General features: G+C 63.3%; 55 protein-coding genes, 3 tRNA genes and 3 rRNA genes. 41 read left to right on the top strand and 20 right to left on the bottom strand.

Annotation, left to right across the window (positions count from 1 at the left end; all coding sequences use genetic code 11):
- The first annotated feature begins 59 nt into the window (after window positions 1-59).
- The 23 genes from secG (at window position 60) to WS54_RS24710 (ending at window position 20,649) form a co-directional block, all read left to right on the top strand.
- Window positions 60-437: a preprotein translocase subunit SecG gene (gene secG, locus WS54_RS24820; protein WP_034207967.1), complete on the top strand. Its 378-nt coding sequence runs from the start codon at window positions 60-62 to the stop codon at window positions 435-437.
- Window positions 438-546: 109 nt separating this feature from the next.
- A tRNA-Leu gene (locus WS54_RS24815) sits at window positions 547-631 on the top strand.
- Between the two features lie 153 nt (window positions 632-784).
- Complete coding sequence (locus WS54_RS24810) at window positions 785-1,144, top strand: NADH-quinone oxidoreductase subunit A (RefSeq protein WP_006398798.1); 360 nt, start codon at window positions 785-787, stop codon at window positions 1,142-1,144.
- Window positions 1,145-1,206: 62 nt separating this feature from the next.
- A complete protein-coding gene (locus WS54_RS24805; RefSeq protein WP_006398799.1) occupies window positions 1,207-1,686 on the top strand; it encodes a NuoB/complex I 20 kDa subunit family protein in 480 nt (159 codons plus the stop codon).
- A 21-nt stretch (window positions 1,687-1,707) separates the two neighbouring features.
- Window positions 1,708-2,310, top strand: a complete 603-nt coding sequence (locus WS54_RS24800) for an NADH-quinone oxidoreductase subunit C (RefSeq protein WP_034207966.1) — start codon at window positions 1,708-1,710, stop codon at window positions 2,308-2,310.
- Window positions 2,311-2,319: 9 nt separating this feature from the next.
- Entirely contained in the window at window positions 2,320-3,573 is a 1,254-nt protein-coding gene (locus WS54_RS24795) for an NADH-quinone oxidoreductase subunit D (RefSeq protein WP_034207965.1), read from the top strand.
- A 184-nt stretch (window positions 3,574-3,757) separates the two neighbouring features.
- Complete coding sequence (gene nuoE, locus WS54_RS24790; protein ID WP_059499244.1) at window positions 3,758-4,243, top strand: NADH-quinone oxidoreductase subunit NuoE; 486 nt, start codon at window positions 3,758-3,760, stop codon at window positions 4,241-4,243.
- A complete protein-coding gene (nuoF, locus tag WS54_RS24785; RefSeq protein WP_006478267.1) occupies window positions 4,240-5,550 on the top strand; it encodes an NADH-quinone oxidoreductase subunit NuoF in 1,311 nt (436 codons plus the stop codon). Before nuoE ends, nuoF begins: the two co-directional genes overlap by 4 nt.
- An 81-nt stretch (window positions 5,551-5,631) precedes the next feature.
- Window positions 5,632-7,962 carry an NADH-quinone oxidoreductase subunit NuoG gene (nuoG, locus tag WS54_RS24780; protein WP_059781345.1) on the top strand — a complete coding sequence of 777 codons (2,331 nt, stop codon included), beginning with the start codon at window positions 5,632-5,634 and terminating at the stop codon, window positions 7,960-7,962.
- Window positions 7,963-9,030 carry an NADH-quinone oxidoreductase subunit NuoH gene (nuoH, locus tag WS54_RS24775; protein WP_034207963.1) on the top strand — a complete coding sequence of 356 codons (1,068 nt, stop codon included), beginning with the start codon at window positions 7,963-7,965 and terminating at the stop codon, window positions 9,028-9,030.
- Between the two features lie 15 nt (window positions 9,031-9,045).
- Window positions 9,046-9,534, top strand: coding sequence for an NADH-quinone oxidoreductase subunit NuoI (gene nuoI, locus WS54_RS24770; protein WP_006478270.1), 489 nt, complete (start codon window positions 9,046-9,048; stop codon window positions 9,532-9,534).
- Between the two features lie 105 nt (window positions 9,535-9,639).
- Entirely contained in the window at window positions 9,640-10,290 is a 651-nt protein-coding gene (locus WS54_RS24765) for an NADH-quinone oxidoreductase subunit J (RefSeq protein ID WP_011545812.1), read from the top strand.
- 18 nt (window positions 10,291-10,308) lie between these two features.
- Window positions 10,309-10,614 carry an NADH-quinone oxidoreductase subunit NuoK gene (gene nuoK / locus WS54_RS24760; protein ID WP_006478272.1) on the top strand — a complete coding sequence of 102 codons (306 nt, stop codon included), beginning with the start codon at window positions 10,309-10,311 and terminating at the stop codon, window positions 10,612-10,614.
- Window positions 10,615-10,631: 17 nt separating this feature from the next.
- Window positions 10,632-12,686: an NADH-quinone oxidoreductase subunit L gene (nuoL, locus tag WS54_RS24755; protein ID WP_034207962.1), complete on the top strand. Its 2,055-nt coding sequence runs from the start codon at window positions 10,632-10,634 to the stop codon at window positions 12,684-12,686.
- An 18-nt stretch (window positions 12,687-12,704) separates the two neighbouring features.
- Entirely contained in the window at window positions 12,705-14,195 is a 1,491-nt protein-coding gene (locus WS54_RS24750; protein WP_006484881.1) for an NADH-quinone oxidoreductase subunit M, read from the top strand.
- Between the two features lie 39 nt (window positions 14,196-14,234).
- Window positions 14,235-15,689 (top strand): NADH-quinone oxidoreductase subunit NuoN, encoded by a 1,455-nt coding sequence (gene nuoN, locus WS54_RS24745; protein WP_059781347.1) that lies wholly within the window; start codon window positions 14,235-14,237, stop codon window positions 15,687-15,689.
- Window positions 15,689-15,985 (top strand): DUF2818 family protein, encoded by a 297-nt coding sequence (locus WS54_RS24740; protein ID WP_006478276.1) that lies wholly within the window; start codon window positions 15,689-15,691, stop codon window positions 15,983-15,985. The genes nuoN and WS54_RS24740 overlap by 1 nt, the downstream gene beginning before the upstream one ends.
- Before the next feature lie 39 nt (window positions 15,986-16,024).
- A complete protein-coding gene (locus WS54_RS24735; RefSeq protein ID WP_059781349.1) occupies window positions 16,025-16,615 on the top strand; it encodes an NUDIX domain-containing protein in 591 nt (196 codons plus the stop codon).
- A gap of 136 nt (window positions 16,616-16,751) precedes the next feature.
- Window positions 16,752-17,174, top strand: coding sequence for a DUF1178 family protein (locus tag WS54_RS24730; RefSeq protein WP_006750470.1), 423 nt, complete (start codon window positions 16,752-16,754; stop codon window positions 17,172-17,174).
- A 152-nt stretch (window positions 17,175-17,326) separates the two neighbouring features.
- Window positions 17,327-18,523 (top strand): acyl-CoA dehydrogenase family protein, encoded by a 1,197-nt coding sequence (locus tag WS54_RS24725; protein WP_059781350.1) that lies wholly within the window; start codon window positions 17,327-17,329, stop codon window positions 18,521-18,523.
- Between the two features lie 19 nt (window positions 18,524-18,542).
- Entirely contained in the window at window positions 18,543-19,676 is a 1,134-nt protein-coding gene (locus WS54_RS24720) for an acyl-CoA dehydrogenase family protein (protein ID WP_059781352.1), read from the top strand.
- A 38-nt stretch (window positions 19,677-19,714) separates the two neighbouring features.
- Window positions 19,715-20,176 (top strand): MaoC family dehydratase, encoded by a 462-nt coding sequence (locus WS54_RS24715; RefSeq protein ID WP_059499254.1) that lies wholly within the window; start codon window positions 19,715-19,717, stop codon window positions 20,174-20,176.
- Entirely contained in the window at window positions 20,173-20,649 is a 477-nt protein-coding gene (locus WS54_RS24710; protein WP_034207956.1) for a MaoC family dehydratase, read from the top strand. The genes WS54_RS24715 and WS54_RS24710 overlap by 4 nt, the downstream gene beginning before the upstream one ends.
- A gap of 47 nt (window positions 20,650-20,696) precedes the next feature.
- Here the strand turns inward: WS54_RS24710 and WS54_RS24705 are convergent, their stop codons facing one another.
- On the bottom strand, window positions 20,697-21,389 hold the full coding sequence (locus WS54_RS24705; protein ID WP_059781374.1) for a glutathione binding-like protein: 693 nt from the start codon (window positions 21,387-21,389) through the stop codon (window positions 20,697-20,699).
- Window positions 21,390-21,588: 199 nt separating this feature from the next.
- On the bottom strand, window positions 21,589-22,380 hold the full coding sequence (locus WS54_RS24700; protein ID WP_059781354.1) for an oxepin-CoA hydrolase, alternative type: 792 nt from the start codon (window positions 22,378-22,380) through the stop codon (window positions 21,589-21,591).
- Between the two features lie 202 nt (window positions 22,381-22,582).
- On the opposite strand from WS54_RS24700, the gene WS54_RS24695 reads away from it, so the two are divergent.
- Complete coding sequence (locus tag WS54_RS24695; protein WP_059781355.1) at window positions 22,583-23,239, top strand: glutathione S-transferase family protein; 657 nt, start codon at window positions 22,583-22,585, stop codon at window positions 23,237-23,239.
- A gap of 42 nt (window positions 23,240-23,281) precedes the next feature.
- On the opposite strand, the gene WS54_RS24690 is transcribed toward WS54_RS24695, so the two are convergent.
- Together WS54_RS24690 and WS54_RS24685 are read right to left on the bottom strand one after the other, a co-directional pair.
- The gene (locus tag WS54_RS24690) at window positions 23,282-24,454 is read right to left on the bottom strand and encodes a pyridoxal phosphate-dependent aminotransferase (protein WP_034207953.1); all 1,173 of its coding nucleotides are present in this window, start codon (window positions 24,452-24,454) and stop codon (window positions 23,282-23,284) included.
- Between the two features lie 28 nt (window positions 24,455-24,482).
- On the bottom strand, window positions 24,483-24,980 hold the full coding sequence (locus tag WS54_RS24685) for a putative toxin-antitoxin system toxin component, PIN family (protein WP_059781358.1): 498 nt from the start codon (window positions 24,978-24,980) through the stop codon (window positions 24,483-24,485).
- A gap of 57 nt (window positions 24,981-25,037) precedes the next feature.
- Between WS54_RS24685 and yaaA the strand changes: the two genes are divergently transcribed.
- Entirely contained in the window at window positions 25,038-25,820 is a 783-nt protein-coding gene (yaaA, locus tag WS54_RS24680; protein WP_034207951.1) for a peroxide stress protein YaaA, read from the top strand.
- A 186-nt stretch (window positions 25,821-26,006) separates the two neighbouring features.
- A complete protein-coding gene (locus WS54_RS24675; RefSeq protein WP_034207950.1) occupies window positions 26,007-27,161 on the top strand; it encodes a M14 family metallopeptidase in 1,155 nt (384 codons plus the stop codon).
- An 80-nt stretch (window positions 27,162-27,241) separates the two neighbouring features.
- Here the strand turns inward: WS54_RS24675 and WS54_RS24670 are convergent, their stop codons facing one another.
- The 4 genes from WS54_RS24670 to WS54_RS24655 form a co-directional block, all read right to left on the bottom strand.
- Complete coding sequence (locus WS54_RS24670; RefSeq protein WP_059781360.1) at window positions 27,242-27,898, bottom strand: BspC domain-containing protein; 657 nt, start codon at window positions 27,896-27,898, stop codon at window positions 27,242-27,244.
- A 136-nt stretch (window positions 27,899-28,034) separates the two neighbouring features.
- A complete protein-coding gene (locus tag WS54_RS24665) occupies window positions 28,035-28,709 on the bottom strand; it encodes an energy-coupling factor ABC transporter permease (protein ID WP_034207948.1) in 675 nt (224 codons plus the stop codon).
- A 76-nt stretch (window positions 28,710-28,785) separates the two neighbouring features.
- Window positions 28,786-29,628: a response regulator transcription factor gene (locus tag WS54_RS24660; protein ID WP_059781362.1), complete on the bottom strand. Its 843-nt coding sequence runs from the start codon at window positions 29,626-29,628 to the stop codon at window positions 28,786-28,788.
- A 209-nt stretch (window positions 29,629-29,837) separates the two neighbouring features.
- Entirely contained in the window at window positions 29,838-31,055 is a 1,218-nt protein-coding gene (locus WS54_RS24655) for a DUF2863 family protein (RefSeq protein WP_059781363.1), read from the bottom strand.
- Between the two features lie 569 nt (window positions 31,056-31,624).
- Between WS54_RS24655 and WS54_RS24645 the strand changes: the two genes are divergently transcribed.
- From WS54_RS24645 to WS54_RS24610, 8 genes are all read left to right on the top strand, one after another.
- Window positions 31,625-33,157 (top strand): 16S ribosomal RNA (locus WS54_RS24645).
- Between the two features lie 64 nt (window positions 33,158-33,221).
- Window positions 33,222-33,298: transfer RNA gene (locus WS54_RS24640), tRNA-Ile, on the top strand.
- A 39-nt stretch (window positions 33,299-33,337) separates the two neighbouring features.
- Window positions 33,338-33,413, top strand: a tRNA-Ala gene (locus tag WS54_RS24635).
- Window positions 33,414-33,755: 342 nt separating this feature from the next.
- Window positions 33,756-36,636 (top strand): 23S ribosomal RNA (locus tag WS54_RS24630).
- A 117-nt stretch (window positions 36,637-36,753) separates the two neighbouring features.
- Window positions 36,754-36,866 (top strand): 5S ribosomal RNA (rrf, locus tag WS54_RS24625).
- The 16S, 23S and 5S rRNA genes sit together here with 2 tRNA genes alongside, the layout of an rRNA operon.
- A 269-nt stretch (window positions 36,867-37,135) precedes the next feature.
- Entirely contained in the window at window positions 37,136-37,540 is a 405-nt protein-coding gene (gene cueR / locus WS54_RS24620; RefSeq protein ID WP_034207829.1) for a Cu(I)-responsive transcriptional regulator, read from the top strand.
- A 215-nt stretch (window positions 37,541-37,755) separates the two neighbouring features.
- Window positions 37,756-37,902 carry a DUF3563 family protein gene (locus WS54_RS24615; protein ID WP_006478295.1) on the top strand — a complete coding sequence of 49 codons (147 nt, stop codon included), beginning with the start codon at window positions 37,756-37,758 and terminating at the stop codon, window positions 37,900-37,902.
- Window positions 37,903-38,016: 114 nt separating this feature from the next.
- A complete protein-coding gene (locus WS54_RS24610) occupies window positions 38,017-38,385 on the top strand; it encodes a hypothetical protein (RefSeq protein ID WP_082725104.1) in 369 nt (122 codons plus the stop codon).
- 15 nt (window positions 38,386-38,400) lie between these two features.
- Here WS54_RS24610 and WS54_RS24605 read toward each other — a convergent pair whose 3' ends face one another.
- Together WS54_RS24605 and WS54_RS24600 are read right to left on the bottom strand one after the other, a co-directional pair.
- Entirely contained in the window at window positions 38,401-39,246 is an 846-nt protein-coding gene (locus WS54_RS24605; protein WP_059782046.1) for a 23S rRNA (adenine(2030)-N(6))-methyltransferase RlmJ, read from the bottom strand.
- Window positions 39,247-39,351: 105 nt separating this feature from the next.
- Complete coding sequence (locus tag WS54_RS24600; protein WP_059782048.1) at window positions 39,352-40,323, bottom strand: potassium channel beta subunit family protein; 972 nt, start codon at window positions 40,321-40,323, stop codon at window positions 39,352-39,354.
- A gap of 165 nt (window positions 40,324-40,488) precedes the next feature.
- On the opposite strand from WS54_RS24600, the gene WS54_RS24595 reads away from it, so the two are divergent.
- On the top strand, window positions 40,489-41,277 hold the full coding sequence (locus WS54_RS24595; RefSeq protein WP_059782050.1) for a 3-hydroxybutyrate dehydrogenase: 789 nt from the start codon (window positions 40,489-40,491) through the stop codon (window positions 41,275-41,277).
- A gap of 121 nt (window positions 41,278-41,398) precedes the next feature.
- Here the strand turns inward: WS54_RS24595 and WS54_RS24590 are convergent, their stop codons facing one another.
- Window positions 41,399-42,598, bottom strand: coding sequence for an amino acid aminotransferase (locus WS54_RS24590; RefSeq protein WP_034207825.1), 1,200 nt, complete (start codon window positions 42,596-42,598; stop codon window positions 41,399-41,401).
- Between the two features lie 259 nt (window positions 42,599-42,857).
- On the opposite strand from WS54_RS24590, the gene uvrB reads away from it, so the two are divergent.
- The 5 genes from uvrB (at window position 42,858) to WS54_RS24560 (ending at window position 48,408) form a co-directional block, all read left to right on the top strand.
- Window positions 42,858-44,948 carry an excinuclease ABC subunit UvrB gene (gene uvrB / locus WS54_RS24580; protein ID WP_034207824.1) on the top strand — a complete coding sequence of 697 codons (2,091 nt, stop codon included), beginning with the start codon at window positions 42,858-42,860 and terminating at the stop codon, window positions 44,946-44,948.
- Window positions 44,949-45,174: 226 nt separating this feature from the next.
- Window positions 45,175-45,726, top strand: coding sequence for an iron transporter (locus WS54_RS24575; RefSeq protein WP_059782052.1), 552 nt, complete (start codon window positions 45,175-45,177; stop codon window positions 45,724-45,726).
- Window positions 45,727-45,781: 55 nt separating this feature from the next.
- Complete coding sequence (locus WS54_RS24570; protein WP_006478303.1) at window positions 45,782-46,114, top strand: cupredoxin domain-containing protein; 333 nt, start codon at window positions 45,782-45,784, stop codon at window positions 46,112-46,114.
- A gap of 57 nt (window positions 46,115-46,171) precedes the next feature.
- A complete protein-coding gene (locus tag WS54_RS24565) occupies window positions 46,172-47,014 on the top strand; it encodes an FTR1 family iron permease (RefSeq protein ID WP_027784952.1) in 843 nt (280 codons plus the stop codon).
- Window positions 47,011-48,408 (top strand): 4Fe-4S binding protein, encoded by a 1,398-nt coding sequence (locus tag WS54_RS24560; protein ID WP_059782054.1) that lies wholly within the window; start codon window positions 47,011-47,013, stop codon window positions 48,406-48,408. Before WS54_RS24565 ends, WS54_RS24560 begins: the two co-directional genes overlap by 4 nt.
- Window positions 48,409-48,683: 275 nt before the next feature.
- Here WS54_RS24560 and hemP read toward each other — a convergent pair whose 3' ends face one another.
- The 3 genes from hemP to WS54_RS24540 form a co-directional block, all read right to left on the bottom strand.
- The gene (gene hemP, locus WS54_RS24550; RefSeq protein ID WP_059782058.1) at window positions 48,684-48,929 is read right to left on the bottom strand and encodes a hemin uptake protein HemP; all 246 of its coding nucleotides are present in this window, start codon (window positions 48,927-48,929) and stop codon (window positions 48,684-48,686) included.
- Window positions 48,930-49,070: 141 nt separating this feature from the next.
- Window positions 49,071-49,553 (bottom strand): SRPBCC family protein, encoded by a 483-nt coding sequence (locus tag WS54_RS24545; protein ID WP_059504035.1) that lies wholly within the window; start codon window positions 49,551-49,553, stop codon window positions 49,071-49,073.
- 99 nt (window positions 49,554-49,652) lie between these two features.
- A complete protein-coding gene (locus WS54_RS24540; RefSeq protein ID WP_059782060.1) occupies window positions 49,653-50,525 on the bottom strand; it encodes a pirin family protein in 873 nt (290 codons plus the stop codon).
- Between the two features lie 121 nt (window positions 50,526-50,646).
- Here WS54_RS24540 and WS54_RS24535 point away from each other — a divergent pair, with 121 nt between their 5' ends.
- Entirely contained in the window at window positions 50,647-51,621 is a 975-nt protein-coding gene (locus WS54_RS24535; RefSeq protein ID WP_027784947.1) for a LysR substrate-binding domain-containing protein, read from the top strand.
- Between the two features lie 445 nt (window positions 51,622-52,066).
- On the opposite strand, the gene WS54_RS24530 is transcribed toward WS54_RS24535, so the two are convergent.
- The 6 genes from WS54_RS24530 to bfr form a co-directional block, all read right to left on the bottom strand.
- A complete protein-coding gene (locus WS54_RS24530) occupies window positions 52,067-52,495 on the bottom strand; it encodes an ExbD/TolR family protein (RefSeq protein WP_006478310.1) in 429 nt (142 codons plus the stop codon).
- A 13-nt stretch (window positions 52,496-52,508) separates the two neighbouring features.
- A complete protein-coding gene (locus WS54_RS24525) occupies window positions 52,509-53,243 on the bottom strand; it encodes a MotA/TolQ/ExbB proton channel family protein (RefSeq protein ID WP_027784946.1) in 735 nt (244 codons plus the stop codon).
- Between the two features lie 34 nt (window positions 53,244-53,277).
- The gene (locus WS54_RS24520; protein WP_059782061.1) at window positions 53,278-54,009 is read right to left on the bottom strand and encodes an energy transducer TonB; all 732 of its coding nucleotides are present in this window, start codon (window positions 54,007-54,009) and stop codon (window positions 53,278-53,280) included.
- Window positions 54,010-54,226: 217 nt separating this feature from the next.
- The gene (locus WS54_RS24515; protein WP_006482749.1) at window positions 54,227-54,463 is read right to left on the bottom strand and encodes a (2Fe-2S)-binding protein; all 237 of its coding nucleotides are present in this window, start codon (window positions 54,461-54,463) and stop codon (window positions 54,227-54,229) included.
- 147 nt (window positions 54,464-54,610) lie between these two features.
- Window positions 54,611-55,468 carry a glutamate racemase gene (gene murI / locus WS54_RS24510; protein WP_059782063.1) on the bottom strand — a complete coding sequence of 286 codons (858 nt, stop codon included), beginning with the start codon at window positions 55,466-55,468 and terminating at the stop codon, window positions 54,611-54,613.
- A 34-nt stretch (window positions 55,469-55,502) separates the two neighbouring features.
- Window positions 55,503-55,979, bottom strand: coding sequence for a bacterioferritin (bfr, locus tag WS54_RS24505; RefSeq protein WP_006478315.1), 477 nt, complete (start codon window positions 55,977-55,979; stop codon window positions 55,503-55,505).
- Between the last annotated feature and the right edge of the window lie 141 nt (window positions 55,980-56,120).

The raw sequence follows: 56,120 nt of genomic DNA, 5'->3' as shown, positions 1-56,120 counted from the left end.
GAATTGAACCATGACGGCGGCCGGTCGGTCCGGTCGCCCGATCCAATCGGGTGGGTGTGATGCTGTTATTCAAGACGCTGATTATTGTGGTGCAGGTGCTGTCTGCACTCGGTGTGATTGGGCTCGTGCTGCTGCAGCACGGCAAGGGTGCCGACATGGGCGCCGCATTCGGCAGCGGCGCGTCGGGCAGCCTGTTCGGTGCGACGGGCTCGGCGAACTTCCTGTCGCGCACGACGGCCATTCTCGCGGCGATTTTCTTCGTCGCGACGCTCGCGCTGACGTACCTCGGTTCGTACAAGTCGACGCCGTCGGCAGGCGTGCTCGGCGCGGCGGTGACCGCACCGGCATCGGCTCCCGCGGCATCGGCGCCGGCCGTCGCGGCGTCTGCCGCCGCCGGTTCGGCCGCAAGCGCGCCGGGCCAGGACGTCCCGAAATAAAAAGTTAATTTTTTGCGGTTGTGCGTTGAACAAATCCTGAACTCGGGTTAGAATTTAATTCTTGAAGCGATTCGCGGGAACAAGCAGCACAACCCGAGTTGCATGCAGTGCCGACGTGGTGAAATTGGTAGACACGCTATCTTGAGGGGGTAGTGGCGAAAGCTGTGCGAGTTCGAGTCTCGCCGTCGGCACCAAAGTTACTCAATGCCAGCCGCTTCTAGTGGCTGGCATTTTTCATTTGTGGGGTGTGCTTGCGGTTGTCTTGCGATCGCCTGCACTCCGAAATGATTCCTTCCGCCGGAAGTGGTATTCTCCGGACGCTCAGAACCAACCGATAGAGGATTGCCTTGAACCTCGCAGCCTATTACCCCGTCTTGTTGTTCCTCCTCGTGGGCACTGGTTTAGGTATAGCGCTGGTCAGCATCGGCAAGCTCCTTGGTCCCAACAAGCCGGACGTCGAGAAGAACGCACCGTACGAGTGCGGCTTCGAAGCCTTTGAAGACGCCCGGATGAAATTCGACGTACGGTATTACCTCGTCGCCATCCTGTTCATCATCTTCGATCTCGAAACCGCATTCCTGTTTCCGTGGGGCGTCGCGCTCCGGGACATCGGCTGGCCGGGTTTCATCGCAATGATGATTTTTCTGCTCGAATTCCTGCTGGGCTTTGCCTATATCTGGAAGAAAGGCGGCCTCGACTGGGAGTGATGGGTTAATCGCCGGTTTGCATGGGCGGCCACGCTCGGTCGCTCGTCTGGAGTGGAAAGCAAATGAGTATCGAAGGGGTCTTGAAGGAAGGGTTTGTCACCACGACGGCTGACAAGCTGATCAACTGGACGCGTACCGGCTCGCTGTGGCCGATGACGTTCGGGCTCGCGTGTTGCGCCGTCGAGATGATGCATGCGGGCGCGGCCCGTTACGATCTGGACCGGTTCGGCGTCGTGTTCCGTCCGAGTCCGCGTCAGTCGGACGTGATGATCGTCGCCGGCACGCTGTGCAACAAGATGGCGCCCGCGCTGCGCCGCGTGTACGACCAGATGGCCGAGCCGCGCTGGGTGATCTCGATGGGGTCGTGTGCGAACGGCGGTGGTTACTACCACTACTCGTACTCGGTGGTCCGCGGCTGCGACCGGATCGTGCCGGTCGACGTCTACGTGCCGGGCTGTCCGCCCACGGCCGAGGCGCTGGTCTACGGCGTGATCCAGCTTCAGGCGAAGATCCGCCGCACCAATACCATCGCCCGTCAATAAAGCCCCGAGCGTCCCCTCAATATGGCAAGCAAAATCGAGACCCTCAAGGCCAACCTCGAAGCCGCGCTCGGCGCGCGCGTGGTGAGCCTCACCGAAGCGATCGGTGAACTGACGCTCGTCGTGAAGGCGAGCGATTACCTCGAAGTCGCAAAGACGCTGCGCGACGATCCGAAGCTCCGTTTCGAGCAACTGATCGACCTCTGCGGCGTCGACTACCAGACCTTCGGCGACGGCGCCTACGACGGCCCGCGCTTCGCGGCCGTGTCGCACCTGCTGTCGGTCACGAACAACTGGCGCCTGCGCCTGCGCGTGTTCGCACCGGACGACGATCTGCCGATCGTGGCGTCGCTGGTCGACATCTGGACCTCGGCGAACTGGTACGAGCGAGAAGCGTTCGACCTGTACGGCATCGTGTTCGAAGGCCACCCCGACCTGCGCCGCATCCTCACCGACTACGGCTTCATCGGTCACCCGTTCCGCAAGGACTTCCCGGTGTCGGGCTACGTCGAAATGCGTTACGACCCGGAAGAGAAGCGGGTCGTGTACCAGCCGGTGACGATCGAGCCGCGCGAAATCACGCCGCGCGTGATCCGCGAGGATCGCTATGGCGGTCTGAAACATTAAGGGGGCGTCATGGCAGAAATCAAGAACTACACGCTCAACTTCGGCCCGCAGCACCCGGCAGCGCACGGCGTGCTGCGCCTCGTGCTCGAGCTCGACGGCGAAGTCATCCAGCGTGCCGATCCGCACATCGGCCTGCTGCACCGCGCGACGGAAAAGCTCGCGGAATCCAAGACCTTCATCCAGTCCGTGCCGTACATGGACCGTCTCGACTATGTGTCGATGATGGTCAACGAGCACGGCTACGTGCTCGCGATCGAAAAGTTGCTCGGCATCGACGTGCCGGAGCGCGCGCAGTACATCCGCGTGCTGTTCGACGAAATCACGCGCGTGCTGAACCACCTGATGTGGATCGGCGCGCACGCGCTCGACGTCGGCGCGATGGCCGTGTTCCTGTACGCGTTCCGCGAACGCGAAGACCTGATGGACGTGTACGAAGCGGTGTCCGGCGCCCGGATGCACGCGGCCTACTATCGTCCGGGCGGCGTCTATCGCGATCTGCCTGACGCAATGCCGCAATACAAGGCGTCGAAGATTCGCAACGAGAAGGCGCTCGCGAAGATGAACGAAGCGCGCAGCGGCTCGGTGCTCGATTTCATCGACGATTTCTTCACGCGCTTCCCGAAGTGCGTCGACGAATACGAAACGCTGCTGACCGACAACCGGATCTGGAAACAGCGTCTGGTCGGGATCGGCGTGGTCAGCCCCGAACGTGCGCTGCAGATGGGCCTGACGGGCCCGATGCTGCGCGGCTCGGGCATCGCGTGGGACCTGCGCAAGAAGCAGCCCTACGAAGTGTACGATCGGATAGATTTCGACGTGCCGGTCGGCGTGAACGGCGATTGCTACGACCGCTATCTGGTGCGCGTCGAAGAAATGCGCCAGTCGGTCCGCATCGCGAAACAGTGTATTGATTGGCTCCGCAAGAATCCGGGCCCGGTGATGACGGACAATCACAAGGTTGCCCCGCCGTCGCGCGTCGGCATGAAGACCAACATGGAAGACTTGATTCACCACTTCAAGCTCTTCACCGAAGGTTTCCATGTGCCGGAAGGTGAAGCGTACGCGGCGGTCGAGCATCCGAAGGGCGAGTTCGGCATCTACCTCGTGTCCGACGGCGCCAACAAGCCGTATCGCCTCAAGATTCGCGCGCCGGGTTTCGCGCACCTGGCGTCGCTCGACGAAATGGCGCGCGGTCACATGATCGCCGACGCCGTCACGATCATCGGTACGCAGGACATCGTGTTCGGCGAAATCGATCGCTAATGGTTGCGCCGCCCGCGAGCGCGGGCGGTGAGCAGTCAGTCGCACGCGAAGTCACATGCGGTATGCGCCGAACCGGCGCGGCTTCGCAAGCTGTCAACAGAGTGAGCGCCAGGTCTGCCGTCCATGCACCCCGATGTGCGGCAGGTTGTTCGTTCGGTAGGAATTGAAAGAGTCGTGTCTGAAAATGATCTCAGCTGAAGGCCTGAAGGAAATCGATCGCGCGTTGACGAAGTATCCCGCCGATCAGAAACAGTCCGCCGTGATGTCGGCGTTGGCCGTTGCTCAGGAAGAGCATGGCTGGCTGTCGCCCGAACTGATGCAGTTCGTCGCGGACTATCTCGGCATGCCGGCCGTTGCCGTGCAGGAAGTCGCGACGTTCTACACGATGTACGAGCTCAAACCGGTCGGCAAGCACAAGATCACGCTCTGCACGAACCTGCCGTGCCAGCTCGGCCCGCACGGCGGCGCGGAAGCGGCTGCCGACTACCTGAAACAGAAGCTGGGCATCGACTTCGGCGAGACCACGCCCGACGGCAAGTTCACGCTGAAGGAAGGCGAATGCATGGGCTCGTGCGGCGATGCGCCGGTGCTGCTGGTGAACAATCACAGAATGTGCAGCTTCATGAGCCGCGAGAAGATCGACCAGCTGCTTGAGGAGCTCTCGAAATGACGTCCCTCCACGACCGTCACATCAAACCGCTGATCCTCGCTGGTCTGAACGGCGAGAACTGGCATCTCGAAGACTACGTTGCGCGCGGCGGCTACAAGCAGCTGCGCCGCATTCTCGAAGAAAAGATCCCGCCCGAGCAGGTGATCGCCGACGTGAAGGCGTCGGGCCTGCGCGGCCGCGGCGGTGCGGGCTTCCCGACCGGCCTGAAGTGGAGCTTCATGCCGCGCCAGTTCCCGGGGCAGAAGTACCTCGTCTGCAACTCGGACGAAGGCGAGCCGGGCACGTTCAAGGATCGCGACATCCTGCGCTGGAACCCGCACGCGCTGATCGAAGGCATGGCCATCGGCGCGTACGCGATGGGCATCACCGTCGGCTACAACTATATCCACGGCGAAATCTTCGAAGTGTATCGACGCTTCGAAGCCGCGCTCGATGAAGCGCGCGCGGCCGGATTCCTCGGCGACAACATCATGGGCTCGGAATTCTCGTTCCAGCTGCACGCGCACCACGGTTACGGCGCGTACATCTGCGGCGAGGAGACGGCGCTGCTCGAGTCGCTCGAAGGCAAGAAGGGCCAGCCGCGCTTCAAGCCGCCGTTCCCGGCGAGCTTCGGCGTGTACGGCAAGCCCACCACGATCAACAACACCGAGACGTTCGCGGCGGTCCCGTTCCTGCTGTCCATCGGGCCGCAGAATTACCTCGAGATCGGCAAGCCGAACAACGGCGGCACGAAGATTTTCTCGGTGTCGGGCGACGTCGAGCGTCCGGGCAACTACGAAGTGCCGCTCGGCACGCCGTTCGCGACGCTGATGGAGCTCGCCGGCGGGATGCGCGGCGGCAAGAAGATCAAGGCCGTGATTCCGGGCGGGTCGTCGGCGCCGGTGATCCCGGGCGACATCATGATGCAGACGGATCTCGACTACGATTCGATCGCGAAGGCGGGCTCGATGCTCGGGTCCGGCGCGGTGATCGTGATGGACGAGACGCGCTGCATGGTGCGCTCGCTGCTGCGCCTGTCGTACTTCTACTACGAGGAATCGTGCGGCCAGTGCACGCCGTGCCGTGAAGGCACCGGCTGGCTGTATCGCGTCGTGAACCGTATCGAGCACGGCGAAGGGCGCCAGGAAGATCTGGACCTGCTGAATTCGGTGGCCGAGAACATCATGGGCCGCACGATCTGTGCGCTCGGCGATGCGGCGGCGATGCCGGTACGCGGGATGCTCAAGCACTACTGGGACGAATTCGCGTACCACGTCGAGCACAAGCACTGCATGGTCGGCGGCCACGCGCACGCGGCGGCAGCCTGAAGCGCACCGGTTGCGGAATTTGAGCGCACGGTCGGGCGAAGGCGCGAACGGGCGGAAATAGGTTAAGGACCATTCACCATCATGGTTGAACTTGAAATAGACGGCAAGAAGGTCGAGGTGCCCGAAGGCAGCATGGTGATCCAGGCTGCGCACAAGGCGGATACGTACATTCCTCACTTCTGCTATCACAAGAAACTGTCGGTCGCGGCCAACTGCCGGATGTGTCTCGTCGAAGTCGAGAAGATGCCGAAGGCCGTGCCTGCCTGCGCGACCCCCGTGTCGGCCGGCATGATCGTCCGCACGCAGTCCGACAAGGCTGTGAAGGCGCAGCAGTCGGTGATGGAATTCCTCCTCATCAATCACCCGCTCGATTGCCCGATCTGCGATCAGGGCGGCGAATGTCAGCTGCAGGATCTGGCGGTCGGCTACGGCAAGTCGTCGTCGCGCTACTCGGAAGAGAAGCGCGTGGTGTTCCACAAGAACGTGGGCCCGCTGATCTCGATGGAAGAAATGTCGCGCTGCATCCACTGCACGCGCTGCGTCCGCTTCGGCCAGGAAATCGCCGGCGTGATGGAGTTCGGCATGCTGGGCCGCGGCGAGCATTCGGAAATCACGACGTTCGTCGGCAAGACGGTCGACTCCGAAATGTCGGGCAACATGATCGATCTGTGCCCGGTCGGCGCGCTGACCAGCAAGCCGTTCCGCTACAGCGCCCGTACGTGGGAACTGTCGCGCCGCAAGTCGGTGAGCCCGCACGATTCCGTCGGCGCGAACCTCGTCGTGCAGGTGAAGAACAACCGCGTGATGCGCGTGCTGCCGTTCGAGAACGAAGCCATCAACGAATGCTGGATCTCGGACAAGGACCGCTTCTCGTATGAAGGCCTCAACAGCGAAGAGCGTCTGACGAAGCCGATGCTGAAGCAGGGCGGCCAGTGGATCGAAACCGACTGGCAGACCGCGCTCGAATACGTCGCGAAGGGCCTGAAGGGCATCGCCGCGGATCACGGCGCGAACGCGCTGGCGATGCTCGCGAGCGCGCACAGCACCGCGGAAGAGCTGTTCCTCGTGAAGCAGCTCGCCACCGAACTGAAGACGCCGAACGTCGACTTCCGTCTGCGTCAGCAGGATTTCTCGGCGCCGGTCCAGGGCGCACCGTGGCTCGGCATGCCGATCTCCGATCTGTCGAACGTGGACGCCGCGTTCGTCGTCGGTTCGTTCCTGCGCCGCGATCATCCGCTGTTCGCATCGCGCCTGCGTCAGGCCGCGAAGAACGGCGCGAAGCTGCACTTCCTGCACGCGACCGGTGACGATTCGCTGATCCCGACCGCGCAGCGCATCGTCGCCGCGCCGTCCGCATGGCTCGACGAGCTGGCCGGCATCGCCGCGGCCGTCGCGCAACTGCGCGGCGTCGCGCTGCCCGATGCGCTCGCTGGCGTCGCCGCATCGCCGGCCGCGCAAGCTGTCGCGCAGTCGCTCGCGAACGGCGAACGCCGCGCGGTGCTGCTCGGCAACGTCGCGGTCCGTCATCCGCAATTCGCGCAGCTGCACGCCGTCGCGCAGTGGATCGCCGACAACACCGGCGCCACGTTCGGCTTCCTGACGGAAGCGGCGAACACGGTCGGCGCGCACGTCGTCGGCGCACTGCCGGGCGAAGGCGGCCTGAACGCACGCGAAGCGTTCGCGCAGCCGCGCAAGGGCTACGTGCTGCTGAACGTCGAGCCGGAATTCGACACCGCCGATCCGGCACAGGCGCTGGCCGCGCTGAACCAGGCGGAGATGGTCGTCGTGATGTCGCCGTTCAAGCACGGCCTCGACTACGCCGACGTGCTGCTGCCGATCGCACCGTTCACTGAAACGGCCGGTACGTTCGTCAACGCGGAAGGCACCGTGCAGAGCTTCAACGGCGTCGTGCGTCCGCTCGGCGATACGCGCCCGGCCTGGAAGGTGCTGCGCGTGCTCGGCAGCCTGCTCGGCCTGCCGAACTTCGAATACGAGACCGCGGAAGAAGTGCGTGTCGCCGCGCTCGGCGACGCCGGCGTCGCGGGTCGCCTGTCGAACCGGACGTCGGTCGTGCCGGCTCGCGCCGCGGCGAATGCCGCGAACGGCGGTTTCGAGCGCCTGGCCGACGTGCCGATCTATCACGCCGACGCGCTCGTGCGCCGCGCAGGTGCGTTGCACCTGACGGCCGCCGCGAAGGCGGCGAATGCCGCAGCCCTGCCGGCCGCGCTGTTCGACAAGCTGGGCTTGAAGGAAGGCGACGCCGTGCGCGTGCGCCAGGGCGAGCGTGCGGTGCAGTTGCCGGCCGTGCGCGACGCGAATCTTGCGGAGACGGTCGTTCGCGTGTCGGCGGCGACGCCTGCCGGCGCAGCGCTCGGCAGCCTGTCCGGTGAACTGGTGGTGGAGAAGGCGTAAATGAGCTTGTTCGATACGATCAACGCGGGCGGGGCCGAGCTTCTCGGCTTCGCGTGGCCGACGGTGTGGGCAGTCGTGCGCATCCTCGTCGTCTCCGTCGTCATCCTGCTGTGCGTCGCGTACCTGATTCTGTGGGAGCGCAAGCTGATCGGCTGGATGCACGTGCGTCTCGGCCCGAACCGCGTCGGCCCCGGCGGCCTGCTGCAGCCGATCGCCGACGTGCTGAAGCTGCTGCTGAAGGAAGTCATTCAGCCGAGTGCCGCCAGCCGCTGGCTGTACCTGATCGCGCCGGTGATGACCGTCGTGCCGGCATTCGCCGTGTGGGCCGTGATTCCGTTCCAGGCCGAAGCCGTGCTCGCGAACGTGAACGCGGGCCTGCTGTACGCGATGGCGATCTCGTCGATCGGCGTGTACGCGGTGATTCTCGCCGGCTGGGCGTCGAACTCGAAGTACGCGTTCCTCGGCGCGATGCGCGCCGCGGCGCAGATGGTGTCGTACGAAATCTCGATGGGCTTCGCGCTGGTGCTCGTGCTGATGACCGCCGGCAGCCTGAACCTGTCGGAAATCGTCGGTTCGCAACAGCATGGCTTCTTCGCCGGCCACGGCGTGAACTTCCTGTCGTGGAACTGGCTGCCGCTCCTGCCGGCGTTCGTCGTCTACTTCATCTCGGGCATCGCCGAAACGAACCGTCACCCGTTCGACGTGGTGGAAGGGGAGTCGGAAATCGTCGCGGGTCACATGATCGATTACTCGGGCATGGCGTTCGCGCTGTTCTTCCTCGCCGAGTACATCAACATGATCGTGATCTCGGCGCTGGCGGCGACGCTGTTCCTCGGCGGCTGGGACGCGCCGTTCGAATTCCTGTCGTTCATCCCGGGCATCTTCTGGCTGGTGCTGAAGGTCTTCGCGCTGCTGTCGGTGTTCATCTGGGTGCGCGCGACGTTCCCGCGCTTCCGTTACGACCAGATCATGCGTCTGGGCTGGAAGGTGTTCCTGCCCGTCACGGTGATCTGGGTGGTCGTGGTCGGCTTCTGGATGATGTCGCCGCTGAACATCTGGGTGAAGTAAAGATCGGACGAAATCATGACGGCTATCCAACACTTCTTTAAGACTTTCTTCCTGACCGAGCTGCTGAAGGGGCTCGCGCTGACCGGTCGTTACACGTTCAAGCGCAAGTTCACCGTGCAGTTCCCGGAAGAGAAGACCCCGATTTCGCCGCGTTTTCGCGGGCTGCATGCACTGCGCCGCTACGAGAACGGCGAAGAGCGCTGCATCGCGTGCAAGCTGTGCGAGGCCGTGTGCCCCGCGCTCGCGATCACGATCGAGTCGGAAACGCGCGCGGACAACACGCGCCGCACGACGCGCTACGACATCGACCTGACGAAGTGCATCTTCTGCGGTTTCTGCGAAGAGAGCTGCCCGGTCGATTCGATCGTCGAGACGCAGATTCTCGAGTACCACGGCGAAAAGCGCGGCGACCTGTATTTCACGAAGGAAATGCTGCTCGCGGTGGGCGATCGCTACGAGAAGGACATCGCCGCGGCGAAGGCTGCCGACGCGCCGTATCGTTGATTGTGTTTGCAGTGCCGGCCCGGCATCGACGGGCCGAGCCGCCGCGACGGGTGCGGGCGTCCCGCAAGCCGCGCCTGACTATGGCCTAACGATGAACCGGTAATCATGGAATTCACGACCGTACTGTTCTACATCTTCGCGCTGCTCCTGGTGGTATCAGGGCTGAAGGTGATCACTTCGCGCAACCCGGTGGCGTCTGCGCTTTTCCTTGTGCTGGCGTTCTTCAACGCCGCCGCGATCTGGATGCTGCTGGAGGCGGAGTTCCTCGCGATCCTGCTGGTTCTGGTCTACGTGGGCGCGGTGATGGTGCTGTTCCTGTTCGTCGTGATGATGCTGGACATCAACATCGACTACCTGCGCCGCGACTTCAAGCGCTTCGTGCCGATGGCCACCGTGGTCGGCGCGATCATCGTGATCGAAACCGCGCTGATCCTGTGGCGCGGTTACGGCGACACGCACACCGTGCATGCGATGGCGACGGGCGAGATGGCCAACTGGTCGAATACGCGCCTGATCGGCAAGGTGATCTACACCGACTACATCTTCGCGTTCGAAATCGCCGGCCTCGTGCTGCTGGTCGCGATCATCGCCGCGATCGGCCTGACCGAGCGCAAGGGCAAGGACAGCAAGCGCCAGCGCGTGTCGGATCAGGTCAAGGTGCGCCGCAACGACCGCGTGCGCCTCGTGAAGATGGAAGCGGACAAGCCGCAGCCGGAAACGGCGCAAAGCGAAGCCGGTTCGGGCACCAACGGCTAAGCGGAGGAAAAGAAAACCATGCTGACCCTTGCTCACTACCTCGTGCTCGGCGCGATCCTGTTCGCGATCGCGATCGTCGGGATCTTCCTGAACCGCCGCAACGTCATCATCATCCTGATGTCGATCGAACTGATGCTGCTGGCGGTGAACACCAATTTCGTCGCGTTCTCGCATTACCTCGGCGACGTGCACGGCCAGATCTTCGTGTTCTTCGTGCTGACCGTCGCCGCAGCGGAAGCCGCGATCGGTCTCGCGATTCTGGTGACCCTGTTCCGTAAGCTCGACACGATCAATGTCGAGGATCTCGATCAGCTCAAAGGTTAATTTCAGGCAACGCTGTTATGTCAACGACACTCAATGAAAACCTGCTGCTGGCGATTCCGCTCGCTCCGCTGGCCGGCTCGCTGATTGCGGGGCTGTTCGGGAACGCAGTCGGGCGCAAGGGCGCACACCGGATCACGATCCTCGGCGTATTGATCGCGTTCCTCCTGTCGGCGAAAGTCTTCTTCGACGTGATGGGCGGCGCGAGCTTCAACGCGACCGTCTACGAATGGATGAACGTCGGCTCGCTGAAGCTCGAAGTCGGCTTCCTCGTCGATTCGCTGACCGCGATGATGATGGTCGTCGTGACCTTCGTCTCGCTGATGGTGCACGTGTACACGATCGGCTACATGGCGGAAGAAGACGGCTACCAGCGCTTCTTCTCGTACATCTCGCTGTTCACGTTCTCGATGCTGATGCTCGTGATGAGCAACAACTTCCTGCAGCTGTTCTTCGGCTGGGAAGCGGTGGGTCTGGTGTCGTACCTGCTGATCGGCTTCTACTTCACGCGTGAGAGCGCGATCTACGCGAACATGAAGGCGTTCCTCGTGAACCGCGTGGGCGACTTCGGCTTCCTGCTCGGCATCGGCCTGCTGCTCGCGTTCGCCGGCTCGATGAACTACGGCGAAGTGTTCGCGAAGCGCGCGGAACTCGCGAGCCTGCACTTCCCGGGCACCGACTGGGGCCTGCTGACCGTTGCCTGTATCTGCCTGTTCATCGGCGCGATGGGCAAGTCGGCGCAATTCCCGCTGCACGTGTGGCTGCCGGACTCGATGGAAGGCCCGACCCCGATCTCGGCGCTGATTCACGCGGCGACGATGGTGACGGCCGGCATCTTCATGGTGTCGCGCATGTCGCCGCTGTTCGAACTGTCGGACACCGCGCTGTCGTTCATCACGGTGATCGGCGCGATCACGGCGCTCTTCATGGGCTTCCTCGGCATCGTCCAGAACGACATCAAGCGCGTGGTCGCGTACTCGACGCTGTCGCAGCTCGGCTACATGACCGTCGCGCTCGGCGTGTCCGCTTACCCGGTCGCCGTGTTCCATCTGATGACGCACGCGTTCTTCAAGGCGCTGCTGTTCCTCGGCGCCGGCTCGGTCATCATGGGCATGCACCACGACCAGGACATGCGCAACATGGGCGGCCTGCGCAAGTACATGCCGATCACGTGGATCACGTCGCTCATCGGGTCGCTCGCGCTGATCGGTACGCCGTTCTTCTCGGGCTTCTACTCGAAGGACTCGATCATCGACGCGGTGAAGCTGTCGCACCTGCCGGGTTCGGGCTTCGCGTACTTCGCGGTCGTCGCGAGCGTGTTCGTCACGGCGCTGTACTCGTTCCGCATGTACTTCCTGGTGTTCCACGGCGAAGAGCGCTTCCGCAATCCGAAGCATCCGGAATCGCCGATGGGCATGGCGGCCGCGCACGGCCACGACGATCATGGTCATGGCCACGGCCATGACGACCACGCGCACGAGCCGCACGAGACCCCGTGGGTCGTGTGGGTGCCGCTGGTCCTGCTGGCGATCCCGTCGGTGATCATCGGCGCGATCGCGATCAGCCCGATGCTGTTCGGCGACTTCTTCCAGCACGGCGTCGCATTCGATAAGGTCATCTTCATCGGCGAAAACCATCCGGCGCTGGCCGAGATGGCCGAAGAGTTCCACGGCTGGGTCGGCATGGGCCTGCACTCGGTGTCGGGCCTGCCGGTGTGGCTGGCGCTCGCCGGTGTCGTCGTCGCGTGGTTCCTGTATCTGAAGCGTCCGGAGCTGCCGGCGTCGATCCGCCGTGCATTCGGTCCGATCTACACGCTGCTGGACAACAAGTACTACATGGACAAGATCAACGAAGTGGTGTTCGCCCGCGGTTCGGTGGCGATCGGCCGCGGCCTGTGGAAGGAGGGCGACGTCGTGGTGATCGACGGCCTCGTCAACGGCAGCGCCCGGTTCATCGGCTGGTTCGCCGGCGTGATCCGCTTCCTCCAATCCGGTTACATCTATCACTACGCGTTCGCCATGATCATCGGCATGCTGGGGCTCCTGACCCTGTTTGTAACGCTCGGCGGCAAATAAGGCGGGGGGACAACACTAATGCACGCTTTTCCGATTCTCAGTACCGCGATCTGGCTGCCGATCGTCTTCGGCCTCCTCGTGCTTGCGGTCGGTAACGACAAAAATCCGGGGACGGCCCGCTGGGTCGCGCTGATCGGTGCGCTGCTCGGCCTCGCGGTCACGATCCCGCTGATCACCGGCTTCGACTCGAGCACGGCTGCGCTGCAGTTCGTCGAGAAGTCGACCTGGATCGAACGCTTCGATATCGCGTATCACCTCGGCGTCGACGGCATCTCGATGTGGTTCGTCGTGCTGACCGCGCTGATCACGGTGATCGTCGTGATCGCCGCATGGGAAGTGATCACCGAGAACGTCGCGCAGTACCTCGCGGCGTTCCTGATCCTGTCCGGGATCATGATCGGCGTGTTCTCGGCGGCCGACGGCCTGCTGTTCTATGTGTTCTTCGAGGCGACCCTGATCCCGATGTACATCATCATCGGCGTGTGGGGCGGCCCGAACCGCGTGTATGCGGCGTTCAAGTTCTTCCTGTACACGCTGGCCGGTTCGCTGCTGATGCTGGTCGCGCTGATCTACCTGTACACGGAAACGCACTCGTTCGACCTCGCGACGTGGCAGAACGCGAAGATCGCGATGACGCCGCAGATCCTGCTGTTCATTGCGTTCTTCCTCGCGTTCGCGGTGAAGGTGCCGATGTGGCCGGTGCACACGTGGTTGCCGGACGCGCACGTGGAAGCGCCGACGGGCGGCTCGGTCGTGCTGGCGGCGATCATGCTGAAGCTCGGCGCATACGGTTTCCTGCGTTTCTCGCTGCCGATCACGCCTGACGCGAGCCATTTCCTGGCGCCCGTCGTGATCACGCTGTCGCTGATCGCGGTGATCTACATCGGCCTCGTCGCGATGGTGCAGGCCGACATGAAGAAGCTGGTCGCGTATTCGTCGATCGCGCACATGGGCTTCGTCACGCTGGGCTTCTTCATCTTCAACCAGCTCGGCGTCGAAGGCGCGATCATCCAGATGATCTCGCACGGCTTCGTGTCGGGCGCGATGTTCCTCTGCATCGGCGTGCTGTACGACCGCGTGCACTCGCGCCAGATCGCCGACTACGGCGGCGTCGTCAACGTGATGCCGAAGTTCGCGGCGTTCGCGATGCTGTTCTCGATGGCCAACTGCGGGCTGCCGGGTACGTCCGGTTTCGTCGGCGAATTCATGGTGATTCTCGCGGCCGTCCAGTACAACTTCTGGATCGCATTCGGCGCGGCATTCACGCTGATCCTCGGCGCGGCCTACACGCTGTGGATGTACAAGCGCGTGTATTTCGGCGCGGTGGCGAACGATCATGTTGCGAAGCTGAAGGACATCGGCCGTCGCGAATTCCTGATGCTGGCCGTGCTCGCCGCGTTCACGCTGCTGATGGGCCTGTATCCGAAGCCCTTCACCGACGTGATGCACGTTTCCGTGGAAAACCTCCTCTCCCACGTCGCGCAGTCGAAGCTGCCGCTGGCCCAGTAATCGCGAGCGGAGGAACTCAAGATCATGCAAAACGCCTCTATGAATGTCCTGTTGCCTGACGCGCTGGTGCTGGCCGCCATCGTCGTCGCATGGCTGAACGACACCTTTACCGGTGCTTCCGGCCGCCGCCTGACCTATCTGATCGCGGTCGTCTCGTCGGTCGTCGCCGGCGTGTGGTTCGCGGTCCAGGCGCTCGACCCGCAGCAGTACTACTTCTTCTCGAAGATGATCGTCGTCGACTCGTTCGCGAGCATGATGAAGGCGGTCGTGTCGCTCGGGTTCGCGGTCTCGCTCGTCTATTCGCGCAAGTACCTCGAAGACCGCGACATGTTCCGCGGCGACGTGTTCCTGCTCGCCATGTTCTCGCTGCTCGGTCAGCTGGTCATGGTGTCGGGCAACAACTTCCTGACGCTGTACCTCGGCCTCGAACTGATGTCGCTGTCGCTGTACGCGGTCATCGCGCTGCGTCGCGACGCAGCGCAGTCGAGCGAAGCCGCGATGAAGTACTACGTGCTGGGCGCGCTCGCGTCGGGCTTCGTGCTGTACGGCATCTCGATGCTCTACGGCGCGACCGGCTCGCTCGAGCTCGGCGAAGTGTACAAGGCGGTCGGCGGCAATACCGACGCGGCCGTGCTGATGTTCGGCGTGATCTTCATCGTCGCCGGTATCGCGTTCAAGCTCGGCGCCGTGCCGTTCCACATGTGGGTGCCGGACGTCTACCAGGGCGCACCGACCGCGATGACGCTGTTCGTCGGCGGCGGCCCGAAGGTTGCCGCGTTCGCGTGGGGCCTGCGCTTCCTGGTGATGGGCCTGCTGCCGCTCGCGCAGAACTGGCAGACCGCGCTCGTGATCCTCGCCGCGCTGTCGCTGATCGTCGGCAACATCACCGGTATCGTCCAGCGCAACATCAAGCGGATGCTCGCGTACTCGGCGATCTCGAACATGGGGTTCGTGCTGCTCGGCCTGCTCGCGGGCATCGTGAAGGGCGACGCGGCGGCGCCGGCGAACGCGTACAGCTCGGCGATGTTCTACGCGATCGTCTACCTGATCACGACGCTCGGCTCGTTCGGCGTGGTGATGCTGCTGGCGCGCCGCGATTTCGAAGCGGAGACGATCGACGACTTCAAGGGCCTCAACAAGCGCAGCCCGGTGTTCGCGTTCGTGATGATGGTCATGATGTTCTCGCTGGCCGGCATCCCGCCGACCGTCGGCTTCTACGCGAAGCTCGCCGTGCTCGAGGCGACCGTCAACGCGGGCCTCACGTGGCTGGCCGTGCTGGCCGTGATCACGTCGCTGTTCGGCGCGTTCTACTACCTGCGCATCGTCAAGGTGATTTACTTCGATGCTCCGCAGGATTCGACGCCGATCACGGGCGATTTCTGCAAGCGCACGATCCTCGTGCTGAACGGCGTGGCGGTCGTCGTGCTCGGCCTGATCCCGAGCCCGCTGCTGACCGCCTGCCTGCAGGCAATCCGTCACACGCTGCCGCTGTAATGTCGGCAGCCGGCTGGTTCATCGTGCTGTTGGCGCTCGTCTGCGCCAACCTGCCGTTCCTGAACCAACGCCTCTTCGCCGTCGTGCCGTTCGGCGCGACGAAGAAGAATGCGTGGGTGCGGATCGGCGAGCTGATCGTGCTGTACTTCGTCGTCGGCGCGCTCGGCTTCTGGCTCGAGTCGCGCGCCGGCAACCGCTTCGAACAGGGCTGGCAGTTTTACGCGATCACGTTCAGTCTCTTCGTCGTGTTCGCGTTTCCCGGCTTCACGTTCCAGTATCTCGTCAAACGACGCTGACGGCTTCGGCCGTCCGTCGTGCTCATTCAGGAGCCGCCGATGGCCGAACTACCCAATCACGACGCCGCACTGACCGAAACCTGCCTCGAGAGCGAGGCGATCTTCGACGGCGCGTTCCTCAAGCTCAAGCGCGACACCGTCCGTCTGCCGGACGGCAAGAAGGCCACGCGCGAATACGTGCAGCACCCGGGTGCGGTGATGGTGATCCCGCTGTTCGACGACGGCCGCGTGCTGATGGAAAGCCAGTTCCGCTATCCGATCGGCAAGGTGATGGCCGAATTCCCGGCCGGCAAGCTCGACCCGAACGAAGGCGCGCTCGCGTGCGCGGTGCGCGAGCTGCGCGAGGAAACGGGCTACACGGCGCGCGAATACGTGTTCCTGGCCCGCATTCATCCGATCATTTCCTATTCGACCGAGTTCATCGACCTGTATCTCGCGCGCGGGCTGACGGCCGGCGAACGCAAGCTCGACGACGGCGAATTCCTCGAAACCTTCACAGCGACGCCGGCCGACCTGCAGGAATGGGTGCGCACGGGCCAGATCACCGACGTGAAGACGATCATCGGCGCGATGTGGCTCGACAAGGTGCTGTCCGGCACGTGGCCGCTCGGGCCGGTCGTCGCGCCCTGAGCACGGCGTCGGCGGCGGCCGGAGCGGCGCGTTACAATTCCGTGACGCGGCGCGTTCGTGCCGCGCGATCCGGATTTAGCACGACCGTTCACAAAACCGCTTTTTGCGCTACACTCGTCACACGCCCTGATTCAGCATGAAGGTCCTCGATTTACAGTGTCCGCACGGTCATCGGTTCGAAGGCTGGTTCGCTTCCGCCGATGAATTCGAAGCGCAGTTGTCCCGCAAGCTGGTCGAATGCCCGGTGTGCGGAACGACGGAGATCAACCGGATGCCGTCGGCGCCGCGCCTGAACCTGTCGGGCGCGACGCAGGCGCAGCCGGCCGATCCGCGTGCGCTGCAGGCGCAGGTGATGCGTGCGCTGCGCGAGGTGCTGGAGAAGACCGAGAACGTGGGCGAGCGCTTCGCCGAGGAAGCGCGGCGCATCCATTACAACGAGGCGCCGGCACGCAGCATTCGCGGCGTCACGACGCCGGAGGATGCGCAGTCCTTGGTCGAAGAAGGCATCGACGTGATGCCGCTGCCGATTCCAGCCGCGCTGAAAGAACCGCTGCAATAACGTACGCAGTGTGTCCTTGCCGGGCCGGACGGTCGCGGCGAGCCTTGCATGGGATCAGAGCAAGCGCGGAAGCGCTGATGCTGATCGACCGCGAAGCATGGGACCGGAGTAAGTGCTAAAGCACTAACTCCGGTCGACAGGAGACACTGCGCATGGATCTGGACTATTCCCCCGCCGACGACGCGTTCCGCGCCGACGTCCGCGCCTGGCTCGAGGCCAACTTGCCTCACGCACTGCGCGCCAAGGTACTCGATCACAAACGACTCGACCGCGAGGACTTCGCGAGCTGGCACCGGATCCTCGGCCAGCGCGGCTGGTCCGCGCCCGCCTGGCCGGTCGAATATGGCGGCCCGGGCTGGAACGCGACGCAGCGACACATCTGGGACGAGGAGTGCGCGCGGATCGGTGCGCCGACCGTGTTGCCGTTCGGGGTGTCGATGGTCGCGCCGGTCCTGATGAAATACGGCAGCGAAGCGCAGAAGCGCCACTACCTGCCGCGTATTCTCGACGGCTCGGACTGGTGGTGCCAGGGTTATTCGGAGCCGGGTTCCGGGTCCGATCTCGCATCGCTGCGCACGCGCGCCGAGCGCCACGGCGATCACTACGTCGTCAACGGCCAGAAGACCTGGACCACGCTCGGCCAGTACGCCGACATGATGTTCTGCCTCGTGCGCACCGATCCGGCCGCGAAGAAGCAGGAGGGCATCTCGTTCCTGCTGATCGACATGAAGACGCCCGGCATCACGGTACGCCCGATCGTGATGCTCGACGAGGATCACGAGGTCAACGAGGTGTTCTTCGAGGACGTGAAGGTGCCGGTCGAGAACCTCGTCGGCGACGAGAACCGCGGCTGGACCTACGCGAAATACCTGCTCGGCCACGAGCGCACCGGCATCGCGCGCGTCGGCGCGTCGAAGCGGGAGCTCGCGTTCCTGAAGCGCGTCGCATCGAACCAGCGCAAGAACGGCAAGCCGTTGCTCGCCGATCCCGTATTCGCCGCGAAGGTCGCGGCGCTCGAAGTCGAGTTGATGGCGCTGGAAGTGACGGTGCTGCGCGTCGTCAGCCGCGAGACGAGCGGCAAGGGGCCCGGCCCCGAGGCATCGATGCTGAAGATCAAGGGCACCGAGGTGCAGCAGGCGCTCACCGAGCTGATGGTCGAAGCGATCGGCCCGCTGGCCGCCCCGTTCGACGTGCCGTTCCTCGACGGCGAGCGCGAACACAGCATCGCGGGCGACGACGATGCGGCGCCGCTCGCCGCGTACTACTTCAATTACCGGAAGACGTCGATCTACGGCGGTTCGAACGAGATCCAGAAGAACATCATCGCGCAGATGATTCTGGGGCTGTGATCAGGGAACGGAGACAACCATGGATTTCAGCTTTACCGATGAACAGCAGCAGTTCGCCGACGCGCTGCGCCGGTATCTCGGCGAGCAATACGGCTTCGAAGCGCGCCAGGCGATCGTGCGCAGCGATGCCGGTGTGTCGGATGCGCAGTGGAGCGCATTCACCGAGCTGGGATTGACCGCGTTGCCCGTGCCGGACGCACAGGGCGGCTTCGGCGGCGGCCCGGTCGACATGCTGGTCGTGATGCAGGAGCTCGGCCGCGCGCTCGTGATCGAGCCGTACTGGGCCACGGCGGTCGGCGTCGAAGCACTGCGGATCGCCGGCTCCGGCGCAGGCGCCGACGCCGCGCTGCTGGAGGCGGTCGCGCAGGGGCAAAAGCGCTTGGCGGTCGCGTTCCACGAACCGCGGGCGCGTTACGATCTGTACGAACTCGACACGCGGGCGCGCGAGCAGGGCGGCACGTACCGGCTGACCGGCACCAAGTCGGTGATTCAGCACGGCGCCCAGGCGCATGCGTGGATCGTGCCGGCGCGGGTCGACGGCGGCGGCATCGGCCTCTTCGTCGTCGAACGCGATGCGGCCAACGCGAAGGTGGTCGACTACCGGACCATCGACGGCCAGCGTGCCGCGACGATCGCGTTCGACGACACGCCTGCCCGACTGCTGACGGGCGGTGCGCGCGACGCGGCGGCACTCGAGCAGATCGCCGATTACGCGACCTTCCTGCTGTGCGCGGAAGCGGTCGGCGCGCTCGACGAGCTGAATCGCGCGACGGTCGAATACACGAAGACGCGCGAGCAGTTCGGCGTGCCGATCGCGCGTTTTCAGGCGCTGCAGCACCGGATGGTCGACATGCTGATTCATGCCGAGCAGGCGCGTTCGCTGACCTATCTCGCGGCGGTGCGCTACGCGAGCGGCGATGCCGATGCGCGGCGCAAGGCCGTGTCGGCCGCGAAGGCGCGGGTCGGCGCGGCCGCGCGCTTCGTCGGCCAGCAGGCCGTCCAGTTGCACGGCGGCATGGGCGTGACCAACGAGGTGGCCGCCGCGCACCTGTTCAAGCGGCTGTCGATCATCGAGACGACGCTTGGCGATACCGATCATCATCTCGCCCGCATCGCGGCGCTGCCCGATTTCGCGCAAACCGACGTAGCATGACGGCGACGCGCGAGCGCGCCAGACAAGGAGACTTATCCGTGGGCATCAGTTACGAAGACCTGGTGGTCGGCAGCACGACCGAAGTGGGCCGCTACACGTTCGAGCCCGACGACATCAAGACGTTCGCGAAGCGCTACGATCCGCAGCCGTTCCATGTCGACGAGGAAGCGGGGAAGGCATCGCATTTCGGCGGCCTCGTCGCGAGCGGCTGGCATACGTGCTCCGTGTTCATGAGCCTGCTGGTCCGCAAGCTCGGATCGGATTCGACCAGCATGGGCTCGCCGGGCATCGATTCGATCCGCTGGCTGAAGCCGGTTCGCGCCGGCGATACGATCACGATGTACCAGAAGGTGCACGACAAGCGCGTGTCGGAGAGCAAGCCCGATCGCGGCATCGTGTCGACCGAATGGGTCGGCGTGAACGAAGCCGGCGAGACGGTGATCACCGTGCAGACCAAAGTGATTTTCGGGCTGCGCCATCCGGGGGGCGCGAACCCATGACCGACGTGACCTTGCCGCTGATCGCATCGGCGCAGGCGTTGCGGGAGCGGGTCGGCGCGGAGCCGCTCGCGAGCGGCTGGAGCGAGATCGATCAGGCGCGCGTCGACGGTTTCGCCGACGCGACCGGCGATCATCAATGGATTCACGTCGACCCCGAGCGCGCGCGGCGCGAGTCGCCGTTCGGCGGGCCGATCGCGCACGGGTTCCTGACGCTGTCGCTGATTCCCGCGTTGATGACCGACGCAATGCGTTTCGAGCAAAAGATGGGCGTGAACTACGGGCTGAACCGCGTGCGGTTCTTGAAGCCGGTGCCGGTCGGGGCGCGCGTGCGTGCGCTGTTCGCGGTGAAGGAAACCGCCGACGCCGCGCGCGGCGGCATCCAGGTGACGTGGTCGGTATCGATGCAGGTCGAGCGCCCCGACGCGCCGCTGCCGGTATGCGCGGCGGAGTTCATCACGCTGCATTACTTCTGACACACGGAGCGGCATGCACGGATGCCGCTCCGCTCGTCATACGCTCGTCAGTGTTTCGCGTACTGCGTTGCGCCGAACAGCACTTCGCGCGCTTTGTCGTCCTGCAGCGCCTTGCGCATCGACGCGAGCACCTCGACGCCGCGCTGCACGGCCGGTCGCGCGGCGATCGCCTCGTACCAGCGCTTCACGTTCGGCAACGCGTCGAGCACGATGCCCTGGTTCTGCCACGAGCGCGTCCACGGGAACGTCGCAATGTCCGCGATCGTGTACGCGTCGCCCGCGAGGTATTCGGATTCGCCGAGGCGCTTTTCCATCACGTTGTACAGGCGCTTCGCTTCGTTCGTGTAGCGGTTGACCGCATACTCGATCTTCTCCGGCGCATACAGGCGGAAGTGGTGCGCCTGCCCGAGCATCGGGCCGACACCGCCCATCTGGAACATCAGCCACTGGAGCGTCGCATAGCGCGCGGCCGGATCGGTCGGCAGGAACTTGTCGGTCTTCTCTGCGAGGTAGATCAGGATCGCGCCCGATTCGAACAGCGAGATCGGTTGGCCGCCGGGGCCGTCCGGATCGACGATCGCGGGGATCTTGTTGTTCGGGCTGATTTTCAGGAACTCGGGCTCGAACTGGTCGCCCGCGCCGATATCGACCGGATGCGCGCGATACGCGAGGCCCGTTTCCTCGAGCATGATGTGCACCTTGTGGCCGTTCGGGGTCGCCCAGCTATAGACGTCGATCATCGTCAACTCCTGTGTGGCATGCGCGAAAACGGCGCCGGCGGCGCCGCGACAGGCGGTCATTAGAGCATGGATCGACACGGGCTGCTGGCGACGGAAACGCGCGTGCCGACGCGCATGCGCGGCCGGCCCGGAGAGCGCCGCGACGTCGCGCGCGGCGGCGACGGGCCGCATCGGATGGGCGCGGCGGCGTGGCGGCGTATCAGCGCTTGTAGCGTGGCTGGCGCTTCTCGAGAAAGGCAGTGATGCCTTCGAGGCCGTCCGCATGATGTAGCGACGCGACGAAATGATCGCGCTCGGTGCCGAGCTGCGCATCCAGCGGTTGCGCGGTCGCGTCGTCGAGCAACGACTTGATGCGCGTGAGCGCATTCGGCGAAATGGCAGCGAGCGCGTCGGCCCATGCTAGTGCGTCGCCCAGTGCCGAGCCGGGCGCGGCGAGCCGGTTGACGACGCCGAGCGCATGCAGGCGTTCGGCGGCCACCGGCTTGCCTTCGAACAGGATTTCGGCCGCGATCGCACGCGGCAGCGCGCGGGCGAGAAACCACGAGCCGCCGCCGTCGGGCGTCAGACCGACGCGCGCATACGACATCACGAATTTCGCGTCGTGTGCCGAGACGATCAGGTCGCACGCGAGCGCCAACGAGAAGCCCGCGCCGGCTGCCGCGCCTTCGACGGCTGCGATCACCGGCTTCGTCGACGCGCGGATCGCCGTGACCCATGCCGCGAGCTGGTCGATGCTGTCGGCCTGGAAGGACGGATCCTTCGAGCGATTCTCGAGCAGCCGGTTCAGGTTGCCGCCTGCGCAGAAGAAGCGATCGGCGCCCGTCAGCACGACGGCGCGAATCGCCGGATCGCGCTCGGCGGTGGCGAGCGCTTCGATGCCGGCCGCATACATGTCGGGATGCAGCGCGTTGCGCGCGCCGGGATTGGACAGCGTGAGGACGAGCGTCGATTCGCTCTCGGGCGGACGCGAGGCCAGCAGTTCAGCACTCATGCGAGCGTGTCTCCATCGGGTGGCGCGGCGGCGGCGCCGCGTGTGTCGCGCGGACGGGCGGAGCCGACGCCGCAGCGGAGGTAATGTTGTCGTGACGGACGCACGACTTGCTTTAGACTAGCACGAACGTGCTTTTCAGCGCGATGAATCCCGATGCGGCCCGCGTCGATGCGGCCGCGCTTCAGCAAGGAAGGAGATGCCAATGCTACAGCTGTGCGGTATTCCGTTGTCCAACTACTACAACAAGGTGAAGTTCGTCCTGCTCGAGCACGACATTCCGTTCGAGGAGGTGGTGTGTGGTTTGCCGATCAGCGACCCGGCCCGGCTTGCCGATTCGCCGCTCGGCAAGATTCCGTTCCTGAAGACCGAAGAGGGCGCGCTGTTCGAGTCGCAGGTGATCGTCGAATACCTGGCGGCGCGCTATCCCGAGAAAGGCATTTTCCCCGCGAGCCCGTTCGCGGCGGCGAAGGTGCGTGAACTGGTCGAGACGCTCGAGCTGTATCTCGAATGGATGGCGCGCGAGGTGTATACGGAAGCGTTTTTCGGCGGCAAGGTGAGCGACGGGATGAAGGCGCACGTCGAGAAGCGCCTGCCGCGCGCGATCGATGCATTCAGGCAGATGACGCGGTTTTCGCCGTATGTGCTCGGCGAGTCGTTCGGCCTCGCGGACATTGCCGCCTGGGTTCATCTGCCGGTCATCGGGATGGCGACGAAGGCCATATTCGACCGCGACTTCCTGCTCGAGGCAGGCATCGACTGGAAGGCGCACGCGAAGACGGTGGGTGAACGCCCGGCCGCGCAACGCGTGGCAGCCGAGCGCAAGGCGTATGTCGAAGCGGCGAACGTCGCACGTTCATAAGCGCGGTTCCCGAAGGGCGGCGCGCGGCCGCCCGTGCGGCGCTTACAGGCGAGCCAGCCGATCGAGCGCGGACGCGAGCGTGCTTTCCTGCTTTGCGAAGCAGAAGCGGACGACGCCCGATTCGTGCGGCTCGTGATAGAACGCCGACACCGGAATGGCGGCCACGCCGATCTCCGACGTGAGCCACTTCGAGAATTCCGCTTCGGGCAGGTCGCTGATCGCCGAGTAATCGACGCACTGGAAGTACGTGCCCGTGCACGGCAGCAGCTTGAAGCGCGTGCGCTCGAGGCCGGCCCGGAAGAAGTCGCGCTTCCGTTGATAGAAGCCCGCGAGCGACAGGTACGGCGCCGGGTCGCGCAGGTAGTCGGCGAGCCCGATCTGCATCGGCGTGTTCACCGTGAACACGTTGAACTGGTGGACCTTGCGGAATTCCGCGGTCAGCGCGGCTGGCGCCGCGACGTAACCGACCTTCCAGCCCGTCACGTGGTAGGTCTTGCCGAAGCTCGACACGATGAAGCTGCGCGCGGCGAGTTCCGGGTAGCGCGCGACGCTCTCGTGGCGCGCACCGTCGTAGACCATGTGTTCGTAGACCTCGTCGGACAGGATCAGCACGTTGGTGCCGCGCACGATGTCCTCGAGCTTGCGCATGTCCGCCTCGCGCCACACGGTGCCCGTCGGGTTGTGCGGCGTATTGATCAGGATCATCCGCGTTTTCGGCGTGATCGCTGCCGCGAGGCGGTCGAACGGGATCGCGTAGTCGGGCGCTTCCAGCGTGACGAACACGGGCTTGCCGCCGGCGAGCTCGATCGAAGGCAGGTAGCTGTCATAGGTCGGCTCGACGACGATCACTTCGTCGCCCGGATGCACCGCGCACAGGATCGCCGTCAGCAGCGCCTGCGTCGCGCCGGCCGTCACGGTGATTTCGGTGGCCGGATCGTAGCGCCGGCCGTACACCTGCGCGATCTTGTCGGCGATCGCGTCGCGCAGCGGCGCGACGCCGGCCATCGGCGGATACTGGTTGTGCCCGTTGCGCATCGCGGTTGCGACCGCATCGACGATGCGCGGATCGCAATCGAAATCGGGAAAACCCTGGCCGAGGTTCACCGCACCTTTTTCGGCGGCAAGCGCGCTCATGACCGTGAAGATCGTCGTGCCGACGTTCGGCAGGCGCGAGGGGAAAACGGGCGTCGTTGGCATATCTGAAGGAGCGTTCATCGATACGGTCGGATTCGGATGGATTGCGTCAGGCGGGCGTCGTCGTGGCGGGCGGCGCGGCGTCGAGCGCGCAGGCTTCCACGAACGGCGCGGGTTGCGCGATCCGGAAACCGAAGTCGCGTGCGGTGCGCTTCGCGAGCTTCAGCAGCGCGCGGTCTTTCGACACGAGCCACTCGGCCTGCGCGGCGCGGGCGAGTTCGAGAAATTTCTGATCGTCGCGGTCCTTGCACTTCGGCAGCGGCGGCGCGTCGGCGTCGACGGGCGGCGGTTCGACGAGGCTCGCGAGCCGGGCGACCGTGGCGAGCGCGTCGGCCTTGTCGATCGCCCGCGACTGGAACTGCGGATAGTCGAGCACGTATTCGAGTTCGGTCAGGCAGCGGCCGTCGATCACGGCGGCAAGCATGCCGTGCTCCAGCGCGGCACGGATCGGGCGCGTAGCGGGGTCGTCGAATACGAGGATGTCGATCCAGACGTTCGAGTCGAGCACGACGCGGTGTGCGGCATGCGGGGCGAGAGAGCGGGCCATTCGTTACAATCGGAGGTTTTCGTCTGACCGCAAGGCACGGCGTGCCAGCGAGCCTCTATGATAATCGTTCTCTCTCCCGCCAAATCCCTCGACTACGATACGCCCCCGCACGTCCAGTCTTACACGAAGCCTGCATTCGTCGACGACGCGTCGGAGCTGATCGATGGCCTGCGCAAGCTGTCGCCGCAGGACATCGCGACGCTGATGGATATCTCCGATCCTCTCGCGCGCCTGAACTTCCAGCGCTATGCCGACTGGTCGCCGACGTTCACGCCGGCCAACGCGAAGCAGGCCGTGCTGGCGTTCAATGGCGACGTCTACGAGGGTTTCGACGCGAAATCGCTGTCGTCCTCCGATCTCGACTATGCGCAGCAGCACGTGCGCGTGTTGTCGGGCCTGTACGGGCTGCTGCGTCCGCTCGATCTGCTGCAGCCGTACCGGCTCGAGATGGGCACGCGGTTCGCGAATGCGCGCGGCAAGGATCTGTATGCGTTCTGGGGCGACCGCATCACGCGGGCGCTGAACGAGCAGCTCGAGACGCGCAGCGGCGCCGCGCGCGTGTTGATCAACTGCGCGTCGACCGAATACTTCAAGTCGGTCAAGCCGAAGCTGCTGGCCGCGCCGGTCATCACGCCGGTATTCGAGGACTGGAAGGGCGGCCGCTACAAGATCATCAGCTTCCATGCGAAACGCGCGCGCGGCCTGATGGCGCGTTTTGTCGTCGAGAATCGTATCGCCGACCCGAAGGCGCTGAAGGCATTCTCGACCGAGGGCTATGCGTTCGATGCGGCCGCATCGAACGATTCGACTTACGTATATCGCCGGCGCGTCGGCGAGTGACCCTGCCGGCCGTTCGCGAGGCGGCAGGCGCATGCACGAGGCCGGCCGGGCGGTACACCGCCTGCTTCGGTCGACAGCTTTGCATGGAATCGGTCTAAGCGCTGAAGCACTAACACCGGTCGACAGCTTTGCATGGGACCGGTGTAAGCGCTGAAGCGCTAACACCGGTCGACAAAGGAGAGATAGATGGCCCTTTCGATTACCAGTAATTTCGACGCAGGCGCAATCGACGTCGTGTCGTGCGACAGCCCCGATGCAATCCGGCTGCGCGTGCGTGGCGACAATCGTTCGGAGTTCGCGCAATGGTTTTACTACCGCTTGACGGGGGCGCGCGGCGAGCGGTGCGTGATGACGTTCGAGAACGCAGCCGAATGCGCGTATCCGTCCGGCTGGCGCAACTACCAAGCGGTCGCGAGCTACGACCGGGTCGACTGGTTCCGCGTGCCGACGACGTTCGACGGCAAGACGATGACCATCGACCATACGCCGGAGTTCGACAGCATCTACTACGCGTATTTCGAACCGTACTCGGAAGAGCGTCACGCGGCGTTTCTCGGGGCGGTCCAGCAGTTGCCGCAGGCCAGCGTCGTCGAGCTTGGCCGCACGGTCGAAGGCCGTCCGATGTCGCTGTTGACGCTCGGCACGCCGGAAACCGACGGTGCGCCGAAGAAGAAGGTGTGGATCATCGCGCGCCAGCATCCGGGCGAGTCGATGGCCGAGTGGTTCGTCGAAGGCCTGGTCAAGCGGCTGGCCGGCTGGGGCGACTGGGCCGGCGACCCGGTGGCGCGCAAGCTCTACGATCGCGTGACCTTCTACATCGTCCCGAACATGAACCCGGACGGCAGCGTGCACGGTAACCTGCGCACCAATGCGGCCGGCGCGAACCTGAACCGCGAGTGGATGGCGCCCGATGCCGAGCGCAGCCCCGAGGTGCTGGCCGTGCGCGACGCGATCCATGCAATCGGCTGCGACATGTTCTTCGATATTCACGGCGACGAGGATCTGCCGTACGTGTTCGTCGCCGGCTCGGAGATGCTGCCGAGCTTTACCGAGCAGCAGGGCAAGGAGCAGGCTGCGTTCATCGACGCGTTCAAGGTCGCAAGCCCCGACTTCCAGACCGAGCATGGCTACGCGGCGAGCAAGTACAAGGAAGATGCGTTGAAGCTCGCGTCGAAGTACATTGGTCACCAGTTCGGCTGTCTGTCGCTGACGCTCGAGATGCCGTTCAAGGACAACGCGAACCTCCCCGACGAGCGCGTCGGCTGGAACGGCGAGCGCAGCGCGGCGCTCGGTGCGGCGATGCTGGCCGCGATCCTGGTGCACGTCGACACGTTCGCGTAAGCGCAGCCGTCGTCGCATGAAAAAGCCGGCGCATCGCGAGATGCGCCGGCTTTTTTGCTGCTGTTGACCCGTCCGCCGTATCAGGACTTCTTCGCAATTTTTTTCTTCACGGCTTTGTGCTGGCCGCTCGATTTCTTCGTTGCGACGGCCTTCTTGCTGCCGGTGCGGCCCGATGCCTTCGCCTTGGCTTTACCGCGGTGCGACTTGCCCTTGAACTTCTTCGTCGAAGACGACGAGCGCTCGACGCGCGGCTTCAGCGGCGGAACCGGATCGTTCCAGCTGAACGCGAGCATTTGCTGGCCGACATAGCCGCAGCGGAATTTCAGCGGCGTCGGATCGCTGCCGTCGCTGTGGATGCCGAGCCCGTCGACGGTGACGATATTGTCGACTTTCACGCGCTGTTTGCCTTGGTCGAACGAGTCATTCCACGGCGTGATCGTCGCGTTGCCGCTGTCGAATGCATTCGGCGCGAAGTCGACTCGGTCAAAGGCCGTCGAGGTGCTGGCGATGAAGCTGCCGTGCGCCGCACAATCGGCGGCGAGCGGATCGGCATGCATCTCGTTGACGAATTTGTTGATCAGTTCGGAGCGCTGGTCGAGCAGGTCGGCGAATACCGGAGCGGGAAGCGCAAGCGACAGGCCCGCGATACAGGCTGCCAGCTTGCCGAGCGCCCGGAAAATCCGGAGCGAGGCAGGTGAGCTGTCCATCTGGTTATTGGTGAGGAGCGAAGGAGACATCGGGCACGTATAGATGCCCGATGAAGAACAGGAGTTCAATCTTAGCGTAAAAAAGTTGTGCGGCAGTAGGTGACGTATTCGGCGCGCGCCGTGGAATCCGTCGGTATGCGTGTGCGCCGAGCCGATTCGGAGGAATTCAGGCCCGCGGGCCACCAAGGCGGTAGCGCCGGACGTCGAAGGTCGTGACCCACGCAGGACGATAGACGGCGATGAGTGCCGTTGCCATGCCGGTGAACCATGCTTCGCCGAGCGCAAGCAGCGCGGTGTTCAGCAGATAGCCGGCCGGAATCACGACGGGTACGCCGTCCGCGAGCGCGAGCTGGACACCGGCCGCCGCGGCGGCGACCGCGACGATCGCGATGGCCGGCGACAGGAAACCCTGTCCGGTGATGAACGACGCGAGGTTGTGCGGCAACCACGCGAGCGCGGCGCGTTGCAGCAACGCCGACACGCCGACAGGCAGCGCACCGTAGATCAGATAGGTCAGGCCGATGCCTTGCCACGGTGCGTCGAAGATGAGCGCGGCAACCGCCGTGACGGCGCCCATGGCGACCAGTGCGAGTGTCCAGTCGAACAGCGTGACGAGCAGCGTTGCGCCAAGCAGATGCATGACGATGCCATCTTCGAGCCATGCGTTCGAGGCCCACAGGACCGTGATCGCAGTGACGAGCGCAAGCCACACGTGCTGAAGCGTGGCGTCTTGCAGACGGACGAAGGGGCGATTCCAGATCGCGAGCGCGAGCAGGGCCACGGCGGCGATCCAGCCACCGATGCCAACCCAGAGCGGAAGCGGTGTGAAAAGAAAACCCATGCGTCCATATTACTCGTTGAGCATCAAAGGTGGGAGCCTGCACATGTCCGACCGTCGCAATATCGAGACTGTTGGCCTAGCGTCCGCGCCGGAACCGTGCCGGCGGCTCGGCGGCGAGCGGCAGGTCTTGCGTGCCGGCATTCGCGATGGGCAACGGGTACGGACGGTCGTGCCGTTGCGTACGCAGCGGAGCCGGGCCGTGTTCGCCGATCGCCGGCTTGCGGGCGCGGTTGCGGTTCGCCAGCAACACCTCGAGATGGGGCGACAGCCAGCCGTTGTAGATCGCGACCGCGGCGGCGCGGTTTGCGGCACCGAGCTGCTGGAAGATGCTCGCGAGGTGGATTTTCACGGTGCCTTCGCTGATGCCGAGCGTACGCGCGATCATCTTGTTCGTGCTGCCCATGTGGACGAACCGCATGATCTGCGCTTGGCGCGGTGACAGGAGGCCGCTCGGCGGGCGCCGGGGCAGCGAGCCGGCGAGCGTCTGGAAATGGGCATCGTGGCGCGCCGTCGCTGTCGCCGTGGACGGCAGGAGGCTGAGGGCGATCGGCGGAATGTAGTATCCGCCCAGCAGGACGATCTCGAGCGCGCGCACGATCAGGTGCGGCCGCGTGGAGTGCGGGATCACGCCCGCGACGCCGTAATTGAAGAAGCGCTGGATGGCGTCGGGCGAGATGTCGTCGACCAGAACGGCGACCGGTGTCGGCGAGCACGCGTTGCCGAGTGCCTGAAGCTCGCTCACCCGGCCCACGTCCAGCCAGTCGATCGCGACGAGGTCGAAACGCTGGGTGCGCAGCAGCCGGCGCGCCTGGAAGCCGTCAGGCGCATCGTTGATGCTGGCGTGCCGGTCGATCTGCCGCAACAGGGTCTTCAGTCCGTCACGCCGCTCGGCGTCTGAGTTAAGTACCAAGAACCGCATATTCAACCTCCGTGAAGTGAGTCATTGACTGCTGTCGGGTATTAGCTGGCCCCGATAATGACAAAGACCTTACACGATGTCTGCTTGGCTGAAAGGCTTAGGAAAAGTTCGAAATTTTGGACGACGGGCATCGGATAAGAAAAAAGCCGCTTCGGTGGGCACCGGAAGCGGCTTCGGGCAGGGCAGGCCATCGAGGCCTGCGGGGCGGGTCAGTGGAAGTGCGGCTGGGCGGGCGACGCGTCTTCCGGCATTTCCGCATGGACGATTTCGCCGAGCGGATCGGCGTAAAGTGGCACGCCGCAGTCGTCGCAGTATTCGGGCTCGAAGCGGCCCGCGTGCCGGCGGACGTCGGTTACGCCGCATTCTTTCAGCAGGCTCACGATTTCCTCGAGCGGCCCTTCGATCGGCGCTTCGCCTTCGAGCGTCGCGTTGTCGATCGATACGTCGCCGTTTTCACGGCCGTAGAGCGGCCACACGACGCCGTAGATCACGTCGTTGCTGGCACGCCGCGTGAAGCCGACGCGATACTCGTCGACACGACGTTCGCCGAAGCCGGCGACCACCGCGCGCAATTCCTGCGGCGCCGCACCAAGTGTGTCGAATAGATAACGAATGGCCGTTCGGACGGTGTGCGGACGCACGCGTTCGTCCGCATCGCGACAGGCCGAGTAGTACGCGTCCGGAAGCAGGCATTCGAACTCGCAGCCGGGCAACGCGATCGACAGGTTCGGGCCGCCTTGGGCCGTCCATTGTTCGAGGCACTGGCCGCGCTCGATCCGGCTGCCGTTTTCTTCTTCCTGCCAGCGGAACAGCGGCGAGCCGGCCGGCGCGGCGACGACGGCCAGCAGGAAGCGCGGATCGGCCAGGATCGGCGAGGTTTCCGGCAGGTCGCCGAAGCTCAGCTTCGGGGTGTGCTGGCCGATTGCCGCATGGGCGAGTTGCTGGGCCAGCCGATAGGTTTCCACGTGGTGCCGCGGCAACTGGTCGATGCTGTAGAGAAACGGTGCGAGCCCGACGAGGGTGCCGTTCGCGAGCACATGCGCCTGCAGGTGCGTTCGCAGCGCGTCGGCAACGTCGCCTTTGAGCGGGCCTGACGGAATCATGTAGCGCGTCCAGGCGAGAACCGGGACGGCGACCAGCAGCGCATCGTAGGGTTGGCCGTCGTGTTCGATCACCATCGACTCGCTGTGCGTCTCGGCCATGTCGGCGAGCGCGCCGTAGGCGTCGGGATGATTTTGCTGAAGATGGTCGAGCGCGGCGTCGAGCGTGGTCTGATTGCCGTTGCGGACAATCTTGGCGAGCAGCGCATCGAGCTTCGCTTCCCAGAAGCGATCCTCGATGCGGCTGCCCGACGCGAAGAGCGCAAGTGACAGACCGACCAGTTTGTCGGCATCGGGGGGGAGGCGTTTGGCGATTCGCTGGCGCATATTAAAGACGTATATAGAAAGAGGCGAAGAACCTCACATTCTAGTCCGTTCTTTGCACCATAAGCGGCATCGTGCCCGGGCACGGCCGGACGGCCGAATTGCGGCGTCTGTAAAAAAGTTGCTTCAAACCCCTTGCGCTTGCGGGGTGGGCTGCATAGAATCACGCCTCTTTCGCGCTAACGGAAACGCGGCGCGGGAGGAAGGGAAGCGGTGCTGTTGAGAGGTTCGGAAGTCACGAGCCCGACGGCGCAGGAAGATGGCCCCGCAGTCGCAACGATGTAGTGCAGAAAGTTGTTGACGAGCTGCGAAACGCGGTTCATAATCTCGTTTCTCTGCTGCTGAAAACGCAGCGCTGCCGGGAAACTTCAGGTTCCCTCGCAGAATGCTCTTTAAAAATTAACAGCCGATAAGTGTGGGCGCTTGATGGAAGCGAGCTGATCCTCGGATCAGATAGCAAAAGTATCAAGAGTCTCACACTAAAGTAAGTCAGGTTTATGAAGTGATTCATATTCCTGTCAGCTTTGAGTGAGCGACCGGTTCTTAACTGAACCGAAAACAGTAACAGGTTTGAACTGAAGAGTTTGATCCTGGCTCAGATTGAACGCTGGCGGCATGCCTTACACATGCAAGTCGAACGGCAGCACGGGTGCTTGCACCTGGTGGCGAGTGGCGAACGGGTGAGTAATACATCGGAACATGTCCTGTAGTGGGGGATAGCCCGGCGAAAGCCGGATTAATACCGCATACGATCCACGGATGAAAGCGGGGGACCTTCGGGCCTCGCGCTATAGGGTTGGCCGATGGCTGATTAGCTAGTTGGTGGGGTAAAGGCCTACCAAGGCGACGATCAGTAGCTGGTCTGAGAGGACGACCAGCCACACTGGGACTGAGACACGGCCCAGACTCCTACGGGAGGCAGCAGTGGGGAATTTTGGACAATGGGCGAAAGCCTGATCCAGCAATGCCGCGTGTGTGAAGAAGGCCTTCGGGTTGTAAAGCACTTTTGTCCGGAAAGAAATCCCTGGCTCTAATACGGTCGGGGGATGACGGTACCGGAAGAATAAGCACCGGCTAACTACGTGCCAGCAGCCGCGGTAATACGTAGGGTGCAAGCGTTAATCGGAATTACTGGGCGTAAAGCGTGCGCAGGCGGTTTGCTAAGACCGATGTGAAATCCCCGGGCTCAACCTGGGAACTGCATTGGTGACTGGCAGGCTAGAGTATGGCAGAGGGGGGTAGAATTCCACGTGTAGCAGTGAAATGCGTAGAGATGTGGAGGAATACCGATGGCGAAGGCAGCCCCCTGGGCCAATACTGACGCTCATGCACGAAAGCGTGGGGAGCAAACAGGATTAGATACCCTGGTAGTCCACGCCCTAAACGATGTCAACTAGTTGTTGGGGATTCATTTCCTTAGTAACGTAGCTAACGCGTGAAGTTGACCGCCTGGGGAGTACGGTCGCAAGATTAAAACTCAAAGGAATTGACGGGGACCCGCACAAGCGGTGGATGATGTGGATTAATTCGATGCAACGCGAAAAACCTTACCTACCCTTGACATGGTCGGAATCCTGCTGAGAGGTGGGAGTGCTCGAAAGAGAACCGGCGCACAGGTGCTGCATGGCTGTCGTCAGCTCGTGTCGTGAGATGTTGGGTTAAGTCCCGCAACGAGCGCAACCCTTGTCCTTAGTTGCTACGCAAGAGCACTCTAAGGAGACTGCCGGTGACAAACCGGAGGAAGGTGGGGATGACGTCAAGTCCTCATGGCCCTTATGGGTAGGGCTTCACACGTCATACAATGGTCGGAACAGAGGGTTGCCAACCCGCGAGGGGGAGCTAATCCCAGAAAACCGATCGTAGTCCGGATTGCACTCTGCAACTCGAGTGCATGAAGCTGGAATCGCTAGTAATCGCGGATCAGCATGCCGCGGTGAATACGTTCCCGGGTCTTGTACACACCGCCCGTCACACCATGGGAGTGGGTTTTACCAGAAGTGGCTAGTCTAACCGCAAGGAGGACGGTCACCACGGTAGGATTCATGACTGGGGTGAAGTCGTAACAAGGTAGCCGTATCGGAAGGTGCGGCTGGATCACCTCCTTTCCAGAGCTATCTCGCGAAGTTGAGCGCTCACGCTTATCGGCTGTAAATTTAAAGACAGACTCAGGGGTCTGTAGCTCAGTCGGTTAGAGCACCGTCTTGATAAGGCGGGGGTCGTTGGTTCGAATCCAACCAGACCCACCATTTGTCTGGCGGTACACACCTGAGGCATCTGTACTCATGGGGGGCATAGCTCAGCTGGGAGAGCACCTGCTTTGCAAGCAGGGGGTCGTCGGTTCGATCCCGTCTGCCTCCACCAATCTTCAATGACAAGCGTTCGACTGCGTCGAACCTTTGTCATTGGCGATTGAGCCAGTCAGAGCGGTACGTAGTAAGTATCGGCTGTCGTTCTTTAACAATCTGGAAGAAGTAAGTAATTTGGATAGCGGAAGCGTCTTTGAGATGGACGTGGAAACTATCCGGGTTGTGATTGTATCGATGTATCTCAAGATGATTCGAACTTCATGTTCGGCTCAATTTGGAATACGGCACACACGTAGTGTGGGCTCCGCGTAAGTGCTAAAGCACTAACGCTGAGCGACACGCGAGAACTCAACCTGTAGCGACTGTAGCGTCGAAAGATGAGACAGACTCGTTATAGGGTCAAGCGAACAAGTGCATGTGGTGGATGCCTTGGCGATCACAGGCGATGAAGGACGCGGTAGCCTGCGAAAAGCCCCGGGGAGCTGGCAAACAAGCTTTGATCCGGGGATATCCGAATGGGGAAACCCACTCCTTATGGAGTATCCATGGCTGAATACATAGGCCATGTGAAGCGAACGCGGTGAACTGAAACATCTAAGTAACCGCAGGAAAAGAAATCAACCGAGATTCCCAAAGTAGTGGCGAGCGAAATGGGATGAGCCTTGCACTCTTTATTTGTATTGTTAGCCGAACGCTCTGGAAAGTGCGGCCATAGCAGGTGATAGCCCTGTAGGCGAAAACAGTATGAAAGAACTAGGTGTGCGACAAGTAGGGCGGGACACGTGAAATCCTGTCTGAAGATGGGGGGACCATCCTCCAAGGCTAAATACTCGTGATCGACCGATAGTGAACCAGTACCGTGAGGGAAAGGCGAAAAGAACCCCGGGAGGGGAGTGAAATAGATCCTGAAACCGCATGCATACAAACAGTCGGAGCCTCGCAAGGGGTGACGGCGTACCTTTTGTATAATGGGTCAGCGACTTACGTTCAGTAGCAAGCTTAACCGTATAGGGCAGGCGTAGCGAAAGCGAGTCCGAATAGGGCGTTCAGTTGCTGGGCGTAGACCCGAAACCAGGTGATCTATCCATGGCCAGGATGAAGGTGCGGTAACACGTACTGGAGGTCCGAACCCACTAACGTTGAAAAGTTAGGGGATGAGCTGTGGATAGGGGTGAAAGGCTAAACAAACCTGGAAATAGCTGGTTCTCTCCGAAAACTATTTAGGTAGTGCCTCGTGTCTCACCTTCGGGGGTAGAGCACTGTCATGGTTGGGGGGTCTATTGCAGATTACCCCGCCATAGCAAACTCCGAATACCGAAGAGTGCAATCACGGGAGACAGACATCGGGTGCTAACGTCCGGTGTCAAGAGGGAAACAACCCAGACCGCCAGCTAAGGTCCCCAAATATAGCTAAGTGGGAAACGAAGTGGGAAGGCTAAAACAGTCAGGAGGTTGGCTTAGAAGCAGCCACCCTTTAAAGAAAGCGTAATAGCTCACTGATCGAGTCGTCCTGCGCGGAAGATGTAACGGGGCTAAGCTATATACCGAAGCTGCGGATGCGAGCTTGCTCGCATGGTAGGAGAGCGTTCCGTAAGCCTGCGAAGGTGCGTTGAAAAGCGTGCTGGAGGTATCGGAAGTGCGAATGCTGACATGAGTAGCGATAAAGGGGGTGAAAGGCCCCCTCGCCGTAAGCCCAAGGTTTCCTACGCAACGTTCATCGGCGTAGGGTGAGTCGGCCCCTAAGGCGAGGCAGAAATGCGTAGCTGATGGGAAGCAGGTCAATATTCCTGCACCGTCGTTAGATGCGATGGGGGGACGGATCGCGGAAGGTTGTCCGGGTGTTGGAAGTCCCGGTCGCTGCATTGGAGAAGGCGCTTAGGCAAATCCGGGCGCAGGATTCAAGGGTGTGGCGCGAGCGACTTAGGTCGCGAAGCAATTGGAAGTGGTTCCAAGAAAAGCCTCTAAGCTTCAGTCTAACGATGACCGTACCGCAAACCGACACAGGTGGGCGAGATGAGTATTCTAAGGCGCTTGAGAGAACTCGGGAGAAGGAACTCGGCAAATTGGTACCGTAACTTCGGGATAAGGTACGCCCTTGTAGCTTGACTGGCCTGCGCCAGGAGGGTGAAGGGGTTGCAATAAACTGGTGGCTGCGACTGTTTAATAAAAACACAGCACTCTGCAAACACGAAAGTGGACGTATAGGGTGTGACGCCTGCCCGGTGCCGGAAGATTAAATGATGGGGTGCAAGCTCTTGATTGAAGTCCCGGTAAACGGCGGCCGTAACTATAACGGTCCTAAGGTAGCGAAATTCCTTGTCGGGTAAGTTCCGACCTGCACGAATGGCGTAACGATGGCCACACTGTCTCCTCCCGAGACTCAGCGAAGTTGAAGTGTTTGTGATGATGCAATCTACCCGCGGCTAGACGGAAAGACCCCATGAACCTTTACTGTAGCTTTGCATTGGACTTTGAACCGATCTGTGTAGGATAGGTGGGAGGCTATGAAACCGGAACGCTAGTTTCGGTGGAGCCGTCCTTGAAATACCACCCTGGTTTGTTTGAGGTTCTAACCTTGGCCCGTGATCCGGGTCGGGGACAGTGCATGGTAGGCAGTTTGACTGGGGCGGTCTCCTCCCAAAGCGTAACGGAGGAGTACGAAGGTACGCTAGGTACGGTCGGAAATCGTGCTGATAGTGCAATGGCATAAGCGTGCTTAACTGCGAGACCGACAAGTCGAGCAGGTGCGAAAGCAGGTCATAGTGATCCGGTGGTTCTGTATGGAAGGGCCATCGCTCAACGGATAAAAGGTACTCTGGGGATAACAGGCTGATACCGCCCAAGAGTTCATATCGACGGCGGTGTTTGGCACCTCGATGTCGGCTCATCTCATCCTGGGGCTGTAGCCGGTCCCAAGGGTATGGCTGTTCGCCATTTAAAGAGGTACGTGAGCTGGGTTTAAAACGTCGTGAGACAGTTTGGTCCCTATCTGCCGTGGGCGTTGGATATTTGAAGGGGGCTGCTCCTAGTACGAGAGGACCGGAGTGGACGAACCTCTGGTGTACCGGTTGTCACGCCAGTGGCATCGCCGGGTAGCTATGTTCGGAAGAGATAACCGCTGAAAGCATCTAAGCGGGAAACTCGCCTTAAGATGAGATATCCCTGGAGGCTAGACCTCCTTGAAGGGTCGTTCGAGACCAGGACGTTGATAGGTCGGGTGTGTAAGCGCAGTAATGCGTTCAGCTAACCGATACTAATTGCCCGTAAGGCTTGATCCTATAACAAGTCTGTCTTAACAGGACTTGTTGATTCTCGTGTGCGATACACACAACTCGAAATTACTGCTTCTTCCAAGATTGGTTCTGTTGGCCACGCCAGCAGAACAACCCTCTTTGCCTGATGACCATAGCGAGTCGGTCCCACCCCTTCCCATCCCGAACAGGACCGTGAAACGACTCTACGCCGATGATAGTGCGGATTCCCGTGTGAAAGTAGGTAATCGTCAGGCTCCCTAAGCCAGAAACCCCCGCCCGATCAGGCGGGGGTTTTTGCATTTCGGCGCCCCAAAAATGCGAGAAGCGCTCATAAATGCGAGAAGCGCTCATTCCTCGTAACTCAACCGCGTGCGCGCCAGAGATCGGTGAGTTGCGTTCCTGCTGCCTGCGAAGCTCTCCCTCGGAACGAAACCCCATGATTTGATACGATCGAAGTGTCGTCGACACGAGCATCCGTCGACGTTCGTGTTCGAAACCAGAGCTTGATGAAGAGGGCGGGGGAATGAATATCGGCGACGCGTCGCGCGAATCCGGAGTCAGCGCGAAAATGATCCGGTATTACGAACAAGTCGGCCTTCTTGCGCCGAGCAAGCGTACCGATGCCGGCTACCGGATCTACGGCGCGGACGAAATCCATATTCTGCGGTTCATCCGTCAGGCGCGACGACTCGGCTTCCTCGTCGAAGACATTCGCAAACTGCTGATGCTCTGGCAGGATCGCTCCCGCGCCAGTGCCGAAGTGAAATCGATCGCGCTTGAGCACGTGGCCGAACTCGACAAACGCATCGCGGAACTGAGCGACATGCGCGACACACTGGCCGATCTGGCCGCGCACTGTCATGGTGACGGGCGACCAGAATGCCCGATTTTGGCGCGTCTCGCCGACCCCGCCAGCGAACCAAATTAGTGCAGACCTTCGAGTCTCAAAACGGGCTCGGACTCCATATCATTAAAAATCAAAGAGTTACGGGCGGCTCGACTGCCGCCATTCCGAATTGGAATGGCCTCCATGCGCGTATTTCACTAGCATCTTGGTGCGGCATCGCTATAATTCGGGATAACCCTATACGGGAAATCCCTGAATCTCGATTCACCAGGGGTCCCTCTTCCTTGGAGAACGTCATGATCGCCTACATCGTCGAAAAGCTGAGCAACTGGTTCGAATCCGCAGAACGTGAGCGCCGTGAGGCTTACCTCGCCACGTCGTCGGACATCGTCCAGCTCGAGAGCCGCATCCGCTCGCTCGAAACCAACGGCTACTCGCTGTAATCGAAGTCACCGTCAGGTGCCGAGCGGCACCGAACGACAAGCAAGCCCCGTATTGACGGGGCTTTGTTTTTTTGTGCGCCGGATCTGGCGAAAACGTCGGCGCAGCGCTATGGTATGGACCTGCTTTTCATCCTGAAGGACACGATCATGCATTTGCGTGTCGATGTGCGTCGTCGTGCTCGCGCGCGTCTCGTTCTGGGCGCGACCGTGCTCGTTCATGGCCTCGCGGCCGGTGCCGCGACGTCGTCCAGGCCGCTCGTTCTCGATACGCAGCGCGGCATCCAGGACGGCAAGGGCGGGTTGGTGTTGCAGACGGCACCGTTGTCGTCGGAGCCGATCGTCGAGCCCGCAGGCATGCGGGCCCCGGCCGGGCAGACGCCGAATACGTCGGTTCCGCTGTTCGTCGCGCCGTATATCAACGTTCCCGCCTGGGGCGGGCAGCCGGCCAACCAGCCGAGGCTCGCGCCTAGACCGCAGCCCTAACGACCAGTCGCCCGATCAGTTTCCGCGGTGCTCGATCTGACAGCGGGCACCGCTATCCTGTCCGAGCATCTCGACCAGGTAGGGCAGTACCTCTTTCATGCTCTGAGCGAGCGTATACGGCGGATTCAGGATGAACATCCCGCTGCCGTAGAGGCCCAGTCCGTCGGCCGGCGGATTCGACACCGTCAGCGTCAGGTGCAGCCAGTTGTTCGGTTGAAGGCGCTTCAACTGTTCGGGAAAGCGCTGCGATTCAAGCCGCGTGACCTGCGGGTACCAGACTGCATAGCAGCCGGTCGCGAAACGCTTCAGGCATTCCGTCATGCAACTCACCACGCGCGCGTAATCCTTCTTGTCCTCGTAGGACGGATCGATCAGTACGAGTGCACGTCGCGGCGGCGGCGGCAGCAGCGCCTTGATACCTTCGAAGCCGTCGCCGGCGAAGATCATCGCGCGTCGCCCCGCGTCGCGGAAATTGTGGCGCAGGACATCGATTTCCGTCGTGTGCATTTCGAACAGGCGCATCCGATCCTGCTCGCGCATCGACCGCCATGCGATGTACGGGGAGCCGGGATAGAAGTGCAGTTCGCCGTCGGCGTTCAGCGCGCGGACCTCATCCACGTAGTCGCCCAGCGCCTCCGGCAGGTTCTTTTCGTTCCACAGCCGGCCGATGCCGGTATCGAATTCCGACGTCTTCGCTGCATAACCGTCGCGCAGCGAGTACACGCCGGCGCCTGCATGCGTATCGATGTACCAGTACGATTTGTCTTTCTTGTTCAGGTAGCGCAGCAGCTGGACGACGACGGCGTGCTTGAGCACGTCCGCGTGGTTGCCTGCGTGAAAACCGTGACGATAACTGAGCATGGCGGGCTGCCTGAAACGAAAGGTGAATCGATGAAAGCGGATCGTGCGCGGCCGTCAGGCCGGGCGCCGAGGCCGCGTATTGTACGCGAGTGGCCGTGAGTCGCCTTACTCGTATGCGTCGCCGACCACGGCCTCGATGCGTTGCTTCACGTCCGGCGTCAGCTGCGCGGCAACGTCGAGCGCGCGCATGTTGTCGCCGATCTGGTCGACCCGCGATGCGCCCGTGATGACCGAACTTACGCGCGGATTCGCGAGCACCCATGCGATTGCCAATTGGCCGGTACTGCAGCCGAGTTCGGCTGCAATCTCGCCGAGCCGTTCGACGATGTCGTTGGCGGCCCGATCGGTCAGGCGTTCGCGCATCCAGTCGTAGCCCTGCAACTGCGCGCGGCTGCCGGCCGGCACGCCGTTGCGGTACTTGCCGGTAAGCAGTCCCGACGCCAGCGGGCTCCACGTCGTGAGGCCGAGACCGTAATCGTCGTAGAGCCGCGCATATTCCTGTTCGACCCGGGTGCGGTGGAACAGGTTGTACTGCGGCTGCTCGACGACCGGCTTGTGCAGATGATGCCGCTCGGCGATCTCGCACGCTGCGCGGATCTCGTCGGCGCTCCATTCCGACGTGCCCCAGTACAGCGCCTTGCCGCGCACGATCATGTCGCTCATCGCCCACACGGTTTCCTCGATCGGCGTATGCGGGTCGGGCCGATGGCAATAGACGAGGTCGACATAGTCGAGCTGCAGCCGGCGCAGCGAGCCGTCGATCGCGTTCAGCAGGTATTTCCGGTTCAGCGTGTGATACTGGTTCGGGGCTTCCGCGAGCCCCCAGAAGAACTTCGTGGACACGATATAGCTGATACGCGGCCAGTCGAGCGACTTGAGCGCGTGACCCATGATTTCCTCGGATTTGCCGCCGGCGTAGACTTCGGCGTTGTCGAAGAAATTGACGCCCGCGTCGCGGGCCGCGGCGAGGCATTCGCGCGCGACCCGCTGATCGACCTGATTGCCGTACGTCACCCACGAACCGAGGGAAAGCTCGCTGATCTGCAGGCCGGAGCGGCCTAGCCGTCGATAGTGCATGAGAACCTCCTGTCGAACGGAATCGACCTTTAAGCTTAGACGTTTTGCGCGCGAACGGCGGGGCCGATCGTGCACAATGACGGCTGGCACGCCGATACGATTTCGCGATGAGCGCGGATGCGGCGGGCGCGTGTTTTATCGATCCGACAACGGGAGGAGAAGGACATGGCAGCAGATCTGAGCGGCAAGACCGCCGTCGTCACGGGCGCCGCGAGCGGCATCGGCAAGGAAATCGCGCTGGAGCTGGCCAAGGCAGGCGCGGCCGTCGCGATCGCCGACCTGAACCAGGACGGCGCGAACGCGGTCGCCGACGAGATCAACAAGGCGGGCGGCAAGGCGATCGGCGTCGCGATGGACGTGACCAGCGAGGAAGCCGTGAACACCGGCATCGACAAGGTGGCCGAAGCGTTCGGCTCGATCGACATCCTCGTGTCGAACGCCGGTATCCAGATCGTCAACCCGATCGAGAACTATTCGTTCTCCGACTGGAAGAAGATGCAGGCGATCCACGTGGACGGCGCATTCCTGACGACGAAGGCCGCGCTCAAGCACATGTACAAGGACGATCGCGGCGGCGTCGTGATCTACATGGGTTCGGTGCACTCGCACGAAGCGTCGCCGCTTAAGTCGGCGTACGTGACGGCCAAGCACGGGCTGCTCGGCCTGGCGCGCGTGCTGGCGAAGGAAGGCGCGAAGCACAACGTGCGCTCGCACGTCGTGTGTCCGGGCTTCGTGCGTACGCCGCTGGTCGACAAGCAGATTCCGGAGCAGGCGAAGGAGCTCGGCATCAGCGAAGAGGAAGTGATCAAGAAGGTGATGCTCGGCAACACGGTCGACGGCGTGTTCACGACGGTGCAGGACGTCGCGCAGACGGTGCTGTTCCTGTCGGCATTCCCGAGCGCCGCGCTTACGGGCCAGTCGGTGGTCGTCAGCCACGGCTGGTTCATGCAGTAACGCGGGGGCGGGCGGTGTGGCCGCCCGCCGCGCTGAACGGCACAAAAAAAAACGCGCTCCACGGAGCGCGTTTTTCATGTCGGCAGGGCGGGGCCGATGGCGGCTGCCGCCCGGCACCGCTTTACTTCAGGACTGCTGCGACCGCATTGGCGACCGCGTCGAGGTTGCGCGTGTTCAGCGCGGCGACGCAGATCCGGCCCGTGCTGACCGCATAGATGCCGAACTCGTCACGCAGGCGATCGACTTGTGCCGAGGTCAGGCCCGAATACGAGAACATCCCGCGCTGCGCGTTGATGAAGCTGAAATCGCGATCGACGCCGCTCGCCTTCAGGCGCTCGACGAGACCGTTGCGCATCGCGCGGATGCGGTCGCGCATTTCGCCGAGTTCCTGCACCCACGAAGCGTGCAGTTCCGGCGACGCGAGCACCGCTGCGACCACCGCGCCGCCGTGGGTCGGCGGGTTCGAGTAGTTCGTGCGGATCACGCGCTTCAGTTGCGACAGCACGCGCGTGGCTTCTTCCTTGCTCGACGTGATGATCGACAGCGCGCCGACGCGCTCGCCGTACAGAGAGAACGACTTCGAGAACGACGACGACACGAACGCGTTCAGGTCGGCCGCGGCAAACAGGCGCACGGCAGCGGCATCGGCTTCGATGTTCTCGCCGAAGCCCTGGTAGGCCATGTCGAGGAACGGCACGAGGTTGCGTGCCTTCACGACGTCGACGACCTGCTGCCACTGCGCTTCGGTCAGGTCCACGCCGGTCGGGTTGTGGCAGCACGCATGCAGCACGACGACCGTGCCGGCCGCGTAGCTGTTCAGCGCCGACAGCATGCCTTCGAAGTTCACGCCGTTGGTGGCCGCGTCGTAATACGGGTACGCGACGACTTCGAAGCCGGCCGCTTCGAACAGCGCGCGGTGGTTTTCCCAGCTCGGATCGCTGATCGCGACCTTCACGTTCGGATTCACGGTGCGCAGGAAATCGGCGCCGATCTTCAGCGCGCCCGTGCCGCCCAGTGCCTGGGCCGTGACCACGCGGCCCGCCGCGATCAGCGGCGAGTCGTTGCCGAGCAGCAGCTTCTGCACGGCCGCATCGTAGGCGGCGATCCCGTCGATCGGCAGGTAGCCGCGCGGCAGGCCGGCCTCGACCCGCGCCTTCTCCGCGTCGCGAACCGCGCGCAGCAGCGGAATCTTGCCGTCTTCGTTCGTGTACACGCCGACGCCGAGGTTGACCTTGGTCGGACGCGCGTCGGCGTTGAAGGCTTCGTTCAGGCCCAGGATCGGGTCGCGGGGAGCAAGCTGGACAGCGGAGAAGAGCGACATGATGATTCGGCAGTAGTGAAAAGAGGGTCAGGCTTTCAGCCGGCGGGGCGGGCGCAGTGCAGCGCGCCAACGGCGCGACGCCGGAAAGCGCAGCAGCCTGACATTGTAGCGAATTCGCGCTGGCGGGGGCGGCGATTCCATCGCGATCGGGGCGGCGAATCGTGAATTCGGGCGACCGTCGGGCGTCAGGAGCCGACAGCAGTTCGCGCGGCCGCGAAGCGCTAGAATGCTTTCTTTGCCCTTGCTCCGGCCGCATTCCATGTCCGAACATCATGCCGAAGTCGGCGACGCGCTCGACGAATCCAAATTCGTCACTTTCGAAGGGTCGCCGTTCCAGCTTTACCAGCCCTATCCGCCCGCGGGCGATCAGCCGACCGCGATCGACACGCTCGTCGAAGGCGTCGGCGACGGCCTTGCCTTCCAGACGCTGCTCGGCGTGACCGGTTCGGGCAAGACTTTCACGATGGCCAACACGATCGCGCGGCTCGGCCGCCCGGCGATCGTGTTCGCGCCGAACAAGACGCTCGCGGCCCAGCTTTACGCGGAATTCCGCGAGTTCTTCCCGCGCAACGCGGTCGAGTATTTCGTCTCGTACTACGACTACTACCAGCCTGAAGCCTACGTGCCGCAGCGCGACCTGTTCATCGAGAAGGACTCGTCGATCAACGAGCACATCGAGCAGATGCGGCTGTCGGCGACGAAGAGCCTGATGGAGCGTCGCGACGTGGTGATCGTCGCGACGGTGTCGGCGATCTACGGTATCGGCAATCCGTCCGAATACCACCAGATGATCCTCACGCTGCGCACCGGCGACAAGCTTGGCCAGCGCGACGTGATCGCGCGGCTGATCGCGATGCAATACACGCGCAACGAGCAGGATTTCCAGCGCGGCACGTTCCGCGTGCGCGGCGACACGATCGACATCTTCCCGGCCGAACACGCAGAAATGGCCGTGCGCGTCGAGCTGTTCGACGACGAGGTCGAGACCCTGCACCTGTTCGACCCGCTGACCGGGCGCGTCCGGCAGAAGATTCCGCGTTTCACCGTGTATCCGTCGTCGCATTACGTGACGCCGCGCGACACCGTGATGCGCGCGGTCGAGACGATCAAGGACGAATTGCGCGAACGGCTCGAGTTCTTCCATCGCGAGGGCAAGCTCGTCGAGGCGCAGCGCCTCGAGCAGCGCACGCGCTTCGATCTCGAGATGCTGCAGGAACTCGGCTTCTGCAAGGGCATCGAGAACTATTCGCGGCATTTCTCGGGCGCGGCGCCCGGCGATCCGCCGCCGACGCTCGTCGACTACCTGCCGCCCGATGCGCTGATGCTGCTCGACGAATCGCACGTGCTGATCGGCCAGCTGAACGGCATGTACAACGGCGACCGCGCGCGCAAGGAAAACCTCGTCAATTACGGCTTTCGCCTGCCGTCGGCGCTCGACAACCGGCCGCTGAAGTTCCACGAGTTCGAGCGCAAGATGCGCCAGGTCGTGTTCGTGTCGGCCACGCCGGCCGATTACGAGAAGCGCGTGACGGGGCAGATCGCCGAGCAGGTCGTGCGACCGACGGGCCTCGTCGATCCGGAAATCGAAGTGCGGCCGGCGAGCTCGCAGGTCGACGACGTGCTGACCGAAATCAACGCGCGCGTGAAGGCCGGCGAGCGCGTGCTGATTACCGTGCTGACGAAACGCATGGCCGAACAGCTGACCGAGTTCCTGGCCGACCATGGCGTCAAGGTGCGTTATCTGCACAGCGACATCGATACGGTCGAGCGCGTCGAGATCATCCGCGACCTGCGGCTCGGCACGTTCGACGTGCTGGTCGGGATCAACCTGCTGCGCGAGGGCCTCGACATTCCCGAAGTGTCGCTCGTCGCGATCCTCGACGCGGACAAGGAAGGCTTCCTGCGCGCCGAGCGCTCGCTGATCCAGACGATCGGCCGTGCCGCGCGGAACGTGAACGGCAAGGCGATTCTCTACGCGGACAACATGACCGAGTCGATGAAGCGCGCGATCGACGAAACCGAGCGGCGCCGCGCGAAGCAGATCGCCTACAACGAAAAGATGGGCATCACGCCGCGCGGCGTCGTGAAGCGCATCAAGGACATCATCGACGGCGTCTACAACGCCGACGACGCGCGTGCGGAGCTGAAGGAGGCGCAGCAGCGCGCGAAATTCGAGGACATGTCGGAAAAGCAACTCGCGAAGGAAATCAAGCGTCTCGAGAAGCAGATGGCCGACTACGCGAAGAACCTCGAATTCGAGAAAGCCGCCGCGACCCGCGACCAGCTTGCCGTGCTGCGCGAACGCGTGTTCGGCGCGAACGTCGGCGACCACATCAGCGGCGGCCGGTAAATCTTTCCAAGCGTCACCGAATCCTTTTGGTAAAGCGCCTGTAAGCCTTGTCGGATCAGGGGTTTACGGCGCGCTCCGTTTGTTCCGAAACGGGTTCGGTGCTAAACTCCTCATGTATTGAGAATAGTTCGCATTAACGTTCTTCGTCGCGTTAGTGTTTCCAGCGGGCGGCCCGGCGGCGGCTCGCATGTCGTCAAGATAGTCAGACAAATAACAAGGAGTGTCCATGTTGGGTTCTTCGTTCATCCGCACGACGGTTGCGGTAGCGGCGGCGCTGGCCGCGATGTCGGCCTCGGCGGCCGAGTATCCGATCGGCAAGCAGCAGATCCAGGGCGGCATGGAAATCGGTGCGGTGTATCTGCAGCCGATCACGATGGACCCGGAAGGCATGATGCGCAAGGCGTCGGATTCCGACATCCACCTCGAGGCCGACATCCATGCGGTCAAGAACAACCCGACCGGTTTCGCGGAAGGCGACTGGATGCCGTACCTGCAGGTCACGTACAAGCTGACGAAGCAGGGCGATCCGAAGTGGAAGGCCGAGGGCGACCTGATGGGCATGGTCGCGAGCGACGGCCCGCACTACGGCGACAACGTGAAGCTCGCCGGCCCGGGCAAGTATCACCTGACGATGGTCGTCAAGCCGCCGATGCAGTCGGGTCACATGGCGTTCGGTCGTCACGTCGACAAGGAAACGGGCGTGGGCCCGTGGTTCAAGCCCATCACGCTCGAGTACGACTTCCCGTTCGCCGGTATCGGCAAGAAGGGCGGTTACTGATCGGTGGCATGACGAACGGCGCGCTTCGGCGCGCCGTCGGCGTAGAGAACCCAGAATGAAAATTCCCCAGAAAATCGTTGCCGCAGCCGCTGCGCTGTGGCTTGCCGGCGCGGCGCATGCGGCCGATCTGCCGACGTTCAAGCTCGAGATGACGGACGGCAAGCTGAATCCCGCACGCATCGAAGTGCCGGCCGGCCAGCGTTTCAAGATCGAGATCAGGAACACCGGCAAGGGCGCCGCCGAATTCGAGAGCGTGCAGTTGCGCAAGGAGAAGGTGCTCGCGCCGGGCGCCGATTCGTTCGTGGTCGTCGCCCCGCTGTCGCCGGGCGAATACAAGTTTTTCGACGATTTTCATCAGCAGGCGCAGGGCGTGATCGTCGCGAAGTAACGCGTTTTATCTGCGCGCGGGCGTCCAGTCCCTTGCCCCGCGCGTCAGGAGGTATCGATGGGTCAGATCTTGTTCATCGTCTGGCGGGAGAGCGTCGAAGCGCTGCTCGTCGTCGGCATTCTCTATGCATGGCTGAAAAACGGCGACGACGATGCGCGCCGCGGCCTGCCTTTCCTCTGGGCCGGCGTCGGCGTCGGCCTGCTGATGGCCGTCGGCCTCGGCGCCGCGCTGGTCGGGTTCACCGAGGTGTTGTCCGGCGATGCGCAGGACTATTTCCAGACGGCGATGGTGCTGATCGCATGCGTGCTGATCGTGCAGATGGTGCTGTGGATGCGCCGGCACGGCCGCACGCTGAAGCGCGACATGGAGCAGTCGCTGCAGCAAAGCACGCGCGATTCGAACTGGTGGGGCGTCGCCGTGCTGGTCGCGCTCGCGATCGCGCGCGAAGGCAGCGAGACGGTGATCTTCCTGTACGGCCTCGGTTTCGGCCAGTCGGGCCACGTCGACGGCAGCCAGATGCTCGCGGTCGTGATCGGTCTCGGCCTCGCGTTCCTCACGTTCTATCTGCTGCAGCTCGGCGGCAAGTATTTTTCGTGGCGGCATTTCTTCCGCGTCACCGAGGTGATGCTGCTGTTTCTCGGCGCGGGCCTGTTCCAGACCGGCGTCGACAAGCTGATCGACAAGGAAATCCTGCCGCTCGGCATCTCGCAGGTGTGGGATACGTCCGCGATCCTCGATGATTCGGGCACGTTCGGTTCGCTCGTCGCGACGCTGACCGGCTATCGTGCGCACCCGGCGCTGACCAACCTGGTGGCGTATGCGGTGTACTGGGCGGTCGTCTGGCTGCTGATGAAGCGCGCGAGCCGCCGTCCGGCCGTTGCAGCGGGTCGCGCGGCATGAGCGTCGTCGCCGCCGTCAAGCCGGGCTGGCTCGCGCAGGCCGGCCAGTGGATGCAGCGCCACGGTGCGCTGATCCGCGGTATCCAGTGGATCGTCGTCGCCGTCTACGCGTTCCTGATCATCGTGCCGGCGGTGTTGCCGCTGCCGGACGATTCCGCGCACCTGTGGAACAACCTCACGCTCATCGCGCAGTTCGCGTTCTGGGGCATCTGGTGGCCGTTCGTGCTGCTGTCGATGGTGATGCTCGGCCGCGTCTGGTGCGGTGTGCTGTGCCCGGAGGGCGCGCTCACCGAATACGCGAGCAAGTTCGGCCGCGGCGGCCCGATTCCGCGCTGGATCCGGTGGGGCGGCTGGCCGTTCGTCGCGTTCGGCATCACGACGATCTACGGGCAGATGGTGAGCGTGTACCAGTACCCGCTCGCGGTGCTGTTCGTGCTCGGCGGCTCGACCGTCGGCGCGATCGTGATCGGCGTGCTGTACGGCCGCGAGAAACGCGTGTGGTGCAAGTACCTGTGTCCGGTCAACGGCGTGTTCGGGCTGCTCGCACGGCTCGCGCCGATGCGCTACAAGGTCGACGAGGATGCATGGCGCCGTTCGTACAAGAACGGCGAGCACGGCCATCGCGTGATTCCGATCAACTGCGCGCCGCTCGTGCCGTTGCGCAACATGAAGGGTGCGGCGGCCTGCCATATGTGCGGCCGCTGCAGCGGGCACCGCGACGCGATTTCGCTGTCGCTGCGTTCGCCGTCCGACGAAGTCGTGAACCTCGGCGCGGAACAGGCTAACCCGTGGGACACCGCGCTGATCCTGTACGGCCTGCTCGGCGTGGCGATCGGCGCGTTCCACTGGACCGTCAGCCCCTGGTTCGTGCAGATCAAGCAATGGCTCGCGGGCTGGCTGATCGACCGCGACATCACGTGGCCGCTCGAGACCAATGCGCCGTGGTTCCTGCTCACGCACTACCCGGACCGCAACGACGTGTTCTCGTGGCTCGATGGCGGGCTGGTCGTCAGCTACATCGTCGGCACGGGCCTCGTGTACGGCACGGCGCTGCTGGCGTTGCTGGCCGGCGCCACGCTGATGCTCGGCCGCTTCGATCGCGTGCGCCTGCATCATCTCGCACAGGCGCTGATCCCGATCGCGGGTGCGGGCGTGTTCCTCGGGCTGTCGGCCACGACGCTGTCGTTGCTGCGCGCCGAGCATGTGCCGCTCGGCTGGGCATCCGATGTGCGTATCGCGATTCTGGTCGGCGCCAACGTATGGAGTGCATGGCTCGCGTGGAAGGTAACGGGGCGCTATGCGGCGTGGCCGCGCCGGCTCGCGGCATTCGCGTGGTTCGCCGTCGGGCTGGCCGTCGTCGACAGCGCATGGTGGTTGATGTTCTGGGGGTTCTGACGCGGCGCGCATGCCGCTCTCGCTGTCGCGCATCGACGGCAGCAACGACACCCGGGCAACGCGCTGCGCGCATTGTCTGCTCAAACAAAAAAGCGACACGTCCTTCGACGTGTCGCTTTTTTTCTTCCTTGTGCGAGAACCAAAAAAGTGGCTTGGCTTGCTGCAACGGCTGCTTGAGTGTGTTTGCACGAAGGGGTCTAGATCTCGCGTGCAAGCCGTTACGCTGGCTACTGCCCAACACCTCTCAGGGAGGTGGTCCCCACAATACTCGGTCGTTACTTCGTCAGGATCAGTTTGCCGAGCCGCGTGGCGCGCAACTGATAAGTCTCTCCGTTATGCGCGATGCTGACGTGGCTTTGGCCTTGCAGCAGCGCATCGCTGTTGACGACCCGCGTGCCTGCATCGCGGTTGCCGGCGGGTTTCGTCGGCGTGGTGACCGCTGCCGTCTTCTGGCGGCTGCTGGCTGCGGTGCCGGTGGTGCGGCGCAGGGTCAGCGTGGTCGGGCGCATGGTGTCGGTCATTCGGTTTGAGCGGTGACTGTCGATACGATGGAATGAATTCTAAATGATAACCATTCCCATTTACAAAAACTCTTTATCAATTGAGATGTCAGTTCTGATAGCTTGAATCAAGAAAGGCGGCCCGCAGGCCGCCACGGGGATTCAGTGCAGCGGATCGGGATCCTTGCGACCCTGCGCGTATTCGCGGATCAGGCGAACGGTATCGATATCCGACGTGCGGTACGCCTCCTTGACGATCCCGTGCGTCTGTCGCGCTTCTTCGCTGTCGTCCGTGACCGTCAGCGTCGTGCGGTACTCGAAACGCAGGAACAGCTCGTTGTCGTCGCGCTCCTCGATCGTCATCGTCAATGAGCCGCCGATCTCGCCGTCGGCCGCGCGGATGTCGTAGCGGACCTGCTGGTTCGGCGTGAACGTCACGTGGTCGCGCACGGTCGCGTGGCCGTAATGCAGTTCGCGTTCGAGCGTCGTGTCCGTCCGTTCGTGGATGACGCAGCTGTCGAGACCGATCACGAACAGCTGCGGCTGTTCCGCGCGCAGCACGAGGCCTTCCCAGAGCTGGTCGCGGGTGAGGGCCGGCACGGCCGGATCGTCGGAGTTGATCTGGATCAGATGTTCGAAGTTCAAGGGCAGGAGTTCCTTCTGGTGGCGGGTCGCCACATGCATGATTCAAGCACTCATTGTGACGCAAAACCACGGGCTTCGCGGCACCTGCGCCTCACTGGCTCACGCATCGATGCGGCCCATGCGGCCGGTCTGGTAATCGACGACGGCCTGCCGGATCTCTTCCTCGGTATTCATCACGAACGGGCCGTAACGGACGATCGGCTCGTTGAGCGGCACGCCGCCGATCAGCAGGAGGTCGAGCGACGTATCGCCGGCAGCGAACGTGACAACGTCGCCGTCGTCGCCGTAGACGATCATGCGCCGTGCGTCGACAGCCTGCCGGTCGGGCCCGTAGAGGCCCGTTCCGTCGATCGGATAGGCGAACACGCGGTAACCGGCCGGCACGGGCTGCGTGACCGTTGCGCCGGGCGCCAGCGTGAAGTGCTGATAGAGGATCGGCGTGCGCGTCTCGATCGCGGCCTGTACGCCGAACGCTTCGCCGGCGATAACGCGCACGTGCGCGCGGCCGTCCGGCGACGTCGCGGTCGGAATGCGGGCAGCCGGGATCTCCTGGTAACGCGGCGCGATCATTTTGTCGCGGCGCGGCAGGTTGACCCACAGCTGGAAGCCGTGGGAGCGCCCGCCTGCCTGAGCGAACGCCGGGTCCGGCATCTCGCTGTGCACGACGCCGGCGCCGGCCGTCATCCACTGCACGTCGCCGGGGCCGAGTGTGCCGGCATGGCCGGACGAGTCGCGATGACGGAAACGTCCGTCGAGCGCGTAGGTCACGGTTTCGAAGCCGCGATGCGGATGATCGGGCGCGCCGACGGCTTCGCCGGGGGCGTAGTCGACGGGCCCCATTTCGTCGAGCAGCAGGAACGGATCGAAATCCATCAGCAGCCGCGTCGGAAACGGGCGGTGAACCACGAAACCGCCGCCTTCGATGGTGCGAAGCGCGGGGTAGGTGCGATCAAGCGAGCGAGCGGTGGTCATGGGAAGCCCTCGACATCATCGGAATAGCGTTATTTTTGAAACATGGCGCTATTATATGGGGCGTTTTACCGCGCGATTCGCGGCGGTTCGCAATGGATTGTTCTGAAATTGGAACGATGAGATGAATATCGATGCACATAACCTGAACGACCTGATGTACTTTTCGCAGGTCGTCGAACATGGCGGCTTCTCGGCCGCCGAGCGCGTGCTGGGCATCTCGAAATCGCGGCTGTCGCGGCGCCTGACCGAGCTCGAGGCGGCGCTCGGCGTGCGCCTGCTGCAGCGTTCGACGCGCAAGCTCGCACTGACCGAGGCGGGCGAGCTGTTCTACCAGCATTGCCAGGCGATGCTCGCCGAAGCGAGGGCCGCGATGAATGCGGTGCAGCAGTTGCGCGCGTCGCCGCGCGGCTCGGTGCGCGTCAGCGTGCCGGTGACGCTGTCGCAGACGATGCTGTCGCGCATCCTGCCCGAATTCCTGCGCCGCTATCCCGAGGTGAAAGTGCATGTGCGCGTGACGAATCGCGTGATCGACCTGTTCGAGGATTCGATCGACGTCGCGTTGCGCGTGCGCTCGGAGCCGCCGCAGAACGCCAACATCGTCGTGCGGCCGCTGTGGCGCACCGAGCAGATGCTGGTCGGCGCGCCGAGCCTGCTGAGCCAGAATGCGCCGCCGCTGGCGCCGGACGACCTGACCGGCTTCGAGACGCTCGATACGCCGAGCGTCGACGGCCGGCACGTATTCAACCTGATCGCGCCGGACGGAACGCGCCACGTGCACGAGCACGATCCGCGGCTCGTGACGGCCGACCTGATGACGATCCGCGAAGCCGTGCTCGATGGCCTCGGCATCGCGGCGCTGCCGGAGATGATGTACGGCAACGCGCTGCGCGCGGGGCAACTGTCGCCGGTGATGCCCGGCTGGACGCTGCCGGTGCCGCAGCTGTATGCGGTGTTCGTATCGCGACAGGGGATGCCGCCGGCGGTACGTGCGTTCGTCGATTACCTGGTCGAGAAGCTCGACCATGGCGCGTACAAGGAGCCGGGTTGCCCCGAGCGCGCGAAGAAGGAAGCGGCGGCCGATGTTTCGGCGACCTGAACACGGCGCCCACGACGACGCAAATTTGTTTTGTCATTGAAGCGTCGCCTGCAATCGCAAGTTTCAATCGCCGGAACCTTGAATGCGCGGACGGGCGGGCCTATATTGAAATCCCATTTCGTGAAGGAAGTTCTGAGCGAAATCAGGTGGCCGCATATATTGTGAGCCAGATAGGGCAGAACGCGCAGTCCGTGCAGACCACGGCAGAGTCGCATTTGCGTTGCTCGAGGCGCAACCGATACCGCCAAAGAGCCCGCCGCCCGAAGGCGCCCGCGTGCGCATGAAAAAAGGCCTTCATCTGGCGATGAAGGCCTTTTACTTTGGGGACGCCCGGTTGGGGACGCCCGGTTGGGGACGCCCGGTTAGGGACGCCCGGTTAGGGACGCCCGGTTAGGGACGCCCGGTTAGGTGCGCCAGTTACTACCGGCGGCGGGACGTGTGCACGTTACTTTGCTTTTGCGCCGGGCTCCGTCACGAAGCCGAGCTTCGTCAAGCCGCCTGCCTGCGCATCCGACATCACTTCCGCGACGTGCTCGTACGCCACCTTGCGGTCCGCGCGCAGGTGCAATTCCGGCTGCGGCGTGCGTTTCGCGGCTTCCGCGATGCGTGCCTGCAGTTGTTCGCGCGTAACCGTGTGGTCGTCCCACAGGATCGTGCCGTCGCCCTGGATCGCGACGTCGACGGTCTGCGGCTTTTCGTCGACGGGCTGGCTGCTGGCGTGCGGCAGGTCGATCTTCACCGCATGCTGCATTGCCGGGATCGTCACGAGAAAAATGATCAGGAGTACGAGCATGACGTCGACGAGCGGCGTCATGTTGATCTCGCTCATCACGGCGTCGTCGTCATCGTCGCTGAAACCGGTGTTCATGGCCATGGATCACCTCGTCTCAGCTGGCGGCGCGCGATGCGAGACGCAGGCCGTCGCGCGTCGACGACGACGCGAGGCTCGCGCCCGTCACGAAGTACGCGTGCAGGCCGTGCGCGAAGCGGCGCAGCTTGCTGACGACTCCCTTGTTCGCGCGGGTCAGTGCGTTGTAGCCGAGCACGGCGGGAATCGCGACGAACAGGCCGAAGGCCGTCATGATCAGCGATTCGCCGACCGGGCCCGCGACCTGGTCGATCGACGTCTGGCCGGTGGCGCCGATCGCGAGCAGCGCGTGGTAGATCCCCCAGACCGTGCCGAACAGGCCGACGAACGGCGCCGTGCTGCCGACCGATGCGAGGATCGCGAGGCCGCTCTGCATCCGCGAAATGCCTTCGTCCATCGTGTCCTTCAGGCAGCGCGTGACCCAGTCCGATACGTCCATGCGATCGTGCAGGTGCGGTTGCGTCTGATGGTGGTGGTCGGCGGCTTCCTTGCCCGACAGCGCGAGCGCGAGGAACGGGTTGTCGTTCGGCGTCGAGGCGGCGAGGCCGAGCTTCTTGATGCCGTCGTCGAAATTGTCGGAATGCCAGAATGCCTGTTCGGCGTTCTTCGTGAGGCGATTCAGGCGGATCACGTTCCAGCCTTTGACGACGATCACGATCCACGACAGGACCGACATCACGAGCAGCGTGATCGCAATCGCGCGTGTGACGAAATCACCTTGCGCCCAGACGTGCGCGATACCGTAGCTTTGCATTTTTGTTTCCTTTGAATCTTCCGGATGAGGCAGGTTAGTCGGTGAGCCCGAAGCTGTAGGGCTGCGTGCGGGCGGCGCGGATCGCCTGGCCGTTCTCGACATACGGACGGCAGGTGGTCGAGCGCATCGCGTCGAGGGCGGCATCGTCGAGGCGCGGATAGCCGCTGCTCTTTTGCAGATCGATGCTTTCGATCTTGCCGGTCACGCCGACGACGAAGTGAACATAGGCGGTGCCCGATTCGCCGCGGCGGCGCGACATCGACGGATAGTCGGGCTTCACGAAGTTGCATTGGAGCGTCGGCACGTTCTTCGGTGCGCTGACCTGCATCGTTTCGCGCGCCGGGGCCGGCGTGGCGGCCGGTGCCGCGGGAGCGGGCGCGGCCGGAGCCGGTGTCGGATCGGCGGCGGGAGCGGGGACGGGCGACGGGGCCGGCGACGGCGCAACCGGTTGCGGGGTCGGCTTCGCCGCTTTCTGCACCGGCTTCGGCTCGACCTTCGGCTTCACGCGCGGCACGGGCTTCGGCGGCGCGGGCTGCGGGATCGACTCGGCCGCGACCTGCTGCGCGATCGGTGCTGGCGTGATGAGCTGCGCGGTGATCGTCTGGACCTCGACCGATTTCGGCGGCGGCGCGTTGCGATGGAGCCACGCGGCCGTGAGCATGATCGCGTGTGCGGCAAGCACACCGACCGCGACGACGATCACTCGGGAATTCATACGTGGTGCAGCCGGCATGGCGCCGGCAGGAGCGAGATGCGAAGCCTGCATGTTAGCTTGAAAGAACGACGCCGCACCCGGGGCGCGGCGGGTGAATCGGCATCACTTGCGGAAGATCAGCAGCGAGATGCAAACGGTGGTTACGAATCCGATCAGCAATTCCATCACAGGTTCCTTGGCAGGTAAGCCGTTGGCTCGCGCAGACGGTGGCTTGCTGACGGTCACAACAAAAAATGCGGCCTGGCCGCATGCGCACGCTCGGTGTCGCTCAGGCCGCCTTGCGGTCGTAGAACGTGACCGGGATCGGATGCGCATGATGCTCGACGCCGCACCGGCTCGCGCAGACGCCTTGCTCGGCCATGAGGTCGCGTACGGACTCCTCGCACTTGCCGCAGCACGTGGCCACGCCGAGCTCGAACTGGAGTTCATCGAAAGAGTTCACGCCCTCGGCGAGGGACGCGCGAATCTTGCGATCGGAAACAGACTTGCACACGCAGACGATCATGATGAGTTGCGATAGCTAACGTTAATGCGAATTATTATCATTAATTTTGCAGACGTTGACAAGCCTGGGTCGGCTTTTTTTAAAACCATCGGACCCTTGAAGCGGCGGGCGTGGCGAAGCAGGGAAGAGCGGACCTGCCGGCCCGCGTCAGGCGGTCGCGCAGGCGTGCGCGTTCGGCGAGGAAATGGTGACGGATTCGACCGGCACATCGAGGCCGAGCAGCGTCGACGCGAGCGCGCGCAGTTGCAGGCCGTCGCTCGTCGAACAGAAGCGCGGCGGCGCGGCGTGCGTGCCGGCCGGCACGCGCAGCCCGCGTTCGTCGAGCACCCGCGCGAGCTGGCGCGCGATGGCATCGCTCGTGTCGACGATCGTCAGGCGCTCGCCCACAAGGTTACGAATCGTTTCCGTGAAGAACGGATAGTGCGTGCAGCCGAGTACCAGCGTATCGGCGCCGTCGTCGAGCATCGGCTGGATGTAACGCTCGAGCAGCGCGCGCAACGCGGGGGAATTCGTGTCGCCGCGTTCGATCGCCTCGACGAGCCCGTGGCCGGGTTGGCAGATGAAGCGACGGCCCGCGCCGTAGCGGTCGAGCAGCGCCTGGAAGCGCGGGCTGTTCAACGTGGATTGCGTGGCGAGCACGCCCGCGACGCCGGTCGCGGACAGCGCGGCGGCCGGCTTGATGCCCGGCTCGACGCCGACGAGCGGGATCGACAGGCGTTCGCGGATGGCCGCGATCGCCCGTGCCGTTGCCGTGTTGCACGCGATGACGAGCGCTTTCGCGCCTTCGCGGGCGAGCCACTCGCCGATCGCCAGCGTGCGTTCCGTGATGAATGCCTCGTCGCGCGGGCCATACGGCGCGTGGTGCGAGTCGGCGACGTAGACGAACGATTCGTCGGGCAGATGCGCGCGCGCGGCGCGCAGCACCGACAGGCCGCCGAGCCCCGAGTCGAAGATGCCGACAGGGGCGGTGGCGCGCGGAGCGGTAGCGGCGGACGGGTTCGTCATCGTCGGGCGGGCGGCGGGCTGGCGGGTGGCGCGATTACTCGGCCGAACCCATCATCGTTTGCTGATAGTTCTGCAGGCCGACCTTGCCGATCAGGTCGATCTGCGTTTCGAGCCAGTCGATGTGCTCTTCGGTATCGTCGAGAATCTTCTCGAAGATCTCGCGCGACACGTAGTCGCGCACCGATTCGCAGTAGGCGATCGCTTCCTTGCAGGTGGACTGCGAGATCTGCTCGAGCTTCAGGTCGCACTTCAGGATCTCTTCGGTTTCCTCGCCGACGAGCAGCTTGTGCAGGTCCTGCAGGTTCGGCAGGCCGTCGAGCATGAACACGCGCTCGATCAGCCAGTCGGCGTGTTTCATTTCGCCGATCGATTCGTCGTATTCGTGCTTGCCGAGTTTGTCGAGGCCCCAGTGCTTGTACATGCGCGCATGCAGGAAGTACTGGTTGATCGCCGTGAGTTCATTCTTCAGTTGGGCGTTCAGATATTCGATGACTTTCTTGTCGCCTTGCATGGCTGTTCCTTGTTCAGTGGGGCTTCAGAAACCGAACGATAATCGCTCGAACGAGAAAAGCCAAGCCTCGAAGCCTTGTCGGGCCTGCCTTTTGCGTGTAATGAGAATCAGCCTCGAACAACCGGCCGCGCACAATAATGA

This window comes from Burkholderia sp. NRF60-BP8 (genome assembly GCF_001522585.2).
In the GTDB taxonomy this organism is placed as follows: Bacteria; Pseudomonadota; Gammaproteobacteria; order Burkholderiales; family Burkholderiaceae; genus Burkholderia.
This window is presented reverse-complemented; position numbering and strand designations above follow the sequence as displayed.

Coding starts and splice junctions, on each gene's coding strand:
- yaaA (WP_034207951.1), top strand. CDS start 25,038: ATGATAATCGTTCTCTCTCCCGCCAAATCCCTCGACTACGATACGCCC.
- WS54_RS24610 (WP_082725104.1), top strand. CDS start 38,017: ATGGACCTGCTTTTCATCCTGAAGGACACGATCATGCATTTGCGTGTC.
- WS54_RS24595 (WP_059782050.1), top strand. CDS start 40,489: ATGGCAGCAGATCTGAGCGGCAAGACCGCCGTCGTCACGGGCGCCGCG.
- nuoL (WP_034207962.1), top strand. CDS start 10,632: ATGTCAACGACACTCAATGAAAACCTGCTGCTGGCGATTCCGCTCGCT.
- WS54_RS24605 (WP_059782046.1), bottom strand. CDS start 39,246: ATGCTCAGTTATCGTCACGGTTTTCACGCAGGCAACCACGCGGACGTG.
- WS54_RS24590 (WP_034207825.1), bottom strand. CDS start 42,598: ATGTCGCTCTTCTCCGCTGTCCAGCTTGCTCCCCGCGACCCGATCCTG.
- WS54_RS24740 (WP_006478276.1), top strand. CDS start 15,689: ATGTCGGCAGCCGGCTGGTTCATCGTGCTGTTGGCGCTCGTCTGCGCC.
- cueR (WP_034207829.1), top strand. CDS start 37,136: ATGAATATCGGCGACGCGTCGCGCGAATCCGGAGTCAGCGCGAAAATG.
- WS54_RS24795 (WP_034207965.1), top strand. CDS start 2,320: ATGGCAGAAATCAAGAACTACACGCTCAACTTCGGCCCGCAGCACCCG.
- WS54_RS24665 (WP_034207948.1), bottom strand. CDS start 28,709: ATGGGTTTTCTTTTCACACCGCTTCCGCTCTGGGTTGGCATCGGTGGC.
- WS54_RS24800 (WP_034207966.1), top strand. CDS start 1,708: ATGGCAAGCAAAATCGAGACCCTCAAGGCCAACCTCGAAGCCGCGCTC.
- bfr (WP_006478315.1), bottom strand. CDS start 55,979: ATGCAAGGCGACAAGAAAGTCATCGAATATCTGAACGCCCAACTGAAG.
- WS54_RS24660 (WP_059781362.1), bottom strand. CDS start 29,628: ATGCGGTTCTTGGTACTTAACTCAGACGCCGAGCGGCGTGACGGACTG.
- WS54_RS24725 (WP_059781350.1), top strand. CDS start 17,327: ATGGATCTGGACTATTCCCCCGCCGACGACGCGTTCCGCGCCGACGTC.
- hemP (WP_059782058.1), bottom strand. CDS start 48,929: ATGACCGACACCATGCGCCCGACCACGCTGACCCTGCGCCGCACCACC.
- WS54_RS24525 (WP_027784946.1), bottom strand. CDS start 53,243: ATGCAAAGCTACGGTATCGCGCACGTCTGGGCGCAAGGTGATTTCGTC.
- WS54_RS24655 (WP_059781363.1), bottom strand. CDS start 31,055: ATGCGCCAGCGAATCGCCAAACGCCTCCCCCCCGATGCCGACAAACTG.
- WS54_RS24765 (WP_011545812.1), top strand. CDS start 9,640: ATGGAATTCACGACCGTACTGTTCTACATCTTCGCGCTGCTCCTGGTG.
- WS54_RS24690 (WP_034207953.1), bottom strand. CDS start 24,454: ATGAACGCTCCTTCAGATATGCCAACGACGCCCGTTTTCCCCTCGCGC.
- WS54_RS24710 (WP_034207956.1), top strand. CDS start 20,173: ATGACCGACGTGACCTTGCCGCTGATCGCATCGGCGCAGGCGTTGCGG.
- WS54_RS24700 (WP_059781354.1), bottom strand. CDS start 22,380: ATGAGTGCTGAACTGCTGGCCTCGCGTCCGCCCGAGAGCGAATCGACG.
- WS54_RS24675 (WP_034207950.1), top strand. CDS start 26,007: ATGGCCCTTTCGATTACCAGTAATTTCGACGCAGGCGCAATCGACGTC.
- WS54_RS24705 (WP_059781374.1), bottom strand. CDS start 21,389: ATGATCGACGTCTATAGCTGGGCGACCCCGAACGGCCACAAGGTGCAC.
- nuoE (WP_059499244.1), top strand. CDS start 3,758: ATGATCTCAGCTGAAGGCCTGAAGGAAATCGATCGCGCGTTGACGAAG.
- WS54_RS24560 (WP_059782054.1), top strand. CDS start 47,011: ATGAGCGTCGTCGCCGCCGTCAAGCCGGGCTGGCTCGCGCAGGCCGGC.
- WS54_RS24515 (WP_006482749.1), bottom strand. CDS start 54,463: ATGATCGTCTGCGTGTGCAAGTCTGTTTCCGATCGCAAGATTCGCGCG.
- WS54_RS24695 (WP_059781355.1), top strand. CDS start 22,583: ATGCTACAGCTGTGCGGTATTCCGTTGTCCAACTACTACAACAAGGTG.
- WS54_RS24615 (WP_006478295.1), top strand. CDS start 37,756: ATGATCGCCTACATCGTCGAAAAGCTGAGCAACTGGTTCGAATCCGCA.
- murI (WP_059782063.1), bottom strand. CDS start 55,468: ATGACGAACCCGTCCGCCGCTACCGCTCCGCGCGCCACCGCCCCTGTC.
- uvrB (WP_034207824.1), top strand. CDS start 42,858: ATGTCCGAACATCATGCCGAAGTCGGCGACGCGCTCGACGAATCCAAA.
- WS54_RS24750 (WP_006484881.1), top strand. CDS start 12,705: ATGCACGCTTTTCCGATTCTCAGTACCGCGATCTGGCTGCCGATCGTC.
- nuoN (WP_059781347.1), top strand. CDS start 14,235: ATGAATGTCCTGTTGCCTGACGCGCTGGTGCTGGCCGCCATCGTCGTC.
- WS54_RS24565 (WP_027784952.1), top strand. CDS start 46,172: ATGGGTCAGATCTTGTTCATCGTCTGGCGGGAGAGCGTCGAAGCGCTG.
- WS54_RS24520 (WP_059782061.1), bottom strand. CDS start 54,009: ATGCAGGCTTCGCATCTCGCTCCTGCCGGCGCCATGCCGGCTGCACCA.
- secG (WP_034207967.1), top strand. CDS start 60: ATGCTGTTATTCAAGACGCTGATTATTGTGGTGCAGGTGCTGTCTGCA.
- WS54_RS24805 (WP_006398799.1), top strand. CDS start 1,207: ATGAGTATCGAAGGGGTCTTGAAGGAAGGGTTTGTCACCACGACGGCT.
- WS54_RS24540 (WP_059782060.1), bottom strand. CDS start 50,525: ATGACCACCGCTCGCTCGCTTGATCGCACCTACCCCGCGCTTCGCACC.
- nuoG (WP_059781345.1), top strand. CDS start 5,632: ATGGTTGAACTTGAAATAGACGGCAAGAAGGTCGAGGTGCCCGAAGGC.
- WS54_RS24530 (WP_006478310.1), bottom strand. CDS start 52,495: ATGGCCATGAACACCGGTTTCAGCGACGATGACGACGACGCCGTGATG.
- WS54_RS24685 (WP_059781358.1), bottom strand. CDS start 24,980: ATGGCCCGCTCTCTCGCCCCGCATGCCGCACACCGCGTCGTGCTCGAC.
- nuoH (WP_034207963.1), top strand. CDS start 7,963: ATGAGCTTGTTCGATACGATCAACGCGGGCGGGGCCGAGCTTCTCGGC.
- nuoK (WP_006478272.1), top strand. CDS start 10,309: ATGCTGACCCTTGCTCACTACCTCGTGCTCGGCGCGATCCTGTTCGCG.
- WS54_RS24720 (WP_059781352.1), top strand. CDS start 18,543: ATGGATTTCAGCTTTACCGATGAACAGCAGCAGTTCGCCGACGCGCTG.
- WS54_RS24735 (WP_059781349.1), top strand. CDS start 16,025: ATGGCCGAACTACCCAATCACGACGCCGCACTGACCGAAACCTGCCTC.
- nuoI (WP_006478270.1), top strand. CDS start 9,046: ATGACGGCTATCCAACACTTCTTTAAGACTTTCTTCCTGACCGAGCTG.
- WS54_RS24600 (WP_059782048.1), bottom strand. CDS start 40,323: ATGCACTATCGACGGCTAGGCCGCTCCGGCCTGCAGATCAGCGAGCTT.
- WS54_RS24570 (WP_006478303.1), top strand. CDS start 45,782: ATGAAAATTCCCCAGAAAATCGTTGCCGCAGCCGCTGCGCTGTGGCTT.
- WS54_RS24730 (WP_006750470.1), top strand. CDS start 16,752: ATGAAGGTCCTCGATTTACAGTGTCCGCACGGTCATCGGTTCGAAGGC.
- WS54_RS24575 (WP_059782052.1), top strand. CDS start 45,175: ATGTTGGGTTCTTCGTTCATCCGCACGACGGTTGCGGTAGCGGCGGCG.
- WS54_RS24535 (WP_027784947.1), top strand. CDS start 50,647: ATGAATATCGATGCACATAACCTGAACGACCTGATGTACTTTTCGCAG.
- nuoF (WP_006478267.1), top strand. CDS start 4,240: ATGACGTCCCTCCACGACCGTCACATCAAACCGCTGATCCTCGCTGGT.
- WS54_RS24670 (WP_059781360.1), bottom strand. CDS start 27,898: ATGTCTCCTTCGCTCCTCACCAATAACCAGATGGACAGCTCACCTGCC.